Below are 57,671 nucleotides of genomic sequence, written 5' to 3'. Positions count from 1 at the left end.
GCCGCCATGCAGATGGTCATTCTCACCTGCGAGGAGCAGATCATCATCGGCACCGCCGTTTAGAAAGTCGCGGATGTTTTCGCCGCGCCCGTCCAGCGTGTCGTTACCGGAGCCGCCATGCAGCGTGTCGGCCCCTCCGCCTCCGATCAGCAGGTCATCACCCGTTGATCCCAGCAGCGCGTCGTTACCTTCTCCGCCAAAAAGCCGGTCATCGCCACCACCCGCATTCAGCGTATCATCCCCGGCACGGCCAAACAGCGCATCGTCGCCCACATGACCAGACAGGACATCATCGCCCGTGCCGCCGTCAAGAGTGTCGTCACCGCGACCGCCGTCAATTTCGTCATTGCCAGCGTTGCTGTTGATCCGGTCGTTGCCGTCCTTGCCGTTGACATAATCGTCGCCAGAGCCTGTGATGATGCGGTCGCTCTCATCGGTGCCATGAACGGTCTGATCATCGTCGGTGTTGGTGTCGCGGACGATCACGCCACCGGGTTCTACGGCTTCATCGCCCTTGATGTCTGGCTCGATCAGCTTTTCGTCAAGCAGTTGATCCATGGAAACGATTTCTGCATCGGGGCCTTCCTCTTCGGGCTTGGCCGTGTCGTGCGTATCGGCGGTGCTGTCGTAAACGTCACCCGTAAAGAGGATTGCCGACACGGCAATACCCATCAACCCAAGAATGGCCAGCATTATGTTTACCCACGCTCAACAGATCGCCCCCAACCTCTCGCGCCGGGGCATAGCATGATTGGGGACTGATTTGGGCAGGAATCGGACTGTAAGGTTAACCCACTAGGACCACAAAACTGGCCGCTGACTGTAGCTGATATAAAGCGGGTGCCTGGGATGGCCGGCTTTGGTCAGGCCAAGGTGGTGCAAAGGTCGGCCAGTGGCCTTCAGCAATCCTGCCACGGCAGGGCCACGGTCCAGATGGGAGCCATGCGCGCCCCATGCCGCAATGATGCAATCGGCCCATGCTACGCCGTCTCGCAAGGCGGCGTCATTGTCGGGGCCAACAGGGGCGAGCGATTTGCGCATCTTGCGCGGGTCGGTTTCGCGCAGTGCAAAGATGTTCGTGACGCGAAACGCGCCAAAGCCAAGCGCACGGGCGCGCCGTTCGCAGCGTTCGACCGTGGGATCGTTCTGAACTTCGGTTGCCTTGGACGGGTTCAACATGACGAACAAAACGCGCTTGCCCGCAGGGTCCCATGTCCGTGTCAGGGCATAGCGATAGCCTTCGCAATCTGAATAGACAGCGACAGATGGGGCATCGCCCTTGGTATGTGTGCGTGTGATCATCGCTTGACAGATGCCAGACCGTAAGATGGATCTTGATCCATCTACCTGACAAAAACACGACTGGGATGCAATTCGCCGCCCCGATAGCTGCCCACGGCAATGGCCTGGCCGTCAAAAGAGGCCCAGACCTCTTCGCCGTAATCCACGCCCGACGCGATGACGGGTGCAGGGTTGCCGTTGCGGAGCTTTGCGACACTTTCCGCCAGACAGCGCACTTCAGGCAGCTCATTCAACCCGACCTCAAGCGGTTGGATATGGGCGTCAAGATCCGGGGTCTTGGCGGATGCATCGATCTGCTCAAGGCTGAGGCCCTGATCCGCCTGAAAGGGTCCTGACCAGACCCGGCGCAGGCTTTCGACATGCGCAAAACAACCGAGCGCCTCGCCCAGATCGCGGGCAATCGCACGGACATATCCGCCTTTGCCGCAGGTCATTTCAAGGACCACATGGTCTTCATCCGGCCTGTCGATCAGCAACAGCTCCTCCACCCAGAGCGGGCGGGCGGCAAGTGCCATTTCCTCGCCGTCGCGGGCTTTCTTATAGGCGCGCTCGCCATCTACCTTCACGGCTGAAAACTGTGGCGGCACTTGCATGATGTCACCAACAAAGCCACCAAGTGCTGCCTTGATTGCAGCATCGTCGGGGCGGATAGGGCTTTCAGCGATCACTTCGCCTTCGGCATCATCGGTGTTGGTGGCTTGGCCCAGCCGAGCGGTAAAAACATAGGACTTCAGCGCGTCGGTGATATAGGGAACGGTTTTGGTGGCTTCGCCCAATGCCACGGCCAGCACACCTGTTGCGTCAGGGTCCAGCGTGCCGGCATGGCCTGCTTTCTTGGCATCCAGCGCCCAGCGGACCTTGTTCACCACGGCCGTCGACGTGATCCCGGCGGGTTTATCCACCACCAGCCAACCTGAAATATCCCGTCCTTTGCGTTTGCGCGCCATCGTCTTGCCCTTTGTCAGAATTTCGCTGTGCTAGAGTGATGTGAGCAGAGGGTCAAGCACCCCCGCATTGCCCAAAATTTGGGCGAAATTGCCAGCGGACTCAGGATAGCGCTGCTTTGGTCGCCTGGGCAGGGCAAAAAGCGCCGATTATTTGGTGGGTTCCCATTGCAGCTTGAAGGGTTTTTTGGTCGGTTGGTGGGGGCGCTGGTGGCGTTCACAGTTGATCGCGGGCAGGTATGACTTCATGAAAGAGCAATTACCGTCACTGAGCCTCAGGCTGTCGCGGCTCGTCGCACAGATCTACCCTGATCTTGATCCTGATATCCTGTCCAGCCTGATTATTGATGCTTTCTGGCCCGAGGGGACCACACGCCGTAAACGGGGCCGTGTCGCTGGCAACAACCTGTGGTCAGAGCAGGACGCGCTGGTGATTACCTACGGAAACTCCATCATTGACGGGGCGCACAGGCCGCTTGATCTGCTCAATGATTTTCTGCGCCGCTATCTGAAGGGTGCGCTGAACGCAGTCCATATCCTGCCGTTCTTTCCTTATACATCCGATGATGGGTTTGCCGTATCCGATTTTCGGGCGGTCAATCCGCAATTGGGTGACTGGCCCGATATCAGGCGCATATCGGAAGAATTCAAACTGATGTCTGACCTTGTGCTCAACCATGTCTCTAGCCAAGGCAGTTGGTTCAACGCCTATCTTCAGGGCAAGCACCCTTATGACAAGTTCTTTTTCGAAGCCTCTCCCGATGATGATCTGAGCGAAGTGGTCAGGCCGCGTACGACACCTTTGCTGCAAAAGGTGGAAACCTCGCGCGGTCCGCGCCATGTCTGGTGTACCTTCAGCCACGATCAGATTGATCTGGATTTCCGTAATCCCGAAGTGCTGCTTGAATTCTTGCGCATCATCCGGCTGCATGTGGATAACGGGGTAGAAATCATCCGGCTGGATGCGGTTGCCTTCCTGTGGAAAGAAGTCGGATCACCGTCAATTCACCTGCCGCAGACGCACGCGATCATCCAACTGATGCGCGTCCTTTGCGACTATGCCGCAGAAAAGATCATTCTGCTGACCGAAACCAACGTGCCCAAGGCGGAAAACCTTAGCTATTTCGGAAAGGGTCAGGAAGCGCACGCGATCTACAACTTTCCGCTGCCGCCGCTGATCTTGCATGCGATGATGTCCGGGTCGGTGCAATATCTTCGGCGTTGGCAGCGCGGCATGCCACCTGCGCCAATGGGGTGCGCCTATCTCAACTTTACTGCCAGCCACGATGGTATCGGAATGCGTCCGGCAGAAGGGCTATTGCCAGATGACGAAAAGCAACGTGTGATCGAAACGGTCAAGGATTTGGGTGGTTTGGTGTCGATGCGGGCGCTGCCCGATGGCGGCGAGTCCCCCTACGAGTTGAACACGACCTTTTTCGAGGCAATGAGCAGGACTTTCCACGGCTCTGACGATCACCATATCGCCCGCTTTATCTGTTCGCAGACAATCGTGATGTCATTGGAAGGGATTCCAGCCTTTTACATTCACTCGCTGCTGGCTACGCCGAACGATCATGAACAGGTCGCCTATCGCGGCATGAACCGGGGCATCAATCGCCATCGCTGGGATTACCCCACGCTCAGGGCGCTGCTGGATGATCCGCACACACCGCAGGCGCAGGTCCTTTCCGGACTGTCCGAGCGGTTGCAAATCCGCAAGCGGCAGCCAGCCTTTCACCCCAATGCCACCCAACTGACCATCAATATTGGCGATGATCGGATCTTTGCGGTTTGGCGACAGAGCATCGACCGACGGCAATCCATTTTTGCGCTGCACAATGTCAGCGATGCGCAGGTGACGGTGCAAACATCAGACATCAATATGATTGATGATGAACATTGGGCCGATCTGTTGACGGGCGCGTCTTTTCATCCAGAAGATGAAACCGTCACGCTTGCGCCTTACCAATGCCTTTGGATCAGTAACGGGCAATAGCGCGCCGCCTATCCGTGCGATGGTCCCTTGGTCAGGTCGGCTGGTCCGACGTTCTGGAACGACGTCGCCCCCAGTTGCCCCAGCGCACGCAGAAGTTCCAGTTTAAGGATTTCAAAGGCGCGCTCCGCCCCCGCACCCGCCCCAGCACCGACGCCGTAGGCCAAGGCCCGCCCTGCAAGCACGAAGTCCGCACCAAGCGCCTTCGCGCGTAACAGGTCCGCGCCGCGCCGCACGCCACTATCGAGGATGATGGGCAGCTTTCCATCCAGTGCCTTTGCAATGGCTGGCAAGGCTTCGATCGTCGGCGGACCAAAGGCCACTTGCCGCCCGCCGTGGTTTGAAACAATGATGCCGTCGCAGCCTATCTGTGCGCAACGCAACGCATCGTCGGGATGCAGGATACCTTTGACAAGCAGCTTGCCTTTCCAGCGTTCCCGCAGGTCACTCAGTTTATCCCAGGTAAAGCTGGGCGTGATCAGGGTCTTTTGTACATCGGCATAGGACGTGGCGGCTTTGAGCAGGTCGGCGTAGTTGGCAATGTTTGGTTTTCCATACCGCAGGCTGGTTAGCGCCCATGTTGGGTTGGCCATCAATTGCAGTATGACCTCTGGGGTAAAGCGGAACGGCACGCTCAGCTGGTTGCGGATGTCGCGGTCGCGCTTGCCTGCGGCAGGCACGTCGGCTGTGACCACCATGACATCGTATTGTGCGGCCTCAGCACGTGCGATCAGGCCCTCGGTCACGGCAGCATCGCTTGAGACATAAAGCTGGAACCACCCGTTGCCGTCAGCGGCTTCGGCCAGTCTTTCAAGCGTGGTAGAGGATGCAGAACTCGCCACATAGGGGACGTTTTCGCGCTTGCAAAGCCGGGCCAGTGTCAGGTCGGCGTCGGGCCAGAATGCGTTCAGCATGCCGATGGGCGCCATGCCAAAAGGCTGGTCGAAGGTCTGGCCTAAAATCGTGGCGCAAGTGTCAATGTCAGCCACGTCGCGCATGTACCTTGGCGTCAGTTCCAGCTCTTCAAAGGCGTGGATATTGCGCCGCATATTGCGTTCGGATTCTGCACCGCCATCGACCAGGTCGAAGGCAAAGCGCGGAATCCGACGGCGCGCCATGTCCCGCAGATCCTCGATCGACGCCGCGCGGTCCAGTCGCATCAGATTGACCACCCGCCGTCGATGGCCAGCGCCTGCCCGGTCGTAAAGGCGGACATGTCGCTGGCAAGATAACAGACCATCTCGGCAATTTCTTCAGGTTTGCCAAGACGTCCCATGGGCTGACGATCCTTGAAGGCCGCAAGAGCCTTGTCAAAATCGCCGGTGGCCTTCAGCCGATCCTCAAGCGACGGGCTTTGCACCGTGCCGGGGCAGATCGCGTTGCAGCGGATACCATTCTGAACAAAATCTGCGGCGATGGATTTGGTCATGCCGATGATCGCCGCCTTTGACGCCCCGTAGGCAAAGCGGCGCGGCGCGCCCTTTTCACTGGAGACGATAGAAGCGATGTTGACGATTGACCCTGCACCCTGCTCCAGCATGCCGGGCAGGACCGCCTTGGTAATGCGGAACATCGCCTTGGCGTTCAGGTCGAATGACCGTTCCCATGCCGCTTCGTCGCAGTCCAGAATGGTGCCGTCATGGACCCAGCCCGCGCAATTGACGAGGATATCCACATTCGGTTGTGCCGCGATCAGCGCCTGCACTGCGCCCGCATCCAGCACGTCAAGCTGGTGCGCGCTGATCCGCTCTGACCCTGCGGCCACGGCTTCGACCGCCGCGCCGTCGATGTCGGTTGCGAGAACCGTGGCCCCAAGTCGTGCCAGCGCTTCGGCTGATGCGCGTCCGATCCCATTGCCTGCGGCGGTAACAAGGGCGGTTTTTCCCTGAAGTTTCTGTTCCATTTGTCCTCTTTCAGCGGGCCAGCCAGCCGCCATCCACAGTGACCAGGCTGCCATGACAATAGGCGGCAGCATCGGACGACAGGAAAACGGCAGCACCGGCAATTTCGGATGGGTCTGCAAAGCGGCCTGCGGGAATACGTTCCAGCAGTGCCTTTGACCGCTCCGGATCATCCCGCAGGGCCTGTGTGTTGTCGGTGGCAGTATAGCCGGGCGCGATGGCGTTCACGTTGACGCCCTGCGGCGCCCATTCGTTGCAAAGGGCTTTGGTCAACCCCAGTACCGCATGTTTGCTTGATGCATAGGCTGGCACGCGCAAGCCCCCTTGCGACCCGAGCACTGACGAGACGATCACGATCTTGCCTGCGCCCTGTGCCACCATCTGTCGCCCGGCGGCCTGCGACAGCAGCCAGACGGAATCAAGGTTGACGGACATCACCCGCCGCCAGTCATCCAGCGCCATATCCACCGAGTCCCCCCGGTGGATGATGCCCGCGTTATTGACCAAAATATCCAGCCCACCCAGCGCATCGGTGGCAAAATCCGTCACTTTCGTGGCGGCAGCTTCGTCCATGCCGGTGAAGTCCGCCTGCACTGCGGCGGCTCTGCGGCCCAGACTTTCGATTTTGGCCAGCGTGTGTGCTGGCTGGTGGCTGCGATAGGTCAGTGCAACGTCGGCACCGGCGGCGGCTAGAGCCAGGGCGATTCCTTCGCCGATGCCCGTGGCCCCACCCGTCACCAACGCCTTGCGCCCGGTCAGATCAAAGGGATTGCCCATGTCAGTACCGGTTGGCAATGGGCAGTTCTTCGGCGGGGAACAGGCTGATGACTTCGCAGCCAGTTTCCGTCACGACGACCTCTTCCTCGATCCGGGCGGCGGAATAGCCATCTGTCGCAGGGCAGTAGGTTTCCAGCGCAAAGACCATGCCGGTCTGGATTTCCATCGGATGATCAAGGCTGACCGCGCGGCTGATGATAGGCCGTTCGTGCAGTGCCAGACCCAGACCGTGACCGAATTGTAGACCAAAGGCTGCGTCTTCGTTGGGGAAACCAAGGCTTTCGGCTGTGGGCCAGACTTCGGCAACCTTGTCGGTGGTCACGCCCGGTTTGATCATGGCAATCGACGCATCAATCCATTCGCGCGCCTTTACATAGGCATCGTTCTGCGCGGGTGTCGCGCGGCCCACGTTGAAGGTCCGGTAATAGCAGGTGCGATACCCTTGATAGCTTTGCAGGATATCAAAGAACGCCTGATCACCGGGCCGGATCAAACGGTCCGTAAAGTTGTGCGGATGCGGGTTGCAGCGTTCGCCGGAGATGGCGTTGATCGCCTCCACATCATCTGATCCCATTTCATAAAGCATCTTGTTCGACAGGGCGACAATGTCGTTTTCGCGCACGCCCGGCTTCAACTCTTCGTAGATCATATGATAGACGCCATCGACCATCGCGGCAGCCTGCGTCAGAAGCTGGATTTCATCCCAGTTCTTGATCTCGCGTGCTGCCAGCATGATTTGCTGACCGTCAACCACGTTGATCCCTTCTTCTTGCAGCGCGTGGAACATGGCGGTTTCGGCATAGTCTACGCCCACGGGCATGTTGGCCATGCCTGCGTCCTTGATGAGTTGGGCGATCATCTTGGCGTATTTCTTCATAAGGCCGAACTCGGGCGGGATGGTGCCGCGCATACCCACGACGCCAGCAAGGCAGTGATCAGGCTCCAGCCAGTCGGAATAGCGCTGGTGGTGCACTGCGGCTGATCCGAAATCCCACACATACGGGCTGTCGTCTCCCGTCAGCAGGCAGAAACGGCACATCTTGTCCCGCTCCCATTCACCGATCTTGGTGGCCGAGACATAGCGGATGTTGTTCACATCAAAAAGCAGCAGCGTCCCTGCGTTCGATGCCTGAAGCGCCTGACGCGTGCGGGCCAGCCGGTAGCGGCGCAGCCGGTCGTGATCGACGCGGCGTTCAAAATCTACGGTAGAGTGCCCCCAGGCAGGCAGCCTGTCGCGCCACTCCCAGTTGGGTTCAAGGTCCTGCGGGGTAAGAAGGTTCGGCATAAGGGCATTGCCCGGACGTTCTGACATAACTGTCTCCTTGGGGGCGGTGCCCCCGTTCATGTTGATGAATTACGAAAAGATTGCGCGGTTACTGGATGCACCAGCCGCCATCGATGTGGACCATCTGGCCGGTCATGTAGTCGCTGTCGTCACTGGCAAGGAAGGACGCGGTGCCGGTGATATCCTTGGGGTAGGACACGCGCTTGATCTGAAGCGCATCGCGCACGATGTCGTCATAGGCCTGACCTTCGCGTTCCTTGAAACCGATATCGACAAGGTCCTTGTCCAGCTGCTCCCACAGGGGCGTGACGACGACACCGGGGGCATAGCCGTTGACGGTGATGTTATGTTCGGCAAGGCCGATAGCGCCGCAGTGGGTCAGGGCCAGACAGCCGTATTTCGACGTGCAATAGACTGTCACATCAACCAGCGGCTTGCGTGACGCGATGCTGCCCACGTTGATCAGCTTGTAGGGGTGATCTTCCATTGGGCCTTGCGCGATCATCTGGCGTGCGGTTTCCTGCATCCCCAGCCACATGGCCTTGGTGTTGACGTTCATGATCATATCCCAGTTGTCTTCATCAATATCCATGAAGAAACGGGGTTTGTTCAGACCGGCATTGAACAGGCCCACATTGATTGAGCCAAAGGCATCAACGGTCGCCGCAACGGCGGCGGCGTTGTCTTCACGCTTGGTCACATCCATCTTGACGGCGATGGCCTGCCCGTTGCCTGCGGCGTTGATGCTGTCGGCGACCTTCTGCGCTTCGGCAAGATCTAGGTCCCCAAGGCAGACGTTTGCGCCCTGCGCGGCAAAGGTTTCGGCATTGGCCGCGCCCATGCCGCGGCCAGCTCCGGTGATTAGAATGTTCTTACCTTTTAGGCGATTGGGGTCCATGGTCTCTCCTCCTCTTATGACGGTGTCACGTTTGGTCGTATCAGTGCATCGGCCCGGTTCTGGGCCTCGCGCAAAGCTTCGCGCGGGGTCTTGATTCCGCGCAGCATGTCGTGGAATTCTTCGCCGCAAATCTGGATGATGCCGCCGATTTCAGGCACCGGTGGGCGCGGCCAGAATTGCAGTTCGTCACGCCATGACATGCCATCGACAGCTTCGAAAATCGGTGATGCCCGGCGCACATCCGGGTCCGCGCCAACGGAATAGCGGGCATTGGTTCGGCTACCGTTTTGCACGTAGAGTTTCTGCGCCTCGGGCGAAGTAAAGACCATCAATGCCTCGACTGCTGCCGGGATGCGGTCCGCGGGCAGGTTGGCCGGGATGCCCATGACATACCCGCCAACCGGGGCGATCGGCGTAGCACCGGGGCCCGCAGGGTGCGGCAGATATCCAGTCTGGCCAAAGGCGGGCGAAGCTTCGTCCAGTTCGAAATAGGGGGCCAGCAAAGTATAGCCATAGGCCATCGCGACGGAGCCCGCCGCATAGGGGCGCACCCTTTCATACCACGACATCGACAGGATATCGGGGGGCGAGAATTTTAGAAGTTCGAGCAGGAATTCCGCCGCGCGCAGGCCTGCTTCGGTGTCGATGGTCGCACGATACCTGCCATCGACCAGCTGGTCGGTGTCAAACCCGCCCGCCATTTCGGGCAGGTTCAGAACGGGCTGACCGAAATCGGCCATGGTCATCAAGGCCGTATGTCCAAGTGCGGTGCCGCGCGCCGCGTTCCAGGCGATACCATGGCGGCCCCGGCGCGGTTCGTGCAGGGTGCGGGCCGCGTCAAGTAATGCGTCAGTTGTGGCCGGTGCCTCCAGCCCGGCTTTCGCGAACAAATCCCTACGATAGAACAGCAGTTCGGGCGTTGTCTGGGCGGGAACCGCATAGGCGCGGCCACCCCAATGGGCGGCTTTCCAGCCTGCGGTGTGAAAATCCGCCGGGTCAAGCCGGGCCAGATCCATCACCTTGTCGAGTGGCATCAGCACATCTTTTACAGCGAATTCGCCAACCCACGGCAGGTCCACCGCGATGATGTCATAGCGGCTGGTGTCACGGGCCGCGTTGCGCAAAGCCTCTTCGCGCAGCCGGTCGATGGAAAAGGCACGCTGGCTGATTTCAGTGCCGATGACCTGTTCAAACTGCCGTTTGAGATTGTCCATCACCATAAAGGTCGGATCGCCGTGCACCAGTACACGGATGCCACCCGGCACCTTCAACGGGTCGGGGCGCACCCCCATCGGAGGGATAGAATGGGCTTCGGTGTAGCTGCCGCCATAGTAATAGTCTTGCGTTTCCGACGCTTTGGCCTGTCCGCCAAAGAGGCCATCTGCAAGGCGGCGGACCCTTCCTGAAAGTTGCATCCATTGTGCCAGAAGCTTGTCGCTGGGGTGCATCGAGAAACTTTTGCCGGTTTGGGTGCGCGGGCGCTGTTCAATCAATCCGTCGTCGATCATTTCCTTCATGCGGCGGTTAGCGGTCGCATAGGGGACGCGGCTGGCGCTGATCAATGACGTGGGTGTGATGGTCTTGGCGTCGAAATGGCCCTGCAACAGATGGAGCGCCATGCGCAGATGCGCGTTCGGAGCAATGATTTCCAGAGTGTCTTCCAGCTCGTCACTGAAGTCCTCCAGAAAAGACAGAATCTCGAGCGTATCGGTGCGCGCCTGTGGCGTCACCGAACTGCTTTGAGTATGACCTGTCATGGCATTCATGTCGTTGGAGTGCCTTGCTGCGCGCTGGCGGTTGCGGGTATTTTCTAATTTGTCCATTTTGGACAGCGACGATTTTCTCACGTAACGTTCTCCTAGAATTGTCCAGAATGGTCATGAAGGTTTATCACAATAATATCCAATATGAATGAATTTTTATCCATATTGGATATTATTGATGCATTTTAGATATCTGCAAATCGGCATGCTAAGACATGATCGCTTGGTCCGCCGAGTGATATATTGGCGCCCTCAAGAGGCGTCAGAGAGAATGACCAAGACCGCAACTATCCGGGAGGAAACCCAAATGAAACTTCGCAATATTCTTGCAGCATCAACCGCCGCACTTGCGCTGACAACGACTGCCTATGCCGACGGTCACGGGCCGATGAAAATCGGCATCACCCAGAACAACGTGGGTGTCGACAGCTACCAGACTACTTATGAAAAGGCCTTTATCGCCGCCGCCGAAGCAAACGACGCCGTCGAAACTGTTGTGCTTGACGCAGGTGGCGACGTGGCCCGCCAGATCGCGCAGATGGAAGATCTGATCCAGCAGGAAGTTGACGCAATCATCATTTGGCCAACCAACGGCGAAGCCGTTATTCCAGCCGTGCGCAAAGCATCTCAGGCGGGCATTCCAGTCGTTGTCACCAACTCCAACATCGCAGAAGCGGGCTTTGATTTTGTCAGCTCGTTCTCTGGTCCTGACAACGTGACACAAGGTGCGCGTTCTGCGGAAATTATGTGCGACAAATTCAAGGACATGGGCATCGAGAACGAAGCGCAGGTTGTCCACATCACCGGTCAGCCAGGCTACACAACCGCCATTGAGCGCGCGCAGGGTTTCGAAGATCGTCTGCCTGAAGTCTGCCCGAACGTGACCGTCGTTGATACCCAGCCGGGTGACTGGAACCGCGAAAAGTCGCAACAGGTGATGGAAGCGTTCCTTGTCAAATATGACGACATTGACGGTGTTTATGCCGGTGATGACAACATGGGCGTGGGTGCACTGAACGCAGCCAAGGCCGCAGGCCGCGAAGGCATCATCTTTGTCGGCGCGACGAACTTTGCCGTCGGCTACGAAGCTATGGCGGCTGGCGATTACTGGGGTTCAATCTACCAGTCGCCGGTTGACGATGCCGAAGCCGCCCTGAAGACGGCGATCGACATCCTGAATGGCGAAGAGCTGCCTTTCCTGAACTACTTCGACACACCAAAGATCACCCAGGATAACATGGGCGACTTCACGAAGCCGGTCTTTTAAAGACCTCCCTGTGCGGGGTCCGGTTCTGCCGGCCCCGCATTTTTTCTTCCCACAGACGCAAGATTCAAGGGAGAACCGACATGGGACGTGTTTCTGATAGGGTCTGTATTGTCACAGGTGCCGCCCAGGGGATTGGCAGGGCCATTGGCGAGGCGCTGCTGGACGAAGGCGCCATGGTCTGCTTTGCCGATATCAACGGGCAAAAGGTGGCTGAAGTGGTCGAAGCGAACCGCAGTCGTCTCAATGGGCAATCCGGCGCTGTGACTTCGGCGCAGGTCGATGTCACCGACCGCGAACAGGTGCGCGCCATGATCGCGCACACGGTCGAAACCTTTGGCCGTCTGGACGTAAAGTTCAACAATGCCGGTGTGAATAAACCGATGAATTTCATGGATGTGACCGAAAGCAACTGGAATTTCATCATGGGCGTCAACGGGCTTGGCTGCATGATCGGCATGCAGGAAGCCGCACGCCAGATGATCGCGCAGGGCAGTGGCGGCAAGATCGTCAACACGGCCTCAGTCGCGAGCAGACAGGGGTTTGACAATGTCGCCCCCTATTGCGCATCGAAATTCGCCGTTGTGTCGCTGACACAATCAGCCGCGCGCGATCTGGCGAAACATGATATCACCGTGACAGGATTTGCGCCCGGCGTTGTCGCAACCGAGATGTGGGAACAGGTCGATCAGGACCTGATGAAGATCGGCGCCGCTGAGCGCCCCGGACAAGCGATGGAGGACTTCTCAGCGGAAATCCTCAAGGGCCGGGTGGCAACACCCGCTGACATCACGGGAACGACGACGTTTCTTGCGTCAAAAGACAGCGATTACATGACTGGTCAGATCGTTATGATCGACGGAGGCATGACATTGGTCTGACCACTCGGATCAACATCGAACATAAGCCGGCGACCTGAGGGAGGGGATCATGGCAACAATGACTAAGCAGCAGATCGGAAGCATTTTGGCAAAGCAGGGTATCCTGATTGCCTTTGCGGTTTTCATGATCGCCTTTACCCTTGCCAACGCAAAGTTCCTGTCGGTCGATAACCTTTTCAGCGTGGTGCGTTCTTCCGCCATTCTGGGGGTCATGGCGCTGGGTGTGACCTTTGTGGTCATCAGCGGCAATCTGGACCTGTCGGTTGGATCAATGATGTCATTTTCCACCATCGTGGTGCTTGATCTGCATGACAAGATCGGTCCGATGCTGGCAATCCCCGCCATGTTCGGCATGACGCTGTGTCTGGGGGCCTTTATCGGGTTTCTGGTGGGCTATCTGCGGCTGAATTCGCTGATTGTTACGCTGGGGATGCTTTCGGCAATCCACGGGCTGACCCTGACCTATTCGGGCGGTCAAAACATGGATATCGCCGACAAGGAAGGCACATGGTTCAGTATCTTCGGACAGGGGTCGGCGCTTGGTATTCCGGTGCCTATCCTGATTTTCATCGCTGTTGCCGCAATATTGGGCCTACTCCTCGCCAAGACACCGTTTGGCCGCAAGGTCTATGCCGTGGGTGGCAATGGCACCGCCGCCACCTTTTCGGGTATCCGGCGCGCGCGCACGGTGTTCACCTGCTATCTGATTTCAGCAGGATGTGTCGCCACCGCGGGCCTGATACAGGCCAGCCGGTCGCTTGGGTCACAAAACACCGTCGGCCAAGGGCTTGAGCTTGAGGTGCTTGCTGCCGTCATACTTGGGGGCGCGTCCCTGCTGGGCGGGTCAGGCACGATATTCAAGACTGTTATCGGCGTGCTGATCCTTGGGTTTATCCAGAACGGTCTGTTGCTTGTGGGCCTGCAATTCTATGTCCAGTTCGTTGTGACGTGGGTCATTATCATTCTTGCAGTCTGGCTTGATATCGCAGCCAAGCGCGGCAAGCTTTGGTCGACGATCGCATAGGGGAGGGAAAACCATGCAACCGGGAACATTGTCCAAAGCACTGAAAAGCGGCGCAATCTGGGGCTTTATCGTGCTTGAGCTGATCTTTTTCAGCGTCGCGGGCGAATATTTTTCGCTGTCCGACAAGGCCTTTATGGACTTTGAGAACATGCTGCTGCTGCTCAAGCAGTCGGCCCCCATCGGGATTATCGCGATGGGAATGACGATCATCATGGTCAACGGCAATATCGACCTGTCCGTTGGCGCAACCTTTGCCATCGCGGCAATTGTTTTGCTGGACAGCATGACATGGCCGATCTTTGCGGGGCTGGGCGATTGGGTCATCCCTGTGGCGTGGTTGCTGGCGCTGTTGGTAGGAACCCTGCTGGGCGCGCTGAACGGGCTGATTGTCTGGAAAACGGGCGTGGATGCTTTCATCGTGACACTTGGTTCGATGTTGGGGTTTCGGGGCATCGTATTTATGTTCAACGGCGAAAACCCCACCAGCCACCTGAACTGGACCCTTGTCGACTTTGCCGAGGCCGAGTTTCTTGGACTTGCCACAGCATCATGGTTCTTGTTGATCGTGACACTTGTGATCTGGTTCTTGATGACCAAGACCGTCCATGGGCGCAACGCCTATGCCATCGGTGACAACCGCGAGGCGGCAGTCAACGCGGGTATCCGCGTGGGGCCACACATGATGATCAACTTTGCGATCATCGGATTTCTGGCGGCGCTTTCGGCGGTGGTGTTCTATTCCGAATCCGGGTCGGTCAACCCTAATGACGGACAGCTTTACGAACTGTGGGTGATCACGGCCGTTGTCCTTGGCGGCACCAAGATCACAGGCGGAGCGGGGTCGGTCATCGGCACCTTTGGCGGGGTCATCGCGATCCAGCTATTGCGCAAGGGGCTGGGCCATATCGGTGCGGACACATCAACCGTGAACCTTGTGATCGGGCTGATCCTGATCGCTGTGCTGTTCCTTGACCGCCAGTTGAACATCAAGGGCAAAGAGGAGTTGAAGGTATGACCGACGCAAAACCTGTCCTGCATCTGGAAGATATCGTCAAGACATTCCCCGGCGTGCGCGCCCTTGATGGTGTGTCATTCGCGGTCATGCCTGGCGAAGTACACGCCCTGATGGGTGAGAATGGCGCAGGCAAATCCACCCTGATGAAGGTCTTGGGCGGTATTCACCAACCCGATGGCGGCGATATATTTGTTGGCGACGACAAGGTGACGATGGCCGGCCCGCTAGAGGCCAAGGCCAAGGGGATCGTCTTTATTCATCAGGAGCTCAGCCTGGCCGAAGAACTGTCGGTCGCTGAAAATATCTATCTCGGGGAACTCCCCCGCAAGAGCCTTGGCCGCGTCGATTGGGCCAAGCTGGCCGACCAGACCAACGCGATTTTGAAAAAGCTGAACGTGGGCTTTGACGCAAGGACCCGTGTCGGCGATCTGTCTATTGCCAATCAGCAAATGGTTGAGATCGCCCGCGCTCTGACCGTGGATGCCAAGGCCGTAATCTTTGACGAACCGACGGCATCGCTGACGGACGCGGAAAAGGTCGTGCTGTTCGATGTGATCGCTGATCTGCAGGCCGACGGCGTGGGCATCATCTATATCTCGCACCGGATGGAAGAGATTTTCAAGATTACCGATCGCATTTCGATTTTGCGCGACGGACAGTATCAAGGCACGGTTGTCACCGCAGACACGGACGAGGAATCCGTCACCCAGATGATGATCGGACGCAAGCTGGACCTCAGCCGTAATGCATCGCACCACGAGATTGGTGATATCGCCCTTCAGGTGCGCGGGTTAAGTTGCGGCAAGCTGTATCAGGATGTCAATTTCGAAGTGCGCCGCGGCGAGGTCGTCGGTTTTTACGGGCTGGTCGGTGCCGGTCGGACCGAGATTGCCGAAACGCTGTTTGGCCTGCGCGACCCGTCCGCCGGACAGATCCTGCTTGACGGGGAAGAGGTACGAATCCACTCCCCCGCTGACGCCATTGCGCGTGGCATCTCGCTTGTGCCCGAGGACCGCAAGGGCCAAGGTTTGGTTTTGGGTATGAATTGCCGTGACAACATGACCCTGCCGCAGGTCGAGGACCTGAAAACCGGGCCATTCGTGGCCGAAGGGGCCGAGATCGCAATCTTTGACCAATACCGCGACCGGCTGGATATCCGCACGCCGGGCTGGAAGCAAAAGGTCGGCAACCTGTCAGGCGGCAACCAGCAGAAAATCGTCATTGGCAAATGGCTTTCGATGCATCCCAGCGTGCTGATCGTCGACGAACCTACGCGGGGCATTGATGTCGGCAGCAAGTCCGAGATCCATAAGTTGCTGCGCGAACTTGCGGCCCAAGGCTATGCCGTGATGGTCATCAGCTCTGAAATGCCCGAGGTGCTGCATGTCTCTGACCGGATCGTGGCCATGTATTCGGGCAAGGTCATGCGCACGTTCACATCCGAAGAGGTCACGGAAGACAGCCTGATTCAGGCCATTTCGGGCCTCGGCGACAATCAGGCCGCTTAAATAGGCCCTCAGGTCGCTGCTATATTCAACGAAATGTAATGATTGGGAAAAATCATGAAACTGCTTCGCTATGGCCCTGCCGGTGCCGAAAAACCAGGGCTGCTTGATACGTCTGGCAATGTGCGTGATTTGTCCGCTGTTGTGCCTGACATCGCCGGGGCTGCGTTGCGCCCTGACGTGCTGAAGAAACTGCAAGAGCTTGATGTCTCGTCTCTGCCGCTGGTGGCAGGCACCCCGCAACAGGATTTGCGACTTGGGCCTTGCGTCGGGGACATTGGCAAGTTCATCTGCATCGGTCTGAATTACGCCGACCACGCCGAAGAAGCAGGCATGCCGATCCCGCCAGAGCCGGTGATTTTCAACAAATGGACGTCGGCTATCTGCGGGCCGAACGACCCGATCCAGATCCCCCGCGATTCCGTCAAGACCGATTGGGAGGTCGAACTGGGCGTCGTCATCGGCGCACCTGGCGCATATATTGATGAGGCCAACGCCATGGATCATGTGGCCGGGTTTTGCGTGATCAACGACGTGTCAGAACGTGAATTCCAGCTTGAGCGGGCAGGCACTTGGGACAAGGGCAAAGGCTGCGACACCTTCGGGCCGACCGGGCCGTGGCTTGTAACGACGGACGAAGTGGCCGACATGGACAATCTGGAAATGTGGCTTGAGGTGGATGGTGACCGCATGCAATCGGGCAACACATCAACCCTGATCTATAAAATCCCGCATCTGATTTCCTATTGCAGCCGCTTCATGAGCCTGCAATCGGGGGACGTGATTTCAACGGGGACTCCGCCGGGGGTTGGCATGGGCCAAAACCCGCCGCGTTACCTGTCAGGCGGAGAGGTCGTAACGCTTGGAATCGCGGGCTTGGGCGAACAGCGCAGTTCGGTGCTTGCGGCATTGTAAGGCAGGTCTACGCACTGGAAAGTGTAGTCGATTGTTCAATCAAACTCGGCCGCATCCGCTGCCGCCGCTGCCCGCATGTCTGACAGGAATTTCGGGTCTGCCGCATGGACCCGGTTCCATGTCGGTATGAAGGGCGTTTCGTGCGGGTTTTCCAGAAACACTTGCCCCGCACGCATGATATTTTCGGCAAACAGTTCGATGGCAAGTTCTTCTTTGTGACGGTCAATGGACAGCCCGTTCATTTTTGAGTCGTTGTAATAGGCCTCCAGCAGGTCAAGCGCGCTGCGGTAGTAGGTCGCTTTCAGCGTGCGGAATACATTGGGGGTAAAGATCGTGCCATCAGCGGCCAGTTTACGGAAGATCGCTTTGCAGATGTCTGTGGACATGCGGCTCAGGCCGGCATTGGCGTCTTCGGGGCTTAACTCCTGATGTTTGTGGTCATAGGCGTCGGATATTTCGACCTGACAGACCGCTTTTGGGGCAAGATTGCGCCATGCCTCGGACAGAACCCCGATTTCCAGGCCCCAGTCAGAGGGGATGCGCAAGTCGGGCAGAATGGCGGTGCGCATCGCGAATTCACCTGACAGCGGATAGCGAAAGCTGCGCAAATAGTCGATGTAATCGCGGTCGCCCACGACCCGTTTGAGTGCGATCAGCAAGGGGCTGACTAACAGTCGTGTGACCCGCCCGTTCAGCTTGTCCTGCCCGATCCGGGCATAATAGCCTTTGGCCACCTGATAGGGAAAGCTGGGGTTAGCCACAGGATAGACCAGACGGGCGAGCAATTCATTGGTGTAGGTCATGATGTCACAATCATGGATCGCCATTACCGCGCTGTCTTCGCAGGCCATCAGATAACCCATGGCGAACCAGACGTTTTTGCCTTTGCCCTGCTCTGCGGGGGCCAGGCCCATCTCTTGCAGCCGGGCGTCTAAGGCCAACATGCGCGGGCTGTCGTTCCAGATGACGATGTGGTTCTGGTTCAGCCCTTTGAAGAACTCTTTGGCATGGCGAAACTGTGCCTCGTCCGCGCGGTCCAACCCGATGATGATCCGGTGCAAGTAGGTGACTTTCGCAAGTTCGCTCAGGATCAGCGGCATCGCATCGGTTTCAAGCTCTGAATAAAGGCACGGCAGGATCAGGGACATCTTGCGCGTTTGTGCAAATGTCTCCAACTCGTATGTCATCTCATCCAATGACTGGGTCCGCAGGTTGTGCAGTGTCGCGATATGTCCATTCTGATGAAAATCGGCCATTTCCGGTGCTCCTTACTCAAGCTTGAGACGTTTGATCAGATCGCATATCGCGCGGTTCCAGCCCTGTGGCCCAGGCAATTCGGTCCGCATGATTCGGCCGGCCGTTTCACCGTCAAGTGGCGGTAACGGATCACGGTGGGGATTGGCAACGATAAAGCCGTAATCAGCCGCTTGCAGCATTTCCACGTCATTGGGCGCGTCGCCCAAGGCGACAGTCGCACCCGGCTGATAACGGGTGATGATATCAGACATCTGGTCGGCCTTGGTTCGCCCAAAGGAAAGGGTCAGAAATCGCCCGCCTTCACGCGCATGGATACCACGCTGGGCCAGTTCTCGTTCGAATGCACCGCGCTCGAGGCTGTCACCTGTCCAAAGCCCCGGTTCGGAAAAGGCACGCTGCGCGGCAAGCGCTGCGCTCTTTTCGGGCAGACCTGTCATTTGGGCGATCTGCGCGACATTCATATCGCCGAACCCGCAATACTGTGCCCGAAGCGGCGGTGGAACGTCGTCCAGCGCCGCACGCAGCCGAACATAGGCGTCACCGCCCCCCGCGTCGGCGTCGCCCGGCGGCAAAATCCCGGCGCCGTTTTCCACGATGGCGGGCCAGTCGCACAGTCCCATTTCATCTCGTAATGTCACAATTTCAGGGGCCGTCTTGCTGCTGGCCATGATGATCCCGGCCCTGATCCGACGCAAGGCGGCTAGGGCGGGCAGCGCGGCATCGTACCGATAGCTGTCGTGGTCTATCAGTGTGCCGTCAAGGTCGGTGAAAACCAAAAGGGGGGGCGGCGCTGTCATTGCCCGTATACTGCGTGGCGATGCAGACCGCTGCAACCGTAATATCAGTCCCCGCCATGCACCGCGAACATATCAAGCGCGGCATCACGCTGTTCGATAATCCGGTAGCTTTCCTTGACCCCGGCGGGCGTCAGTTCCCGCGCGACAGTCATGACCGTGTTCGGCGCGTGCTCTTCGCACATTTCCATCATCTGGTTCAGCTCTTCGCGCGCGGCCGGCATTGCCGCTTCGACGGAAGGTGCCCCATAGATCGTGACGAAATGCTGGGCGAGCGCTTGGGTCAGTGCGTCAAGTTCCGCTGGTTCAATCCGTGTGACCGCGACAAACGTGACCCTGCCAAAGGTTTCGACGCCAAGCCAGCCGTTCGAAAAGGCCTGCTTGGCTTTGCCTGTCAGGTCGCCTTCGGTCCAGTTGGAAAATTCGAAGCCGCCGGAAATACACCATTCGCCAGTGCGTGCCGGTGAATGAAAAACATTCATATCGCTTTCGTCAAAGTGGATCGCACGTGCCAGCATCATGTCAAACGTCCTTTAGCAGATAGGTCAGCGGGATCATCAGGCTCGTGGCTTCGTTGCGCAGAAGAATGCCAAAACGTTCGTCGATTCCCAGAAAGGTGCCGGATTTGTCACCAAGTGTCAGCGGCTCACCAATCCCATGTGCCAGCCCTTCCCATTGCTTGTGCAGGGTGGCCACCCCGGTGTCGGTCCATGCGTTGATCCCGACAAGCGTATGCCGCACCCATGCTTCGAGCAAGGCAACGGCATCCACGTCCGCACAGCCTTCGGCATAAAGCGCTGTCTGGTCAGGGGTGCCGCCGGTTTCTTCACTTTCAGGCCAAAGCCGCAGTTCAAGCCCGACAACAAGCCAGTTCGGCACCTCATCTGCGTTCGTCGTGTCGCTTGCGATATCCAGCGCGCCGCAGACCGCCCCGTTGATCCGAATATTGCCTGCCCATTCAAGATGCACGGCAGTTTCGGGGGGCGACAAGGCGCCAAGCGCGTTTTGAAAGCCCACACCGCAAAGCGGCAGCATGACCATGGCTTCGCCCAAGGTGACATCGGGTGCAAAGACGATTGCCGCGCGCAGCCTGTCCGCGCCCAGATCATAGACGACTAGACCCGCATCGCAGCCTTTGTCGGCCTTGGCACAGGAGGCGTTGAACGGGTCAGGGTCGGCCTGCCCGCTGAACAATGGCGGAAAACTTGGCTCGCTCATGCCTTGCCCGCAGCGACAAGTGACTTGGCCACTTTGCGGAAGGCCTGCGCCTGTGCCGAGTCCGGCTTGGAGACCACAATCGGCGCACCGCCGTCAGACGCCAGCCGGATATCCAGATGCAGCGGAATTTCCGCCAGCAATGGCACGCCCAGCTTTTCAGCCTCGGCCACCACGCCGCCATGCCCGAACACGTGTTCCTCAAATCCACAGTTCGAACAGATGTGCGTGCTCATGTTCTCGATCATGCCGATAATGGGCGTTTTCATCTGGTTGAACATGTCGATTCCCTTGCGGGCATCCAGCAGGGCCACATCCTGCGGTGTGGACACAACAATTGCCCCGTCAAGATGCGCTTTCTGCGCAAGCGTCATCTGCACGTCGCCAGTGCCGGGCGGCAAATCGACGATCAGCACATCCAGCGCGCCCCATTGCACTTGGGAAAGCATCTGCTGCAACGCCCCCATCAGCATCGGCCCACGCCAGACCACAGCTTGGTCATCATTCGTCATCAGGCCAATGGACATCATGGTGACACCATAGTTGCGCAACGGCAGGATCAGCTTGCCATCGGGGCTTTGGGGCCGGCCTGAAACGCCCAGCATCCGTGGTTGAGACGGACCGTAAACATCCGCATCCAGCATCCCTACGCGGCGTCCCTCTGCGGCCAGTGCACAGGCAAGGTTGGCGGCCACGGTGGATTTGCCAACGCCGCCTTTGCCGGATGCCACGGCGATAATCCGGTCGATGCCGGGAATTTTCTCGGGGCCTGTCGGTTCTGGTTTTCGATTAGGTTTCAGGTCGGGTGGGGCTGCCGGTTTGCTGTGGGCCGTCATGACAATGGACACTTTTGCAGCGCCCAAAGCGGCCAGTTTTTCTTCAGCTTCGGCTTTGATCGGCAGATAGGGCTCGGGGCTGGCGACTTCCATCACAAAGCGCACGGCGTCGCCATCCACGTTCAGTGCGCGGACCAGTCCGGCCTCGACGATGTCTTTGCCGGACGGATCTTTTATTTCCTTCAGGCAGTCCAGAACCTGTTCTCTTGTGATACTCACTTACGCGCCTTCGATCTTGCCTGTGACCACATGTTCCAGGTCGAGGTCGTCGATCGTCAGGACCATTTTCACATCATAACTCTTGCCAGCCGTGTCGCCGGCTGCACGCATGGCTTCTTCAATCGCTTGCTGCGATGTGACGCCCACCTGCTTGAGAAACTTCCGCATCGACATATTGAATTCGTCGCTCATGTCTCAATTCTCCGCTTGTATTGACGGACAGACCCTAGCGCCCCTAGGCTAATGTGCAAGCTGACCAAAGGCGGAGATGTGTGAATGTTGAAAAAAATTCTGGCCTTGGCCGTTTTGGCGGCCAGTCCGGTGATCGGGCAGGAAAAATCATTCACTCTCAACGCGCCTGACGTACTGGCAGACACCGGATTTTTGCAGCATTTGCTACCGCGTTTTTCTTTGAAAACCAGCATTCGCATCACCCGGACCACAGATGCCGCCGACGCCACTTTCGGACCCGAGGGCACGCCCGTTTTCAAGCAAGGTGATGTGCTTTGGCATCTGAACAAGACAGACGGTCCCTATACGGATGCATTTGAGGAATGGCTTTTGTCAGACGTCGGCAAGCGCACGATCGAAGCGTTCGTTCCCGAAGACAGCGCCGCGTTCAGCGCCGATGTCGCGGTGCAGGTCGTCGCCGCGGCGCCGCAGTTTGTCGGCGATACGGCCATGGGCGAAGACCTGAGCCTGCAACATTGCGGCCGGTGCCATGTGGTCAATGAAACCAACCGGATGAAAACCATAGGGTCGACCCCGTCGTTTGGGCTTATGCGCAATTTCCCCGATTGGCACAGCCGGTTCCAGACGTTTTTCCTGCTACGTCCGCATCCGGCGTTCACACAAATCACCGACGTGACCGACCCGTTTGCGGATAATTTGCCATCGCCGATTGCCCCGATTGAGGTCACGCTGGACGAATTGGAGGCAATCATCGCCTATGTGGCGACGATCCCGCCTGCAGATCTCGGGGCGGCAATCCGGTCTCAGTGATCCCTGCGCTTTGACAGGTAGTCATCAGTGGTGCGCGGGCGCGGGCGCTCGCCGCTCTGGAACGGATTGTTCTCGGAATGATACTGCGCCTGGATCCGGCAATTGTCGCACATCTGGATCATCTTGGCGGCATCCGACGTGGCAAACATAGGATGGGTGCCCGCCAGTTTTTCGGTGATCTTCTCGACCGTGGATTTGACGCCGAATAGCGAACCGCAAGAGATACAGGCAAAGGGCTCTTCCTCGTGGACAACCCGCTGGGTAAATGCCGCATCGGTTAAGTCCAGCTGTGGTTGCAGGCTGATCGCATTTTCGGGGCAAATGTTGGTGCAAAGCCCGCATTGCAGACAGGCGTCTTCCTGAAAGCGTAGTTGCGGCAGGTCGGGATTGTCACCCAAAGCCCCTGAGGGGCACAGCGACACACAGGATAGACACAAGGTGCAGGCGTCAGTATCGACGACAACTGCGCCATAAGGGGCATGTTCCGGCAGCGCGATCACGCTGGCGTCGGGCTGCAATGTCTTGGCGGCCAGTCGCGTGACCTGCCTGCGGCTGCCCATTGGCAAGACGGGCGCGCAATCCACGGTAGCACCCGTTGGGGCATATAGCAGATCGCAAAGCGCATCGGGGTCAGCGGGGTCAAGCAGGTCAATGGCCGCAGCGCCTGCAATGGCATGTGCCAGTGCCATCTGGCTGGTGATCACGTCGCGTTCGGTCTTGGGTGACAACAACACGTCAACATGTCCAAAGCCACAAGCCAGCGCGGCCAGCATTTCAGCGTGCCCAAAGCCCGACAGTGCATCCACCTCAAGCGGTATCGCATTGGCGGGCAGGCCACGCCCGAAGCGGGCGGCAAGCGCAATCATCTCGCGCCCATGGGTACCATCATGCACCAGTAGGGATGCATCCTTGCCACCCGCTTTGCGATAGGTGCTGGCCAGCGTGTTCATGCGTGCGAAAATGCTGTCCACCGGCGGGGCGTCATAGGCGATCGCGCCTGAGGGGCAAGCGGCTGAACATGATCCGCAACCGGCACAGATCATCGGGTCAATCGCTACATGTTCCCCTGCGGATGTGATCGCACCTGTGGGGCAGACGTTCAGACAGTTCGAACAGGCGGGTTGCTCGGCGCGGCTGTGGGCGCACAGGCTCTCTTCAAGACGCACATAAAGCGGCTTTTCGAAGGTGCCGACCAACTGCGCTGCCTGAAACACTGCTTTGGCCACAGCAGGCGGGTAGGTGGGGTCTGCACGCAGGTATCCCTCGCGCTTTTCGGGGGCGGAAAACAACGCAGTGTTTCCTGACAGATCAAGCAGAATATCGCACTCGGAAACCGCGCCATTTTGTCGCTCTGTCAGGGTGAAACTGCCGCGCCCGCCAGGGATCAATTGCTGCAATGCGTCAATCTTCACGGAAAAGCCGCCCAACGCGCCTGACGCCTGCCGCAATGTGCCGACGACGCAGTCAAAGCGCCGGTCAATTGGAACATCATCAGCCGAGGTCAGCAAGACAGTGACGGCAAGCGTTTCACACAGATCTGCCGCCGCTTGCAGGGCAGCGTCGCCGCCGATAATCAGGCATGTGCCTTCGGATATTACATCCAGAGACTTGCCGATTGGCAATGTCATCGCGGCTTCTGCGGCGAGTGCGGCCATTTTGGGGGCTGTGTTGCCTGTCCCCCAACCCGCCCTGTCGCGCAGATCAACAAAACCGGGGCTGTCGACGCCGACTTCTTCGGCAAGCTGTTCAAACCGCTGCTGTTCTTGCTGGCAGGCGACAATCGAATCGCCCGTAGCGATTTCCTTGGCGGCATCGTCTAGCTGGTGTGTGCACAGCCCTGAATAGACTTTGGTGCAGGCCAACCCTGATCCATTGGAAATCGCATCAGCGTCAAGTGTCTGAGAGCCGAGGCAATCACATAAAATGAGCCGTTTGGTCATATCTTTCCCCTGGATGAGTGTCGTGCCGGTTAGCGGAACCGGTAGCGTTACGTAGCCGGTATTCTGTCGGATGGTAAACCGCTTTTCATAAATGTGATCACAAATCCAGAAATGCTGCGCGCGCAAAGTAAATTAGTTTTGATGTGGTAAAAGACCGCTGGTTTCGCGCACAGTAATGCCTTCTAATACGGTCATTTCCGACGATCATGGCGCTGGAAAAGGTTGAGTTGCTGCGCCGCGGCGATAAAAAAATTGCTGTTTGACGGAAGAAAACTCTTTAAGTTTAGGTCATCCTCGTGCAGCATAAGAGCTGTGTAAGGTCCTGAGTATAAAAGCCTTTAAGTTTCGGCGAGACTTCTGCGACCTGGCGCAATCAACATCCTTGGGGGAATTTTGCAGACGACCGACACAAAATCTATGTCTATTCCGCTCGGAGTTGTCATACGGAGAGTGCCGGGCGTCACACGTTGGGCAAAATACGTCTGGAAAGCCGTCGCCGTTTTGCCGGGTGCCGGGGACTCTCACTGGAAAGAGTTGCGCCGCGACGGTGATGCAGTGGAATTCCATGCGGCCACGCTCCCTTTGGAATTGTTCCGCTCGGATACCGAAGCTTACCTGCACGGATTGTCCGCCAAGATTCCTGCTGTTTACGTGGTGATGCGCGAATCCATGACCGACAACCCGCTCGATATCATTCTTGTCACGGCCTCCCCTTACGAGGCGCAGGACTATGCGGACTCGGGCGAAGAGTTGGTGGAGAAAGTGCCGATGCCCGAAGGGCTGATGGCTTGGGTCCGTGATTTTGTCGAGGCACATCACGAGGATGAAGAGTTCATCAAGCGTCGCCGCGACAAGCATCGCGTAGACCGGAAGCAAGATGGGATAGGTGACGCGCGTATCCGGCAGGCAGCCGATGTGTACCGTGCCCCCGGTGCCCGTAAGGAGCAGGTGCATTGAGCGACACAGCGAGTTTCTGGGCGCGACGCAAAAAGGCGGTTCTGGCCGAGGAACAGGCAGCGCAATCCGCTGTGGCCGCGCAGTCAGCAGCCGACGAGCAGGCAGCATTCGACGAAATGTCCGATGCAGAGGTTCTGTCGGCGCTGGAATTGCCCGACCCCGATACACTGTCTCTGGGCGATGACTTTTCCGCATTCATGGCAAAGGCTGTCCCGGACCGCATCCGCCGTCGGGCATTGCGCACCTTGTGGCGGTCAAATCCTGTCTTGGCGAACGTTGATATGCTGGTCGACTACGGCGAGGATTTCACCGACGGCGCGAATGTCGTTGAAAACTTGCAGACTGCCTATCAGGTCGGGAAGGGCATGATGAAACATGTCGAGGAAATGGCCCGGCAGGCTACCGAATTGGAGGCTGCCGAGGCGATTGAGGCCGAAGAATCGGCCGAGGATCTGTCACAGCCGGATGATCTGATCGCTGCCGCTGACGACGCGCCCGTGGCTTTGACGTCTGATGAGCCTGACCAGACTATCGATGAAGTAGAGGCCCAGGTCGCCCCAACCCCGCGTCGTATGACGTTTCGTATCGAGGAAAACGCGTGAATATGGCAGCTGAAATACCCGTCGCTTCAGAAGATCGCTTGCGTGCGGACCTGTATAACTTTCTGGGCCTGATCCTGTCCGGCCCGCCTGACCAGTTTTTGCTGGATCAGTGCGCGGGCCTGTCGGGCGACGATACAGAGCTGGGCACCGCCATCGCAAGTCTGTCGCGGGTGGCCAAAGTGTCAAAGCCGCGCGCTGTGCAAAGTGAATTCAACGCGCTTTTCATCGGGCTGGGCCGAGGTGAGTTGCTGCCCTATGCCAGCTACTATCTGACCGGCTTTCTCAATGAAAAGCCGCTGGCGGCTCTGCGGACGGATATGATGGCGCAGGGCATGACCCGTGCCGACAATGTGTTCGAGCCCGAGGACAACATCGCATCCTTGATGGAAATGATGGCTGGGATGATCGTGGGCCGCTTCCGCGCGCCTGCGTCGCTTGATGTGCAAAAGGCCTTTTTCAACCAGCATATCGCCCCTTGGGCCGGTCTGTTTTTTGCCGATCTCGAAGCGGCCAAGAATTCTGTGCTTTATGCGTCTGTCGGCAGTGTTGGCCGCGCCTTTATGAATGTTGAGCGCGAAGCGTTCAGAATGACAGCAGGGTAACATCTGCGCGAAACCGGCGGGGATGCTCGCCATAACAGGGAAGGGAGACATCCCAATGACCAAGAAAACCGAAGGTGCCAGCCGCCGCGATTTTCTCAAACTGGCGGGAACTGCGGCACCAGCTGCTGTAGCCATTGCAGCCACTGCCACATCGGCAGAGGCGCAGACAGTCGATCTGACGTCTGAAAAGATGCAAGACACAGCGCATACGCGCGCTTACCTGGACAGCGCCCGCTTCTAGGACACGTCTGGCCAAAACGATAATCACCTAGCCACCTGATTGATGGCCGCAAGGGAGAATAAGATGCTTAGGAAAAAGACCAATGGGGTCGCGCGGCGTGCGCAGCGGACCGGAATTTTATCAGACGTCGCAGAGAAATCTGTCGATCGCCGCGCGTTTCTGCGTGGCTCTGGTTTGGCAATCGGTGGACTTGCCGCAATCTCTGCTGCGGGCGGTGCTGTTGCACCTGCTGCCGCGCAGACCTCATCCGCAGTTGTCGAGACAGTAAAATCGGTCTGCACCCACTGTTCGGTCGGTTGTACAGTCATTGCCGAAGTGTCAAACGGTGTCTGGACCGGGCAAGAGCCCGGCTGGGATAGCCCATTCAACCTTGGGGCCCACTGCGCAAAAGGTGCTGCGGTCCGCGAGCATGCCCACGGTGAGCGTCGCCTGAAGTATCCGATGAAAAAGGAAAACGGCGAGTGGGTCCGTATCAGCTGGGAACAGGCGATTGACGAAATCGGTGACGGCATGATGCAAATCCGCGAAGAAAGCGGCCCTGACAGCGTTTATTGGCTGGGTTCTGCCAAGCATAACAACGAACAGGCCTATCTGTTCCGCAAGTTTGCTGCTTACTGGGGCACCAACAACGTGGATCACCAAGCCCGGATTTGCCACTCGACCACTGTGGCCGGTGTGGCGAACACATGGGGCTACGGCGCCATGACCAACAGCTACAACGATATCCACAACTCCAAAGCGATCTTTATCATCGGCGGAAACCCCGCAGAGGCGCATCCGGTGTCCCTGCTGCACGTTCTGAAAGCGAAAGAACAGAACAACGCGCCTTTGATCGTCTGCGATCCGCGCTTTACTCGCACGGCCGCACATGCTGATGAGTTTGTGCGCTTCCGTCCCGGCTCAGACGTGGCGCTGGTCTGGGGTATTCTGTGGCACATCTTTGAAAACGGCTGGGAAGATCAGGAATTCATCCGCACCCGTGTGTGGGGCATGGACCAGATCAAGCAAGAAGTCGCCAAGTGGAACCCCGAAGAGGTCGAGCGCGTCACCGGCACGCCGGGTTCGCAACTGCAGCGCGTGGCCCGGACATTGGCCAACAACCGTCCCGGCACCGTGATCTGGTGCATGGGTGGAACGCAGCACACCAACGGTAACAACAACACACGCGCTTACTGCGTGTTGCAGCTTGCCCTTGGCAACATGGGTACATCCGGCGGCGGAACGAACATTTTCCGCGGCCATGACAACGTGCAGGGTGCAACCGACCTTGGCGTTCTGTCGCACACACTGCCGGGCTACTACGGTCTTTCCGATGGTGCTTGGGCCCACTGGGCACGGGTCTGGGGTGAAGACCTTGACTGGCTCAAAGGTCAGTTCGTTACCGCATCTATTGATGGGGAAGACAAGCCACTGATGAACCAAATCGGCATCCCTGTCAGCCGTTGGATCGATGGGGTCCTTGAAGACCCTGCGAATATGGATAACCCCGATAAAGTCCGTGCTATGGTCTTGTGGGGCCATGCGCCCAACTCACAAACCCGGCAAAAGGAAATGAAAACAGCGATGGAGCAGCTTGATATGCTCGTCGTGGTTGACCCTTATCCAACCGTGTCGGCTGTTATGCAGGACAGGACTGACGGTGTATATCTGTTGCCGGCCTGTACCCAGTTTGAAACCCATGGCTCTGTCACCGCATCAAACCGGTCGATCCAGTGGCGTGAAAAAGTTGTCGACCCTCTGTTCGAAAGCCTGCCTGACGAAGTAATCATGGCCAAGTTTGCAAACAAGTTTGGCTGGGCTGATCGTTTCTTCCGGAACATCGAAATGGAAGACGCCGAGACACCCGTTGTTGAGAGCGTGACACGCGAATTCAACAGCGGCATGTGGACCGTCGGTTATACGGGTCAAAGCCCTGAGCGCATCAAGAAGCACATGGCCAACCAGCATACCTTTGACCGGACAACGCTTCAGGCGGTTGGTGGCCCTGCTGATGGTGATTACTACGGTATGCCATGGCCATGCTGGGGCACGCCCGAGATGAACCACCCCGGCACACCCAACCTTTATGACATGTCAAAGCCGGTGTCTGAAGGTGGTTTGACGTTCCGCGCCCGTTTCGGCGTTGAACGTGACGGTGACAATCTGCTGGCCGAGGGTGTTTATTCCGCCGGGTCCGAAATTCAGGATGGTTATCCCGAATTCACCATGCAGATGTTGATGGATCTGGGCTGGGATGGCGATCTGACCGCAGAAGAGCGGGCCGCCATTGACGCTGTCGCGGGTCCAAAAACCAACTGGAAAACCGACCTTTCAGGTGGCATCCAGCGGGTCGCCATCGCCCACGAATGTGCGCCGTTTGGGAACGCAAAGGCCCGTGCGGTTGTCTGGACCTTCCCTGATCCTATTCCGCTGCATCGTGAACCGCTTTACTCGAACCGTCGTGACCTTGTTGCGGACTATCCGACTTACGAAGACCGGAAGTTCTATCGTCTGCCGACAATGTATGCGTCGATCCAGAAGCAGGATTTCAGCGAAGACTATCCGATCATTCTGACCTCCGGTCGTCTGGTTGAATATGAGGGCGGTGGTGATGAAACCCGGTCCAACCCATGGTTGGCCGAGCTACAGCAGGACATGTTTGTTGAAATCAACACACGTGACGCCAACAATCTGGGCGTACGTGACGGTGCGCAAGTCTGGGTCGAAGGCCCTGAAGGCGGCAAGGTCAAAGTCATGGCCATGGTCACCGAGCGGGTTGGCGAAGGCGTAGCCTTTATGCCGTTCCACTTTGGCGGCCACATGGAAGGCGTCGATCTGCGGGACAAATACCCAGAAGGTGCAGACCCCTACGTATTGGGTGAAAGCACCAACACCGCACAAACCTACGGCTACGATTCAGTGACCCAGATGCAAGAGACGAAAGCCACTCTTTGCAAAATCTGGACAGCGTGAGAAGGATAAGATTATGGGTGCTAGAGCTAAGTTTCTCGTAGATGCTGAACGCTGCATTGAATGCAATGCCTGTGTAACAGCCTGTAAAAACGAACATGAGGTGCCATGGGGGATCAACCGCCGCAAGGTGGTGACGATCAACGATGGCAGCCCCGGTGAGCGGTCGATTTCTGTGGCCTGCATGCATTGTTCAGACGCGCCTTGTATGGCCGTTTGTCCTGTGGATTGCTTCTACCAGAATGAAGAAGGGGTGGTTCTTCACTCCAAGGACCTGTGCATTGGCTGTGGTTACTGTTTCTATGCGTGCCCATTCGGTGCGCCGCAGTTCCCGCAGGCTGGCAACTTCGGATCACGCGGCAAAATGGACAAATGTACATTCTGCGCCGGTGGCCCGGAAGAGACACACTCCAACGCGGAATTTTCCAAGTATGGACGCAACCGGATCGCAGAAGGCAAGCTGCCAATCTGCGCCGAAATGTGCGCAACCAAGGCCCTGCTTGCCGGCGACGGTGACGTGGTGTCGGGTATCTACCGCGAGCGTGTCGTTGCCCGCGGATTCGGGTCCGGCGCATGGGGTTGGGGTACAGCTTACGATCAGAAAGACGGCTAACGGCCATCTTATCTGGATAAACATTCAGGGAAGGGGCGATCCCAATCGGGTCGCCCTTACCTATTCAACACACACCGAGGAACCGACATGTTGCGCGCTCTGATCGTTTTGTTGCTAAGTGCCTTTTTCATATCCACTGCCTCCGCTCAAGAAACGGCACCGGATCGGGCCGCGACGGGCGGTGCCCAAACGCTGGAAGACATTCTGGCCCGTCAACGTGGCGAAGAGATTGACGATAGCTTCCGACGCGACGCCATCGGGAATCCCGACGCCGCCGCCGACATCAGCAATCAGCTTGGGACCTTGGGCGGCGCATCCGACCCTGAACTCTGGCGTGCGTTGCGCTATAACTCGGCCGATATCACGGCCTCTAACAGTGGCCCTGCTGCAACCGTGCTTGTGCAGGACGGCGGTATGCGTTGGCTGATGTTCCGCGACGGGCCGCTTTCGACCTATGGCAGTTATCTTCTGCTGGGGACCATCGCCCTGCTTGCCCTGTTCTTCGTGATCCGGGGGCGCATCAGGATTGATGGCGAAAAGACCGGCCGCACGATTGAACGTTTCAAGAGCGTAGAGCGTTTCGGTCACTGGCTGCTGGCCGGGTCATTTATTCTGTTGGGGATCACCGGTCTGATTTCCCTGCTGGGGCGCAAGTTCCTGATCCCTGCTTTTGGGCACGAAGCCTTTGCCTTTATCGCCGTTGGGTCAAAGTGGGTCCATAACAACGTATCCTGGGCCTTTATGGTGGCCCTTGTGATGATTTTCGTGATGTGGGTCATCCACAATCTGCCTGACCGCTCCGACATCAACTGGTTGCTCAAAGGCGGCGGTATCTTCAGCAAAGGACATCCGCCCGCCAAGAAATTCAATGCCGGACAAAAGCTGATCTTCTGGTCCGTGATCGTTCTCGGTACGTCCATTTCTGTCAGCGGTCTGGCGCTGCTTTTCCCGTTCGAGCTGCCCATGTTTGCCGCGACATTTGCCAAGATGAACAGCCTTGGCATTTCAGGTGTGCTTGGGCTGGGTGAGTTGCCCACCGTGCTCGCGCCGCATGAGGAAATGCAATTGGCCCAACTGTGGCACGCGATCGTAAGCTTTGTGCTGATGGCGATCATTCTGGCCCACATCTATATCGGGTCCGTTGGGATGGAAGGCGCCTATGACGCCATGGGCACCGGGCAGGTCGAAGAACAGTGGGCCCGCGAACACCACTCGCTGTGGGTCGAAGAGGTGAAGGAAAAGGAAGGTGCTGCACCCGGCGGTGCAACGCCAGCAGAATAAATGCTACGGGCCTTTGGCCTGATTATGGCGCTGACACTGCCTGCACAGGCACAGGATTTCTTTACGCTGAGGGGACATGGTGGGCCGATTATGGATATTGCCGTGTCACCTAGCGGGCAGATCGCGACAGCCAGCTTTGACAATGCCGTCGGCCTTTGGGACAGCACCACGCCCACATGGTTTGACGGGCATGAAGCGGCGGTCAACGTCGTGACCTTCTGGAATGAAACGATTGCCCTGTCTGCGGGTGATGATTTTCAGGTGCGTGTCTGGCCCTCAGCGCAGGCAGGCCGTGTTTTGGGCAGGCATCAAGGCAAGGTGATCGCCCTGGCCACATCGCATGTCGCGCAGCGCGTCGCGTCTGCTAGTTGGGACGGCAGCATCGGCTTGTGGCCGCTGTCGGCAGATGGCGCCGCGCCAATGGATGCGAATCCGGTATTCTTGCGCGGTCACAGGCAGGGTGTGAATGACGTTGCCTTCACCGAGGATGGCAAGCGGCTGTATTCCGCGTCGACCGATGGAACCATCCGGGTTTGGGATGTGGCCAGCGGCGCCGAAGTGCAATTGCTGGCCAGCCACGGCTTTGGCGTGAATGAACTGATCCTGAACGAAGCGGAAGGCTGGCTTGCCTACGGGGCTGTTGACGGCAGCACCCGCTTTATTGATCCGCTCAGCGGGGACTTGATCCGTGATTTCACGCTGGAGCGCCGTCCGATCCTCGCGCTGGCCTATGACCCTTCAACGCGGCAATTGGCTGTGGGTGATGGCGACGGCTACATCATGATGATCGACACCGCCAAGATGCAAATTTCACGCGACTTCCGGGCCACGCAACAGGGACCAATCTGGGCGCTGGCCTTCTCACCGGATGGGCAGAATATCCACGCAGGGGGCATCGAAGATATCATGTATTCATGGCCTGTTGCGACAATGCGGGAACATGGTCAGATGGCAGGTGAGCCGCGCAGTTTTCTGCAAGACCCCGACACAATGGGCAATGGCGAGAGGCAGTTCAAACGCAAATGTTCGATCTGTCACACCCTGTCGGAAACCAGCGCCCGCCGCGCAGGTCCAACACTCCAAAACCTTTTCGGGCGACGCGCTGGCACGGTCAGCGACTACGCCTATTCCGAAACGCTCACAGGTTCTGAAATCGTCTGGTCAGACGAGACCATAAATGATTTGTTTGACGCAGGTCCGGATCACTATATTCCGGGTACAAAAATGCCGATGCAGCGTATCGCCAAGCAAAGAGATCGCTCGGATCTAATCGACTACCTGCGGACTGCAACCGCAGCAGAAGGGAACTGAAATGAAAGCCATGCTCTCCGCATTTGCAGCCATCGCCATCATCGCAGTCGGTGCGAACCAGATTCTGATCCGGACGGGATTTTCCAGTCAGGATCAAACGGCAAGCGCTTCTGTCCGGCTCGACTAAAAAGACTGCCAGCTTATGAATGAAATCTGGGCCGGTTTACAGGCGGCTTTTTGGCTTGTGGCACGGCTTGACCCCGATCTGGTCGAAATAACGCTGCGGTCGTTGCAGGTCAGTGTGACCGCGTTGATTATCGCGTCAGCCATCGCCTTGCCGTTTGGAACATGGCTTGCGATCCGGCGGTTTCGCTACCGTCGGGCCACGATTGCCGTGTTGAATGCGCTGATGGGACTGCCGCCGGTTGTTGTGGGGCTGATCGTCTATCTGTTGTTGTCACGCTCTGGCCCCTTTGGGGTCATGGGGCTGTTGTTCACGCCAACCGCCATGATCATGGCGCAGGTCATCATCATTACCCCACTGATCGCGTCGATCACCCATCAGGCCATGCGCGAACTCTGGGCTGAATATCACGACCTGCTGATTTCGCTCAACACCAGCAACCGGCAACGCATCGGCACACTCATTTTTGATGGCAGACGGGCCTTGCTGACCGCAGCATTGGCCGGTTTTGGGCGCGCTATCGGTGAAGTCGGGGCGATCATGATCGTAGGCGGCAACATCGACCATGCAACACGGGTGCTGACCACAGCAATCGCGCTTGAGACAGGCAAAGGCGACTTTGCCCTCGCCCTTGGACTGGGCTTTGTGCTGATCGCGCTGGCCATGATCGTCAATTTTGCCATCCATGTGTTGTCCCGCACTGAACGGGAAGGGCGGTGGTGATGTCGATGATTGCCACCCTCACCGATGCCACAGTGAAACGCCGGGGCAAAACTATTCTGGGGCCGATCAACTTTGAACTGGCACCCGCAGGGATCACGATCGTGCTTGGCCCCAATGGTGCGGGCAAGACCACCTTGCTCAAGGTGCTGCACGGGGTTGAGCGGTTGTCGAGCGGTCGCATCCAATGGTCTGTTCCGGATGCAGAGGCGCGCCAGTCACAAGCCTATGTGTTTCAAAGCCCGATCATGTTGCGCCGGACGGTAGGCCAGAACCTAGCCTATCCGCTCAAACTGGTCAAAGCGCCCAAGGCTGACATTGCACGGCGTGTCGCGGCATGGGCCGACAAGACGGGCCTTGCTGATGCGATTGACAGGCCAGCCACCAGATTGTCGGGCGGTGAAAAGCAAAAGCTGGCCTTGGGTCGGGCATTGATCCGCAAACCGGCGGTACTCTTCCTTGATGAGCCTTGCGCCAACCTTGACGGGCGTTCGACCCGCGAAATCGAAGCCCTGTTGGCCAAAGCCCATGCAGACGGGACGCGCATCATCATGACGACCCACGATCTGGGGCAGGCCAGGCGTCTGGCGCAGGACGTCATCTTTTTGTTGAAGGGGCAGTATCATGACCATGGTCAGGCCGCCGCGTTCTTTTCCAAGCCTCGCACTGCCGAGGCCAAATCGTTCCTGCAAGGAGATATCGTCGAATGATGCGCCTGTTCATTCTCTGTGCATTGCTCTGGTCCAGTGTCGCGCGAGCAGAAACCATGAAAATGGCTGTCACGACCAGCTTTCACAACTCTGGCCTTGCGGACATTCTGTTGCCGGAAATCCAAGGGGATATCGGGCTTGAGGTGCAGTTGCTGGTCGTCGGCACTGGGCAGGCGTTGCGGTTGGGCGAGGCGGGCGATGTCGATGCCATTCTTGTCCATTCGAAAGCGGCAGAAGATGCGTTTGTCGCCGCAGGCTACGGCACCCACCGCCGCGAGATCATGTACAATGATTTTGTGTTTGTCGGTCCATCCGATGATCCGGCTGCCATTGTGGGCGCAGATACGGCTGCGGCCGCATTGGCGCAAATTGCAGATGCGCAAACCGATTTTGTCAGCCGCGGCGACGACAGCGGCACCCACAAGAAAGAGCTTTCGTTGTGGGGCGCCGCCGGGTTTGACGCGGCGACCCTTGGCGCTTGGTACAAGGAAGTTGGTGCAGGCATGGGGGCAAGTCTGAACACGGCGTCAAGCCTCAATGCCTATATCATTGCCGACCGCGCCAGCTGGCTGAACTTTGGTAACAAACGTGATCTGGCTTTGCTATTCGCCGGCGATCCTGTGCTTTTTAACCAATATGCCTATCTGCCCGTCAATCCGGAAAAACACCCCCACGTGAAAACCGATGCTGTCGCAGCGCTGGAAACTTGGCTGACCGGTGACGTGGCCAATGCCCTGATTGACGGCTACCAAATCGAGGGCGAGACGCTGTTCGTCTTCAACGCAAAGTAGCACATCCGCGGCTTTAGGGACCGGGCGGCAGACCCAACATGGCATCGGCACGTGCTGTTGCCGCGATCATCTGCTGACGCATCTGTTCGCGCAACTCCTCAAGCTGTGCGGCATCAGCCTTGCGGGGCACTTCAAATTCCAGTTTGATAAAGACAAAGGCCCCGCGCCCAAACGGCTTTGGCACCAGCATCTTGTCCCATGTATCGGCCCTTGTGCTGCGCGTGGTGGAAAAGGCGTAGCAATAGATCGGCATGCCAGTGATCCGCGCCCATTCCAGCGGGGCATCCTTGACCTTGAGCGCGGGGCCGGTAGGGCCATCCGCCGTCAGGCCGATGCTCACCCCCTCCTTGACCCGTTTCAGGATCGCCCGCGATGCGGCTCTGTTTGACTGCTTTGCCGACATCTCCATCGGTTGCAGTCCAGAATAACGCTGGACTACGCCGATCAGCCGCGCAACAGGGGAAGTGGTGTGCAAACTCGACAACCCGCCGCTATCCACTGGCCAATGGAACGAGGGCATGATTGTGCGACTATGCCACGTGACACACAACACTGGCCCTTGTGACAGGCTCTTGCGCAAATCATCAAGCCCTGCAGATTGCCAGCGCGTCGTGCGGTTACTGAAGGCAAGATAGGCCCATGCAATTGCACCGACCACATTGGCCAAAGACCGTGATTTTTCGAGTCGCTTACGCAGTGACATGGTGCCTGTGGCCCTTTTGGTCGGGATATCCGAGCCCTGTTTCGACATTTCTGTCCCCGATGACAAGTCTGCTTCACCTTCCCTCTTGATCCGCCCCGCAATTCGGCATAACTCCTCAGTCGGTCGTAGGGGTATAGCTCAGTTGGTAGAGCGGCGGTCTCCAAAACCGTAGGTCCCGGGTTCAAGTCCTGGTGCCCCTGCCAAATCACGACCAAGGCCAGATCGCCGCGCGCCGGAGGATCAACAAGACAACATGCCGACAGACGCTGATTTTTCCGTGGCCTTTCATATCGGGGCGCACAAGACCGCAACGTCGCATTTGCAGCGGTCGCTGGAACATAGCTCTGATGCGTTGGCGGATGTGGGTGTACGTTATTACGGGCCAAAGCATTTCCGGCTGCCGGGGCGCACGATACCGGCGTTGTTCGGCAAAAAGCCCCCGGCCAAGGAAAATCTGCGCAAGCGCACCCCCCGCGAACAGGTCGACCGGATGCGCAAGGGTGGGCACCGGTTGGTTCTGAGCGAGGAAAATTTTATCGGTGTGCTGAACACCCCCCGCAGGCGCATGGTGGAACGACGCTATCCACATGCGGCGCAAAGAATCAGTGACCTTGCAGAATCAATGGACGTGGGCGGCTTTGATATCCTGCTGGGCGTCAGGCAATCGACTAGTTTTTTGAATTCCGCCTATTGTCAGATGTTGATGGGTGGAAAAGTCACCCCCGTTGATGATTTCAAGCGGCTCAATCCGTTGAGCGGCGTGGATTGGCAGGCACTGGTGGCAGAGTTGCGGCAGGCGACGGGTGTCAAACGGTTGCTGGTCTGGCAGTACGAGGATTACGGAATGGTTTTTGACCAGATCAGCGCAGGGTTGGTGGGGCATGACCACGCAGAACTCGTGCAGCCGCACCGCAAACGTATCCATGTCAGCCTGTCCGGACAGGCCGTATCAAAACTGCAGGATTTGGCAGGGACAGGGCACCAACAGATCGAACAATCAGCAGCAGACTTGTCACGGCAACATCCGGTTTCAGAGGCGTTTCCGCCATTCGACTGCTTTTCGGAAGACACACATAGGGCTGCAGCTGAAACTTATGCCAGCCAGATCGATGCGATTGGTGCGATGGATGGAGTCACATTGCTGCGTCCGCGGGCTTGAATTCATCGCGCAGACTGCGTATGTCCGCGAAAGTTGCAGCAAAGGATGCCGATCTGATGGCTATCACCAACCCCGCCAAGTTTATCCAGGAAACGCGCGCCGAGATTTCCAAAGTGGTTTGGCCAACGCGGCGTGAAGTCGTGATGACAACCATCATGGTCTTTATCATGGCGGCGCTCACAGCGGTCTTTTTCTCTTTGGTCGATCTGGCAATCCGCGGCGGCCTGAATGCGGTGCTGTCCTACTTCGGCGGCTGATTGATTTTCGCACTCACCCCTTGAAAATAATCGGGGGCGGCGGTATCAGCCTGAAACTTCCGAAAAAATGGCGTGCGGCGAATCGAGTTGCGCGCCGCTTTTATTTTCGGGCGTCGCGGAATCTTCCGCGATCAACAGGAACATGCAGCCGGATTTGGCTGGCGACGACAAGGTGCTTTTGATCCATGGCTAAACGTTGGTATTCGGTAAGCGTCCTCTCGAACTTTGAAAAAAAGATCGCGGAAGCGATCCGTACCAAAGCAGAAGAGCAGGGGCTTGATGAGCAGATTGATGAGGTGCTTGTTCCAACCGAAGAAGTGATTGAAATCCGCCGTAACAAGAAGGTCACGACAGAGCGCCGCTTTATGCCCGGATATGTCCTTGTTCACATGGAAATGTCCGATGAAGGCTATCACCTGATCAACTCAATCAACCGCGTTACAGGGTTTCTTGGCCCCCAAGGCCGCCCGATGCCGATGCGGGATGCCGAAGTGCAGGCGATCCTCGGCCGCGTTCAGGAAGGTGAAGAAGCGCCACGCACCTTGATCCATTACGAGATCGGCGAAAAGGTCAAAGTCAATGATGGTCCGTTCGAGGACTTCGACGGAATGGTCGAGGAAGTCGACGAAGAGAACCAGCGCCTCAAGGTGACTGTGTCTATCTTTGGCCGCGCCACACCGGTTGAACTTGAGTTCACGCAGGTGTCCAAGCAGTAATTCCTTGCGCATTCAAAGCTGAGGCTTTAATCGCAGGCATCTGTTTTGCGGGGTGTGATTCCCGCGCAAAACATGTGGGAGGCAAGCTGCGCGCGCGCAGTGACCCGGACCACACAACGAAGAACCTGCGGCGACGCGCGCCAAAGGTGTTGACATAAAGGAGAGGCCACATGGCCAAGAAGATTATGGGTACGCTCAAACTGCAGGTTCCTGCAGGTGCAGCCAACCCTTCCCCACCCGTCGGTCCAGCGCTGGGTCAGCGCGGCATCAACATCATGGAATTCTGTAAGGCCTTCAACGCCAAGACAGCAGACATGGAAAACGGCGCCCCTTGCCCGACTGTGATCACCTACTATCAGGACAAGTCGTTCTCGATGGAAATCAAGACGCCACCTGCGTCTTACTACATCAAGAAAGCCGCCAAGCTGAAGTCAGGCTCTAAAGAGCCGGGCAAGCAGATCGCAGGGTCGATCACTGGCAAGCAGGTGCGTGAAATCGCCGAAGCCAAGATGAAAGACCTCAATGCGACGTCTATCGAAGGCGCAATGCTGATCATCGCGGGTTCTGCCCGTTCTATGGGTATCGAGGTGAAGTAATGGCAAAATTTGGTAAGCGTACAACCGCAGCCCGCGCCGCATTTGCAGACAAGCACAATGTATCCGTGGAAGAAGCCGCATCTTTGGTCAAAGACAACGCCAAGGCAAAATTTGACGAATCTATCGAAATCGCAATGACATTGGGCGTTGACCCACGTCACGCCGACCAGATGGTTCGTGGCACAGTGACCCTGCCGCACGGTACCGGCAAGACCGTCCGTGTTGCTGTTTTTGCCCGGGGTGACAAAGCAGAAGAAGCCAAGGCCGCAGGCGCTGATATTGTCGGTGCAGAGGACCTGATGGAAACCGTTCAGGGCGGCACCATTGATTTTGACCGTTGCATCGCGACACCTGACATGATGGCCGTTGTCGGCCGTTTGGGTAAGGTGCTTGGCCCACGCAACCTGATGCCAAACCCACGTGTTGGCACCGTGACCATGGACGTCAAGGAAGCTGTCGAAGCGGCCAAGGGCGGTCAGGTACAGTTCAAGGCCGAGAAAGCTGGCGTTGTGCATGCAGGCATTGGCAAGGCGTCATTCAGCGCTGAGCAGATCAAGGAAAACATGCTTGCCTTTGTTGACGCGGTCAGCAAGGCAAAGCCAACAGGCGCCAAAGGCACCTACATGAAAAAGATCGCTGTCAGCTCGACCATGGGCCCCGGCGTATCAATCGACGTGTCGTCGGCCACTGGCAACGCGTAATCTCAAAAATCGCCTCAGGCGGTGTGCGGCAGGCCATTTTGGCCTGCCGTTTTCATTTGGTGGGGCGCAGATTGGCTTCGTAAGAAAGTCATAAGATTATTTTCCGGGATTGGGTGGCACAGCGCAAAGCCCTAAAATTCGCTCCTTTCAACGCCGCGGAAAATATCATCGGCAAGCCGGCGCTGGTCGTTGATCTTTTTCTGAAGCGCCGGGGATAGCAGGCGAACCGTGCTTCGCCCGTGTCTTTCTGGCTCGTAAAGTGCGGCGTCGGTAGGCCCCAAAGTCTGCATCGTTGGGAGCTTGTTTGGTCGAGGACGCTTGGTGCGTACAATTCCTCTGACACCGTTTTCTGACCCGATTGGTCAGTCTATTGCGCCAGATCCCTCGCAGACCGCAAGATCCGTTTCGCAATAGATGTTTTCACCCTCTCTGTCGCGGATCATTTTCTCAAGTTCTGGAAACCGGTTGAGCTGCAATTCTCTGGCATCACTCAGGTCACGAAGATCGCTGACATCAGCATAGAGGGTGCAGATGAATTGACTCGTATCGCAAGCAAAGAGTTGCTTTGACGGGGCCTCGTAATAAAAGAATTGCCGAAGTCGCGCATTGCCGAACATAAATATGTCGCGCTGGTTAGTGATTGCATCAATTTTGGCGCGTGTCAGGTCGCCCGTGGCGGCAAGGACGAGGTCGCGAACGTCCATCATTGCTACGGGGCCGTCGATTGAAGTCCTTGTGCCGTTGGGGTGAACAATCACCAGTGGCAACCAGCTGCGTCGTACTTCCGTTTCAAGAGGGAGATCAGAGGAATATTCGCGGGATTCGTCGGACGTGATGACTACGACCGTATTTTTCAAGAGATCGCGCTCGGTCAGGCCCTGCATGAGGGCAGCAACTGCATCATCGGCATAGCGGCTTGCCCTGTATCTGTCGCGGCCTGCGTTTGGCAGGAATTCAGCGGGCACATTATAGGGACTGTGCGTGCCAGTTGTCAGAATGGACGTAAACCACGGGCGGTCGGGATCAAACCGATCGATCTGGGCCAGTGTCTCTTCCATGAGTGTGAGGTCATCCACGCCCCAGCCATTGCGTTGATGTGCACTTGTGAATTGGTCACCGCCAACGACAAGATCGTAGCCCAGGAATGGCAGTTTTTCATCCTTGCGCATGAAACCCAGCGGTGCCGATTGTATGAAGGCGGTCTGATAGCCAATGTCCTTTAGCAGCCGGGGGAGCGCTGTTTCGACCTCGGGCGATGAGGCGTCAAGTTCATACCATCGCATTGGAACGCTGGTAAAATAAGGAAGTCGCGCCGTATGTGTTGAATAGAGTCCATTGGCTGTAAGCACCTGATGGCCAAAATACTGGCGGAAGTGAATGTTATTGTCCGCCAATTGTTGAACATGTGACATATCGGAAATTGAAAGACTCGTTTCTGAAAGCCCCTCAAGGTAGACCATCAGCACGTTGAATTGCCCGGCAACCGGTTGGATTGGCGCCGGAGGGCTGGTCAATGGAGTGCTGACAAAGTCGCGGTCGTCCGTTGGAACCTCAACAAAACCCAGCTGTGGTGTCATTGGGTGAGATTGCATCCAGATCGGTTGATCATAACGAATTTCCGCAGGAATGAGCGCAACGACGATACCAACGACACCGACAAATATGGCGATTCCCGCGCGGACAATTGGCCTGCGCGCGAACCAAAGCGTGAGCAGGAAAATCCCCAGGAAGAGTATCGCAATAACAAAGAGCGATTGCGTCGATTGGCCCGCAATAAAAGTTGGATCAAGCGCCAGACCGGCCTGAGACAGATCGATGTTGGATTCATTATATCGGATATGTTCCGAATTGGCGGCATAGAAGAACGCCAGTCCGGTCAAACCAGCGTACAGTCCAATGCGCCCGAAAAAGGTCAAAACCAACGCAACCGCAGCAGCAAAAAGAACGTCGCTTTTCATGCCCAATGCAATTGCAGGCCAGAATTCGCGGAGATACTCTGCACCGGCGTTGTAGCCATCTTTGGATCGGTAATGCGAGCCATACCTTATGTTGTCATAATAGATCAGCATGATGACAACGCGGTGTGCCCAAGTGACAAGAAGCACCAAGGCAAAGGCAAACCCGAGACCCAGAATGTGTTTCTGATGGATTGCGCCACGGAAAATGGAAGCGAAAGTTTGCATGAACTCAAATTGATTTCTAATGCCATCCCCCTTAGCGCATAAAGCAAGACGGACAAAAGACTTTTTCGCAGCCCGAAGCTCTTTCCCTTCGAGCTGTGCCAAGCACGCAAAGGTTGTTGAATGTTAGGGGTTCACATTTTGCGCTGACAACCTTAAACAGCCCACAGGCCCGAAGGATTGATTCGTTCGGGCCTTTATTCGTCCGAGACGGTGGGTTGGCACAGCGTGCCGCTAATTCCTGCCTGAGACGGGATAGACCAGATTTTTCGGGGTTCTCCCCGGTCACGTCTGGCGCGCCCCGTTTGCATATGGACTGTAGACTGTCGGGCGGTTCGCCGTGTGACACAAATGAGAGCCGGTGCCGGGCCAAACCCGGTGCCAAACTTGGAGTAAAACTGTGGATAGAGCACAAAAAGAACAGCTGGTCGAAGACCTCGGCCAGATCTTTGAAAGCTCTGGCGTCGTAGTGGTTGCCCGCTACGAAGGCATGACAGTTGCCGAAATGCAGGACTTGCGCGCGCAAATGCGTGACGCTGGTGGGTCCGTGCGCGTAGCCAAGAACAAGCTCGCCAAGATCGCCGTCGAGGGTAAGCCATGCGCAAGCATCGGTGAATACCTCGAAGGCATGACCGTGCTTGCCTATTCCGAAGACCCAGTCGCTGCTGCGAAGGTCGTGGATAAGTACGCCAAGGGTAACGAAAAGCTCGTTATTCTGGGTGGTGCAATGGGTGAAACTGCACTGGACGTGGCTGGTGTGAAAGCCGTTGCCGGGATGCCATCGCGCGAGGAGCTTATCGCTTCTATCGCGGGCTGCATCGGGGCACCTGCAAGCAACATCGCCGGGGCCATTGGCGCGCCTGCTTCGAACATCGCGAGCATTCTTTCGACCATCGAAGAGAAAGCTGCATAAAGCATCTGAATTGACTTGGGGGTCTGCCCTCACGTTGGAACACACTTAAAACGAACGGAAAGCATAAAATGGCTGATCTGAAAAAACTGGCTGAAGAGATCGTTGGTCTGACCCTTCTCGAAGCGCAAGAACTGAAAACCATCCTCAAGGACGAGTATGGCATCGAGCCCGCAGCTGGCGGCGCAGTGATGATGGCTGGCCCCGCTGAAGGTGGCGAAGCTGCAGAAGAAAAGACTGAATTTGATGTTGTGCTGAAGAGCCCCGGCGCATCCAAAATCAACGTCATCAAAGAAGTCCGCGGCATCACAGGTCTGGGCCTGAAAGAAGCCAAGGATCTGGTTGAAGCTGGCGGCAAGATCAAAGAAGGCGCGTCCAAGGACGAAGCTGAAGAGATCAAAGCAAAGCTGGAAGCAGCTGGCGCAGAGGTCGAACTGGCCTAAGCTGGTCTTTGGCGAACGATTTCGCCCCTTAAATACGGCTGGGCTCGCACAAAAGCGGGCCCAGCCAAACCTGTCTTAGAGGTCGGCCAATTGCTGACCGACCCCTTGGGTAGGTTTGAATGTCGGGAGGGTGCCGGTGGGACGGCAGCCACGAATAGACAACAAACCCCCGGTCAAATGGGTGAGGCATCGCGGCCCGGGCGGTGCATCATTCGAGAGACAAACAAAAGGTGACATCGCACATGGCTTCTACTTTCCTTGGTCAGAAACGCCTGCGTAAGTACTACGGCAAAATCCGTGAAGTGCTTGAAATGCCGAACCTCATCGAGGTTCAGAAATCCTCTTATGATCTGTTCCTGCGCTCCGGCGACAGCGACACACCGCTTGACGGCGAAGGCATCAAAGGTGTTTTCCAATCCGTCTTTCCGATCAAGGATTTCAACGAGACCGCTGTGCTTGAATTCGTCAAGTACGAGTTGGAAAAGCCGAAATACGACGTTGAGGAGTGTCAGCAACGTGACATGACCTACAGCGCGCCGCTGAAGGTGACGCTGCGTTTGATCGTGTTTGATGTAGACGAAGATACCGGCGCGAAGTCCGTGAAGGACATCAAAGAGCAAGACGTATTCATGGGCGACATGCCTTTGATGACGCCAAACGGCACCTTCGTCGTCAATGGCACCGAGCGTGTGATCGTGTCCCAGATGCACCGTTCGCCAGGCGTGTTCTTTGACCACGACAAGGGCAAGACCCACTCTTCAGGCAAGCTCCTCTTTGCGTGCCGCATCATCCCATACCGCGGCAGCTGGCTCGACTTTGAATTCGACGCCAAGGATCTTGTGTTCTGCCGGATTGACCGCCGCCGCAAGCTGCCTGTCACAACCCTGCTTTACGCGCTGGGTCTTGACCAGGAAGGCATCATGAATGCCTATTACAACACGGTCGAATACAGCTTGGACAAAAAGGCGAACGCCTGGCAGACCAAGTTTTTCCCCGAGCGCGTGCGCGGCACCCGCCCTGCCTTTGATCTGGTTGATGCAAAGACGGGCGAAGTGATCGCCAAGGCTGGCGAAAAGGTAACGCCACGTGCGGTCAAGAAGCTGATTGACGAAGGGTCCGTGACCGACCTGCTTGTTCCCTACGAGCAGATCATTGGCAAATTCGTGGCGCAGGACATCATCAACGAAGAAAACGGTGCGATTTACGTCGAAGCCGGCGACGAGTTGACTGTTGAGCTTGACAAAGAAGGTGACGTCATTGGCGGCACGCTCAAGGATCTTGTTGATGCGGGCATCACGACGATCCCCGTGCTGGATATCGATAACGTGACCGTGGGCGCTTACATGCGCAACACGATGGCGTCTGACAAGAACATGAACCGCGAAACTGCGCTCATGGATATCTATCGCGTCATGCGTCCGGGTGAGCCGCCGACCGTGGATTCCGCGTCGGCCCTGTTTGACACGCTGTTCTTTGATTCAGAGCGCTATGACCTGTCCGCCGTGGGCCGTGTGAAAATGAACATGCGTCTGGATCTGGACGCCGAAGACACCATGCGTACCCTGCGCAAGGAAGACATCGTCGCTTGTATCAAGGCGCTGGTCGAATTGCGTGACGGGAAGGGCGATATCGACGATATCGACCACCTTGGAAACCGTCGTGTGCGGTCCGTCGGCGAACTGATGGAAAACCAGTACCGTGTCGGTCTGTTGCGGATGGAGCGTGCGATCAAGGAACGCATGTCATCTGTCGAAATCGACACGGTGATGCCGCAGGACCTGATCAACGCAAAACCTGCTGCCGCAGCTGTGCGTGAATTCTTTGGTTCAAGCCAGTTGTCGCAGTTCATGGACCAAACCAACCCGCTGTCCGAAGTCACGCACAAGCGCCGCTTGTCTGCACTTGGGCCCGGCGGTCTGACCCGCGAACGTGCCGGGTTTGAGGTGCGCGACGTGCACCCGACCCACTATGGCCGCATGTGTCCGATTGAAACGCCGGAAGGGCCAAACATTGGTCTGATCAACTCGCTCGCCACCTTTGCGCGGGTGAACAAGTACGGCTTTATCGAAACGCCTTATCGCAAGGTCACAGATGGCAAGGTGACTGACGAAGTCAGCTACATGTCTGCGACCGAGGAAATGCGTCATACTGTGGCGCAGGCCAACGCGAACATGAAGGAAGACGGGTCGTTCAACAATGAACTGGTGTCGACACGCAAGAACGGCGACTACACGCTGTCTCCGCGCGAAAATGTGGACCTCATTGACGTGTCGCCAAAACAGCTTGTGTCCGTTGCGGCCTCGCTGATCCCGTTCCTTGAAAATGACGACGCGAACCGGGCCCTGATGGGATCGAACATGCAACGTCAGGCGGTACCACTTTTGCAGGCCGAGGCCCCATTGGTGGGGACCGGTATCGAAGAAGTTGTTGCGCGCGATTCAGGTGCGGCGATCATGGCGAAACGTCAGGGGATTATCGACCAGGTTGATGCCCAGCGTATCGTTGTGCGTGCAACCCACGATCTGGAACTTGGTGATGCCGGTGTTGATATCTACCGGATGCGCAAATTCCAGCGCTCCAACCAGAACACCTGTATCAACCAGCGTCCGCTGGTGAAGGTAGGTGACACGGTTCTGAAGGGCGAGGTTATTGCGGACGGTCCATCAACGGATATCGGCGAACTGGCCTTGGGCAAAAACGTGGTTGTCGCGTTCATGCCTTGGAACGGTTATAACTACGAAGATAGTATCCTGATCTCCGAGCGGATCACACGTGACGATGTCTTTACTTCGATCCATATCGAGGAATTCGAAGTCGCCGCCCGTGATACAAAGCTGGGGCCAGAGGAAATCACACGCGATATCCCGAACGTCGGTGAGGAAGCCCTGCGCAACCTTGACGAAGCTGGTATTGTCTACATCGGTGCCGAAGTTGGCCCGGCGGACATTCTGGTCGGGAAGATCACACCAAAGGGCGAAAGCCCGATGACGCCGGAAGAAAAGCTGCTGCGCGCCATCTTTGGTGAAAAGGCATCTGACGTGCGTGACACCTCCCTGCGCTTGCCGCCGGGTGATTTCGGGACAATCGTCGAAGTGCGCGTGTTCAACCGCCACGGCGTTGAAAAAGACGAACGTGCGTTGCAGATCGAGCGCGAAGAAGTCGAACGCCTTGCCCGTGACCGTGACGACGAATTGGTGATCCTTGACCGGAACATCTATGCGCGTCTGAAGTCCATGATCGTCGGCAAAGTCGCTGTCAAAGGTCCAAAAGGGTTCAAGCCGAACTCTGAGGTGACCGAAGAAGCGCTGGACGAGATGAGCCGCGGCATGTGGTGGCAGATCGCCCTGAAGGATGAAGCTGACGCTCAGGTCGTTGAAGCCCTGAACGAACAGTACGAAATTCAGAAGCGCGCCATGGATGCACGGTTCGAAGACAAGGTCGAAAAGGTCCGTCGCGGCGACGATTTGCCACCGGGCGTGATGAAGATGGTCAAGGTCTTCGTGGCTGTGAAGCGCAAGCTGCAGCCCGGCGACAAGATGGCTGGACGTCACGGAAACAAAGGTGTCATTTCCAAAGTGGTTCCAATGGAAGACATGCCCTTCCTTGCGGACGGGACACCGGTGGATTTCTGTCTGAACCCACTGGGCGTGCCGTCACGGATGAACGTTGGTCAGATCCTTGAAACCCACATGGGGTGGGCCGCGCGCGGTCTGGGTCTCCAGATTGACGAGGCTCTGGGTGAGTACCGCCGTTCCGGTGATCTGACGCCAGTGCGCGACGCGATGAAAATCGTCTATGGCGACAATGTCTATGACGAAGGCATTGCAGGCATGGATGAGGAGCACCTGATCGAGGCTGCCGGCAACGTCACGCGCGGTGTACCGATTGCGACACCGGTCTTTGACGGCGCGAAAGAGGCGGATGTGAATGACGCACTGACACGTGCAGGTTTTGATACGTCTGGCCAGTCGGTGTTGTTTGATGGCCGCACAGGTGAGCAGTTCAGCCGCAAGGTCACGGTGGGTGTGAAATACCTGCTGAAGCTGCACCATCTGGTCGACGACAAGATCCACGCACGTTCCACCGGGCCTTACAGCCTTGTCACGCAGCAGCCGTTGGGTGGTAAAGCCCAGTTCGGTGGCCAGCGTTTCGGGGAAATGGAAGTCTGGGCATTGGAAGCTTACGGCGCGGCTTACACCCTTCAGGAAATGCTGACTGTGAAGTCGGATGACGTGGCGGGGCGGACGAAAGTCTATGAAAGCATCGTCAAGGGCGAAGACAACTTCGAGGCCGGCGTGCCGGAGTCGTTTAACGTGCTCGTGAAAGAAGTCCGGGGCCTCGGCCTCAATATGGAACTCCTGGATGCGGAGGATGAGGAATAAGAATTTTCTCCAAAAATTCTTGGGGCCACGATTTTTCTGGAAAAATCGTGGTCTCGCCTCTGACAAAGCACCCCAATTCAAGGAATTGAAGATGAACCAGGAACTGACAAACAACCCGTTTAACCCGCTCACACCGGCAAAAACGTTTGACGAAATCAAGGTGTCGCTCGCATCTCCCGAACGGATCCTGTCGTGGTCATTTGGTGAGATTAAAAAGCCAGAGACCATCAACTACCGTACCTTCAAGCCAGAGCGTGATGGCCTGTTCTGCGCGCGGATCTTTGGCCCGATCAAAGATTACGAATGCCTGTGTGGCAAATATAAGCGCATGAAATATCGCGGCGTTGTCTGCGAAAAATGCGGTGTGGAAGTCACGCTGCAAAAGGTGCGCCGCGAGCGGATGGGCCACATCGAACTGGCCGCCCCTGTTGCGCACATCTGGTTCCTCAAGTCGCTGCCATCCCGCATCGGCCTGATGCTGGACATGACCCTGCGTGATCTGGAGCGTATCCTTTATTTCGAAAACTACGTTGTAATCGAACCCGGCCTGACTGACCTGACCTATGGCCAGTTGATGACCGAGGAAGAATTCAACGACGCACAAGACCTTTATGGCATGGACGCATTCCAGGCCAACATCGGTGCTGAAGCGATCCGCGAAATGCTGGCCCAGATTGATCTGGAATCAGAAGCGGAGCAACTGCGCGCTGACCTGAAAGAAGCCACTGGTGAACTGAAGCCAAAGAAGATCATCAAGCGTTTGAAGATCGTCGAAAGCTTCCTTGAATCCGGCAACCGCCCGGAATGGATGGTTCTGACAGTGATCCCTGTGATCCCGCCAGAATTGCGCCCGCTGGTCCCGCTGGATGGTGGCCGTTTCGCGACGTCTGACCTGAACGATCTTTATCGTCGTGTGATCAACCGGAACAACCGCCTGAAGCGTCTGATCGAACTGCGCGCACCTGATATCATTGTCCGTAACGAAAAGCGGATGTTGCAGGAATCTGTCGATGCACTGTTCGATAACGGCCGTCGTGGTCGCGTGATTACGGGTGCGAACAAGCGTCCGCTGAAATCGCTGTCTGACATGCTCAAGGGCAAGCAGGGGCGTTTCCGTCAGAACCTTTTGGGGAAACGCGTCGACTTCTCGGGTCGTTCGGTCATTGTGACGGGTCCGGAACTCAAGCTGCACCAGTGCGGTCTGCCCAAGAAGATGGCGCTCGAACTGTTCAAGCCCTTCATCTATTCGCGTCTTGAAGCCAAGGGGCTGTCTTCCACAGTGAAGCAAGCCAAAAAGCTGGTCGAAAAAGAGCGCCCCGAAGTGTGGGATATTCTGGATGAGGTGATCCGCGAACACCCTGTCATGCTGAACCGCGCGCCGACGTTGCACCGTTTGGGTATTCAGGCGTTTGAACCGGTCCTGATCGAGGGCAAGGCGATCCAGCTTCACCCGCTGGTCTGTTCAGCGTTCAACGCTGACTTTGACGGTGACCAGATGGCTGTTCACGTGCCGCTGTCATTGGAGGCGCAGCTGGAAGCCCGCGTTCTGATGATGTCCACGAACAACGTCTTGTCGCCCGCCAACGGCGCGCCAATCATCGTGCCATCACAGGATATGATCCTTGGTCTGTACTATACGACCATCATGCGCGAAGGCATGAAGGGCGAGGGCATGTCGTTCTCGAACATCGAGGAAGTTGAACATGCACTGACCGCTGGTGAAGTGCACCTGCACGCCAGGATCAACGCGCGCATGATGCAGATTGACGACGAAGGCAACGAAGTGCTCGAGCGCTTTGAAACAACGCCAGGTCGCTTGCGTCTGGGTGCGTTGCTGCCGCTGAATGCCAAAGCCCCGTTTGCCTTGGTCAACCGCTTGCTGCGCAAGAAAGAAGTGCAGCAGGTCATCGATACGGTTTACCGCTACTGCGGCCAGAAAGAATCTGTCATCTTCTGCGATCAGATCATGACCATGGGCTTCCGCGAAGCGTTCAAGGCGGGTATTTCGTTCGGCAAGGACGATATGGTTGTCCCTGATACCAAGTGGGAACTGGTCGATGAGACCCGTGATCAGGTGAAGGACTTTGAACAGCAGTATATGGACGGCCTGATTACCCAGGGCGAAAAGTACAACAAAGTTGTCGATGCCTGGTCAAAGGCCAACGATAAGGTCACCGACGCGATGATGGGCACTATCTCGACCACGCCGCAAGATGCGGATGGTTCCGAAGGTGAACCAAACTCGGTTTACATGATGGCCCACTCGGGTGCGCGTGGTTCGGTGACACAGATGAAGCAGTTGGGCGGCATGCGAGGCCTGATGGCCAAGCCGAACGGTGAAATCATCGAAACGCCGATCATCTCGAACTTCAAGGAAGGTCTGACCGTTCTTGAATACTTCAACTCGACCCACGGTGCCCGGAAGGGTCTGTCGGATACGGCGTTGAAGACCGCGAACTCTGGCTATCTGACACGGCGTCTGGTTGACGTCGCACAGGATTGCATCGTGCGTGACACCGACTGCGGGACTGATCGTGCGATTACCGCCGAAGCGGCAGTCAATGACGGTGAAGTCGTGTCGTCTTTGGCCGAGCGTGTCCTTGGCCGCGTGTCGGCTGATGATGTGGTCAAGCCGGGTACGGACGAGATCATTGTCGAAGCCGGTGAGTTGATCGACGAACGCAAGGCCGACATGATTGATGTCGCCAATATCGCCAAAATGCGTATCCGCAGCCCGCTGACCTGTGAGTCAGAGGACGGCGTTTGCGCCATGTGCTATGGTCGTGACCTTGCACGCGGTACGCGCGTCAACATTGGTGAAGCTGTGGGCATCATCGCTGCACAGTCCATCGGTGAACCGGGTACACAGCTGACCATGCGGACATTCCACATCGGCGGTGTTGCTCAAGGTGGCCAGCAGTCCTTCCAGGAAGCGTCACAGCCTGGTCTCGTCCGGTTCGACAATGCATCATTGTTGGAAAATGCAGCCGGTGAAATGGTTGTCATGGGCCGGAACATGACCCTGTCCATCACAGATAGCGACGGCAACGAGCTTGCCAGCCACAAGGTTGGATATGGCTCGAAGGTCTTTGTCAAAGACGGTCAGGATATCCTGCGTGGCGACAAGATGTTCGAATGGGACCCATACACCCTGCCGATCATTGCCGAAAAGTCGGGTACGGCGAAATACGTCGATCTGGTCAACGGGATTGCCGTGCGAGAAGACACCGATGATGCAACGGGCATGACCCAGCGCATCGTGGCCGACTGGCGTGCTGCACCCAAAGGCAATGAGCTGGCACCAAAGATCATCATTGTTGGTCCAGACGGCGAACCTGCCATGAAAGACGATGGCAACCCTGTGTCCTACGGCATGTCCGTAGACGCGGTTCTGTCTGTCGAAGATGGGCAGGAAGTCAAAGCCGGTGACGTTGTTGCGCGCATTCCGCGTGAAGGCGCCAAGACCAAGGACATCACCGGTGGTCTGCCGCGTGTGGCCGAACTGTTCGAAGCTCGTCGTCCGAAAGACCACGCGATCATCGCTGAAATCGATGGTTACGTGCGCTTTGGCAAGGACTACAAGAATAAGCGCCGTATCGCGATTGAGTCATCTGATGATGCGGATATCAAGGTCGAGTACATGGTGCCCAAGGGCAAGCACATCCCCGTTGCAGAAGGTGACTTTGTCCAGAAGGGTGACTACATCATGGACGGCAACCCGGCGCCGCACGATATTCTTGCGGTTATGGGGGTCGAGGCTCTTGCGGACTATATGATCGACGAGGTGCAGGACGTTTATCGCCTGCAAGGTGTGAAGATCAACGACAAGCACATCGAAGTGATCGTGCGTCAGATGCTCCAGAAATGGGAGATTCAGGACAGTGGTGACACAGTTCTGCTGAAGGGCGAAAACGTCGATAAGGCCGAGTTTGATGAAGCGAACGCCAAGGCGCTTGCGCGGGGCGATCGCCCAGCGACAGGTGAGCCGATCTTGTTGGGGATCACCAAGGCATCGTTGCAGACCCGTTCGTTCATCTCTGCCGCATCGTTCCAGGAAACCACGCGGGTTCTGACCGAAGCGTCAGTTCAGGGCAAGCGCGACAAGTTGATCGGTCTCAAAGAGAACGTGATCGTCGGTCGTCTGATCCCGGCCGGGACAGGTGGGGCAACACAGCAGATGCGTCGCGTCGCTGCTGATCGTGACAACGTAGTGATCGAAGCCCGCCGGGAAGAGGCCGAACAGGCCGCAGCGCTGGCTGCGCCGATGGAGATGTCCAACGATGTCGTAGATGCAGACAGTGACGACGATCTGATGGTGGATACCCCCGAAGGTCGTACTGAGTAATCATCGGTACCGAGAAAATTCAAAGGGCCCGGACACCAACTGTCCGGGCCTTTCTACTTCCGGATCAATTCAAACGCATCTCGACAGGCGTCAGACCAGATCCGTTTCTATTTCCGACAGCGTGCCATTGGCGGCATGAAAAATCCGGTTTCTGCCAGCCCGTTTGGCTGCATATAGCGCGTCGTCTGCGCGTTTGAACACGTCCTTAATGCTTGCATCGGATTCAGTTGGTCCCGCGACGCCGAAACTTGCGGTCACGTCAAACCTTTGGTTCCCGATCTTGAATGGCGCGCTTCGGATCGCTTTTATCAACCGTCTGCCAACGTCGGGAAGGTCGGTCATTCTTGTTCCCCGCGCCAAAACTGCAAATTCTTCGCCGCCAAGCCGGGTCAGGATATCCGACTGCCGCAGGCGGCTGTTCAGACGCTGGGTAAAAACCTTGAGTACCTGATCCCCGATCAGGTGCCCGTGTTTGTCATTCACCTCTTTGAAGTGGTCGATATCAAGCGATACAAAACCAAAAGCGGTATTGTTTTCTCTCCAGTCGGTCCAGACTTCTTTCGCTGCCGTGTCAAGGAAATGCCGATTGCGTACGCCTGTCAGGGCATCACTCGTTGCCTGTTCGGAAAGTTCTGCAATCTGCTCCGAAATCAGCAATTGCTGTGCCAGACACTGGCCCATGACCTCAAGTATTTGAAATTCATCCGAGTTGCGATCCGGTCTGTCGCGGTAGCCTACGGTAATGACGCCAAAGCATTTGCCATGTGTCGCCAGAGGGGACATAGCGAGCGAACGATACCCAAGGTTGTGAAGCATAACGCACCCTTTTGTCCCGGCCTTTGACAAGTCAGGAACATAGACCGTCTGCCTTTGGTCTATGACGTACCCTGCGGCAGATCCGGCAAGTGGAAAGCGTTCGCCCTGCGCTGTGCCTTTTTCCCCGTGTGATGAATGAAAGATAATTTCATCGTCATCATTCTTGAACGCGATCGCGCACCGTTGCCCGGACAAGATGCGGTAGCACCAGCGCGCGTATGTATTCAGCACCTCCTGGGCTGTAATCGATTTGTTGACGTCGTTCAAAAATCCAATCGGAACGACTGGATAGTCGCCAGCCCGTTCAGGTACAATAACTTCAAATGTGTCCAAGAAAATTTGAGCGCTCAAAAAGCCACTCCTGTCATTGTGAGTCATTCAATATTCTTTGGCAATGACCTGACCCAAGATCTACCTGCGGCGTTTCGCGCAAAACTTTGAACTCAGCTTTTCGGGAAAAGCTGAGCGGCGTTGATATGTCATGGGCATTTCGGCCTGAACTGATGCCTCAGTTCAAAGCCGAAACGCTGACATGACATTCCACCGCGGCCAACCCATCACATTGATAAATATCAATGCGACGGTTATGCCTGCCAGATGGCCCCTGATTTTCCGTCAAGCGCGCCATCAGGGACGGACCCCCACGGGTCCTTTGGGGCATGGCGGCAGGTCGCGATCAGTTGTTCCCGAAAAAGACACCATCAAAGGTCAGGTCAAGATCGCCACGCGCCTCTCCTGTCACAGATCCATAGACGCTGTCGCCATCACGCATCCCGTTCCGCACGGTGCCCTCCAGATCAAGGTTCAGGTCGGACTCCACGGCGCGTCCCGACCCATCAACACCGCTGATCAGGCCACTGGCGCCAGCGTCCAGATTGCCGTTTGATTCAATGCCGGAAATTAGCAACGTGCCGTCAAAACGTTGGTCCGGATCGCCGTTTTGGTCGATCAGGTTGATGTTGGTCACGTCGCCTTTGATATCGTTGCTGGCGAAACCGACGATCATTGTCATGTCTGCCAGCACGCTGCCCAGTTGGTCGCCCTCGACGTCAGCACCAATCTGGCCGTCATAGGTGACAGTGCCGGTCGGCAGGTCGTCCACTTGTGCAATCGGCAGGTTTGCGATTTCCAGCGCGCCGTCAAAGGCGCGATCAACGGCGCGTGACGTGACCGTCGGCGGATTGGGGGTGGCGCAGGCGCCCAACAGGGCAAGGGCTGCGACACCAGTGACAAAGTTCCTCATATGCATTCTCCGCTCGTGCCCCGGTATTGTGATCATAATGTGGGATTGGAGGCCCGTGTCTGGTATCCGCAGCCGTCGCTTGCTAGGCAATAACGCGGAAGTGTCAGCCATAAACGCGGGCCATTCATGGGGGCAGGCGCAGTTGCCAACGGGCCATCGCGCGGGAGCTGTTGACAGGATATGCGACTCCCCCTATACGCCGCTCATCCGGGCTGGGGTAACGCTCAATCGTCCCGATATCATTGCTGTAGTAGTCAAGAACCGGACCCTTATCGTCTTGTTCCTCTGAATACCCACCGCACCGAACCTCCGGTAAGGGTTCGACTGCGGAATTTTTGTGCTTTTCCAAGAGGACTTGCACTTCTGAAACCTAAAGCGTTTGCCGGACGCACCATGTGAATAGATGGGAACATCACACGATGCCAACGATTCAGCAGCTGATCCGCAAGCCGCGCCAGCCAAAAGTTACACGATCCAAGTCGCAGCATATGGAAGGCTACCCACAGAAGCGCGGCGTTTGTACGCGCGTCTATACAACAACGCCCAAAAAGCCGAACTCGGCCATGCGGAAAGTCGCCAAAGTGCGCCTGACCAATGGTTTTGAGGTCATCTCTTACATCCCCGGTGAAAGCCACAACCTTCAGGAACACTCAGTGGTTCTGATCCGCGGCGGCCGTGTAAAGGATTTGCCCGGTGTGCGTTACCACATTCTGCGCGGTGTGCTTGATACCCAAGGTGTCAAAGACCGTAAGCAACGCCGTTCGAAGTACGGCGCGAAGCGTCCTAAGTAAGGAAGAGATTAGATGTCACGTCGTCACGCCGCTGAAAAACGCGAAGTTCTGCCAGACGCAAAGTTTGGCGATATTGTTCTGACAAAATTCATGAATAACCTCATGATCGACGGCAAGAAAGCCGTTGCAGAACGCATTGTCTACAACGCTTTCGATCGCGTTGAAGACAAGCTGAAGAAGTCCCCTGTGGAAGTATTTCACGAGAGCCTTGATAACATCAAACCATCCGTCGAGGTGCGTTCGCGCCGCGTTGGTGGTGCGACCTATCAGGTGCCCGTCGAAGTCCGTCCCGAGCGCCGTGAAGCGCTGGCCATCCGCTGGCTGATCGCTGCTGCGAAAAAGCGCAACGAAAATACCATGGAAGAGCGTCTTGCAGGCGAGCTGATTGATGCGGTCAACGGCCGCGGCACAGCCGTCAAGAAACGTGAAGACACCCACAAGATGGCCGACGCGAACAAAGCGTTCAGCCACTACCGCTGGTAAGAGGAAGTACCTGATATGGCACGCGACTACCCCCTCGAACTTTATCGTAACTTCGGGATCATGGCTCACATTGACGCAGGCAAGACCACCTGCTCGGAGCGGATCCTGTATTACACCGGCAAATCCCACAACATCGGCGAAGTGCATGATGGTGCGGCCACCATGGACTGGATGGAGCAGGAACAGGAACGTGGCATCACGATCACGTCCGCTGCGACAACCACATTCTGGGAACGCACTGAAAACGGCACAGAGCCTGACAGCCCAAAGCACCGCCTGAACATCATCGACACCCCCGGCCACGTTGACTTCACCATCGAAGTTGAACGCTCTTTGGCTGTGCTTGACGGTGCTGTTTGTGTTCTTGACGCCAACGCCGGTGTCGAGCCGCAGACAGAAACTGTCTGGCGTCAGGCTGACCGCTACAAAGTGCCGCGCATGGTTTTTGTCAACAAGATGGACAAGATCGGTGCCGACTACTTCAAGTGTGTCGCCATGGTCGAAGACCGTACTGGCGCACGCGCGATCCCGATCGCTTTCCCGATTGGCGCAGAAAACGAGCTGGAAGGCTTGGTTGATCTCGTCACTATGGAAGAGTGGCTGTGGCAGGGCGAAGATCTGGGCGCGTCCTGGATCAAGGCCCCGATCCGCGACAGCCTGAAGGCGACTGCTGACGAATGGCGCAACAAGCTGGTCGAAGCTGCTGTTGAGCAGGACGACGACGCAATGATGGAATACCTTGAAGGCAATGAGCCCGACGTGGAGACGTTGCGTGCATTGATCCGCAAGGCGACCCTCAGCATGGCATTCGTGCCTGTCCTTGGCGGCTCTGCCTTCAAGAACAAAGGTGTTCAGCCGCTGTTGAACGCAGTTGTTGATTATCTGCCAAGCCCGCTGGACGTTGTCGACTACATGGGGTTCAAACCCGGTGACGAAACGGAAACCCGTAATATCCCGCGTCGCGCGGATGATGACATGGCGTTCTCTGGCCTTGCGTTCAAAATCATGAACGACCCGTTTGTCGGTTCTTTGACCTTTACCCGGATCTATTCCGGTAAGCTGGCCAAGGGTGACACCATGCTCAATTCCACCAAGGGGAACAAAGAGCGCGTGGGCCGCATGATGATGATGCACTCCAACAACCGCGAAGAGATCAACGAAGCTTGGGCTGGCGACATTATTGCGCTTGGTGGTCTGAAGAACACCACAACCGGCGACACGATCTGTGATCCGTCTGATCCGGTTGTTCTGGAAACAATGACCTTTCCAGAGCCGGTGATCGAAATCGCGGTCGAGCCAAAGACAAAGGCCGACCAGGAAAAGATGGGTCTTGCCTTGCAGCGTCTGTCTGCCGAAGATCCATCCTTCCGCGTGGAAACTGACCTTGAATCAGGCCAGACGATCATGAAGGGCATGGGCGAATTGCACCTCGACATTCTCGTTGACCGCATGAAGCGTGAATTCAAGGTCGAAGCCAACATTGGTGCGCCACAGGTGGCATATCGTGAAACCATTGGTCACGCTGTCGAGCATACCTACACGCACAAGAAACAGTCCGGCGGTTCCGGTCAGTTTGGTGAAGTCAAGTTGAGCATCATGCCAACAGAACCCGGTGAAGGCTATTCGTTCGAAAGTAAGATCGTTGGTGGGGCCGTTCCAAAGGAATATATCCCCGGCGTCGAAAAGGGCATCCGTTCGGTAATGGACTCAGGTCCGTTGGCGGGCTTCCCCGTGATCGACTTCAAGGTCGAGTTGCTTGATGGTAAGTTCCACGATGTTGACTCCTCCATTCTGGCGTTCGAAATCGCAGCCCGTATGTGTATGCGTGAAGGCATGCGCAAAGCTGGTGCCAAATTGCTCGAACCGATCATGAAGGTCGAGGTTGTGACACCCGAAGAACACACCGGCGGGATCATCGGCGATTTGACATCGCGCCGCGGTATGGTGCAGGGCCAGGACACACGCGGCAACGCGATCGTGATCGATGCCATGGTGCCACTGGCCAACATGTTCGGCTACATCAACACTCTGCGTTCCATGTCTTCGGGCCGCGCGCAGTTTACGATGCAGTTCGACCATTATGATCCGGTGCCAAGCAACATCTCGGAAGAAATCCAGGCAAAATACGCTTAATCGGGATGGCGGGGATAACCCCGCCCTACCCACACCCACGTAGGGCGGGGTTAACCTCGCCACCCAAGACAAAACAAGGAGGCCATCATGGCTAAGGCAAAGTTTGAACGTAACAAACCGCACGTGAACATCGGCACAATCGGCCACGTTGACCACGGCAAGACGACATTGACAGCAGCGAT

54 protein-coding genes and 1 tRNA gene (1 of these 55 running past the window's edge) are annotated in these 57,671 nt (G+C 57.0%); 35 read left to right on the top strand and 20 right to left on the bottom strand.

Going from position 1 to position 57,671, the window contains the following annotated elements:
• The 3 genes from C8N45_RS23955 to truB all read right to left on the bottom strand — a co-directional run.
• A protein-coding gene (locus C8N45_RS23955) for a calcium-binding protein (RefSeq protein WP_108387729.1) crosses the window boundary here: on the bottom strand, positions 1-693 show its 5' portion. 225 nt of this gene lie to the left of the window's left edge; only the first 693 of its 918 coding nucleotides appear in the window; it begins with the start codon at positions 691-693; its stop codon lies beyond the left edge, outside the window.
• Between the two features lie 102 nt (positions 694-795).
• Positions 796-1,302, bottom strand: coding sequence for a DUF1643 domain-containing protein (locus C8N45_RS18450; RefSeq protein ID WP_108387728.1), 507 nt, complete (start codon positions 1,300-1,302; stop codon positions 796-798).
• A gap of 41 nt (positions 1,303-1,343) precedes the next feature.
• Positions 1,344-2,249 (bottom strand): tRNA pseudouridine(55) synthase TruB, encoded by a 906-nt coding sequence (gene truB, locus C8N45_RS18445; RefSeq protein ID WP_108387727.1) that lies wholly within the window; start codon positions 2,247-2,249, stop codon positions 1,344-1,346.
• 244 nt (positions 2,250-2,493) lie between these two features.
• Between truB and C8N45_RS18440 the strand changes: the two genes are divergently transcribed.
• Positions 2,494-4,242, top strand: coding sequence for a sugar phosphorylase (locus C8N45_RS18440; RefSeq protein ID WP_108387726.1), 1,749 nt, complete (start codon positions 2,494-2,496; stop codon positions 4,240-4,242).
• Positions 4,243-4,250: 8 nt separating this feature from the next.
• On the opposite strand, the gene C8N45_RS18435 is transcribed toward C8N45_RS18440, so the two are convergent.
• The 6 genes from C8N45_RS18435 to C8N45_RS18410 form a co-directional block, all read right to left on the bottom strand.
• Positions 4,251-5,399 (bottom strand): alpha-hydroxy acid oxidase, encoded by a 1,149-nt coding sequence (locus C8N45_RS18435; protein WP_245882743.1) that lies wholly within the window; start codon positions 5,397-5,399, stop codon positions 4,251-4,253.
• Positions 5,399-6,142: an SDR family oxidoreductase gene (locus tag C8N45_RS18430; protein ID WP_108387842.1), complete on the bottom strand. Its 744-nt coding sequence runs from the start codon at positions 6,140-6,142 to the stop codon at positions 5,399-5,401. Before C8N45_RS18430 ends, C8N45_RS18435 begins: the two co-directional genes overlap by 1 nt.
• A gap of 10 nt (positions 6,143-6,152) precedes the next feature.
• Positions 6,153-6,917, bottom strand: coding sequence for a glucose 1-dehydrogenase (locus C8N45_RS18425; protein ID WP_108387724.1), 765 nt, complete (start codon positions 6,915-6,917; stop codon positions 6,153-6,155).
• 1 nt (position 6,918) lies between these two features.
• Complete coding sequence (locus C8N45_RS18420) at positions 6,919-8,229, bottom strand: M24 family metallopeptidase (protein WP_108387840.1); 1,311 nt, start codon at positions 8,227-8,229, stop codon at positions 6,919-6,921.
• A 61-nt stretch (positions 8,230-8,290) separates the two neighbouring features.
• Complete coding sequence (locus tag C8N45_RS18415) at positions 8,291-9,100, bottom strand: SDR family NAD(P)-dependent oxidoreductase (protein ID WP_108387723.1); 810 nt, start codon at positions 9,098-9,100, stop codon at positions 8,291-8,293.
• 14 nt (positions 9,101-9,114) lie between these two features.
• A complete protein-coding gene (locus C8N45_RS18410) occupies positions 9,115-10,866 on the bottom strand; it encodes an ABC transporter substrate-binding protein (protein ID WP_108387838.1) in 1,752 nt (583 codons plus the stop codon).
• Positions 10,867-11,170: 304 nt separating this feature from the next.
• Here C8N45_RS18410 and C8N45_RS18405 point away from each other — a divergent pair, with 304 nt between their 5' ends.
• The 6 genes from C8N45_RS18405 (at position 11,171) to C8N45_RS18380 (ending at position 17,467) form a co-directional block, all read left to right on the top strand.
• Positions 11,171-12,130: a sugar ABC transporter substrate-binding protein gene (locus tag C8N45_RS18405; protein WP_108387836.1), complete on the top strand. Its 960-nt coding sequence runs from the start codon at positions 11,171-11,173 to the stop codon at positions 12,128-12,130.
• A gap of 80 nt (positions 12,131-12,210) precedes the next feature.
• A complete protein-coding gene (locus tag C8N45_RS18400) occupies positions 12,211-13,008 on the top strand; it encodes an SDR family NAD(P)-dependent oxidoreductase (protein ID WP_108387722.1) in 798 nt (265 codons plus the stop codon).
• A 49-nt stretch (positions 13,009-13,057) separates the two neighbouring features.
• Complete coding sequence (locus C8N45_RS18395) at positions 13,058-14,032, top strand: ABC transporter permease (RefSeq protein ID WP_108387721.1); 975 nt, start codon at positions 13,058-13,060, stop codon at positions 14,030-14,032.
• Positions 14,033-14,045: 13 nt separating this feature from the next.
• Entirely contained in the window at positions 14,046-15,047 is a 1,002-nt protein-coding gene (locus C8N45_RS18390) for an ABC transporter permease (protein WP_108387720.1), read from the top strand.
• Entirely contained in the window at positions 15,044-16,555 is a 1,512-nt protein-coding gene (locus C8N45_RS18385) for a sugar ABC transporter ATP-binding protein (protein WP_108387719.1), read from the top strand. The genes C8N45_RS18390 and C8N45_RS18385 overlap by 4 nt, the downstream gene beginning before the upstream one ends.
• Before the next feature lie 54 nt (positions 16,556-16,609).
• Complete coding sequence (locus C8N45_RS18380; RefSeq protein ID WP_108387718.1) at positions 16,610-17,467, top strand: fumarylacetoacetate hydrolase family protein; 858 nt, start codon at positions 16,610-16,612, stop codon at positions 17,465-17,467.
• Positions 17,468-17,502: 35 nt separating this feature from the next.
• Here C8N45_RS18380 and C8N45_RS18375 read toward each other — a convergent pair whose 3' ends face one another.
• The 6 genes from C8N45_RS18375 to C8N45_RS18350 are packed head-to-tail and all read right to left on the bottom strand — an operon-like array spanning position 17,503 to position 21,980.
• On the bottom strand, positions 17,503-18,723 hold the full coding sequence (locus C8N45_RS18375) for a glycosyltransferase family protein (protein ID WP_108387717.1): 1,221 nt from the start codon (positions 18,721-18,723) through the stop codon (positions 17,503-17,505).
• 12 nt (positions 18,724-18,735) lie between these two features.
• Positions 18,736-19,521: an HAD-IIB family hydrolase gene (locus C8N45_RS18370; RefSeq protein ID WP_108387716.1), complete on the bottom strand. Its 786-nt coding sequence runs from the start codon at positions 19,519-19,521 to the stop codon at positions 18,736-18,738.
• 44 nt (positions 19,522-19,565) lie between these two features.
• Positions 19,566-20,039: a DUF6505 family protein gene (locus C8N45_RS18365; RefSeq protein ID WP_108387715.1), complete on the bottom strand. Its 474-nt coding sequence runs from the start codon at positions 20,037-20,039 to the stop codon at positions 19,566-19,568.
• A gap of 1 nt (position 20,040) precedes the next feature.
• On the bottom strand, positions 20,041-20,736 hold the full coding sequence (locus C8N45_RS18360) for a biotin/lipoate--protein ligase family protein (RefSeq protein ID WP_108387714.1): 696 nt from the start codon (positions 20,734-20,736) through the stop codon (positions 20,041-20,043).
• Entirely contained in the window at positions 20,733-21,788 is a 1,056-nt protein-coding gene (locus C8N45_RS18355) for an Mrp/NBP35 family ATP-binding protein (RefSeq protein ID WP_108387713.1), read from the bottom strand. Before C8N45_RS18355 ends, C8N45_RS18360 begins: the two co-directional genes overlap by 4 nt.
• A complete protein-coding gene (locus C8N45_RS18350) occupies positions 21,789-21,980 on the bottom strand; it encodes a DUF6494 family protein (protein WP_108387712.1) in 192 nt (63 codons plus the stop codon). It abuts the gene before it with no gap.
• Positions 21,981-22,064: 84 nt separating this feature from the next.
• Here C8N45_RS18350 and C8N45_RS18345 point away from each other — a divergent pair, with 84 nt between their 5' ends.
• The gene (locus C8N45_RS18345) at positions 22,065-22,790 is read left to right on the top strand and encodes a hypothetical protein (RefSeq protein WP_108387711.1); all 726 of its coding nucleotides are present in this window, start codon (positions 22,065-22,067) and stop codon (positions 22,788-22,790) included.
• Here C8N45_RS18345 and C8N45_RS18340 read toward each other — a convergent pair.
• Positions 22,784-24,730, bottom strand: a complete 1,947-nt coding sequence (locus tag C8N45_RS18340) for a 4Fe-4S binding protein (protein WP_108387833.1) — start codon at positions 24,728-24,730, stop codon at positions 22,784-22,786. The two genes, C8N45_RS18345 and C8N45_RS18340, sit on opposite strands and share 7 nt — an antisense overlap.
• A 417-nt stretch (positions 24,731-25,147) precedes the next feature.
• On the opposite strand from C8N45_RS18340, the gene C8N45_RS18335 reads away from it, so the two are divergent.
• The 12 genes from C8N45_RS18335 to C8N45_RS18285 all read left to right on the top strand — a co-directional run bounded on the left by C8N45_RS18335 (position 25,148) and on the right by C8N45_RS18285 (position 35,631).
• Positions 25,148-25,687 carry a DUF3305 domain-containing protein gene (locus C8N45_RS18335; protein ID WP_108387710.1) on the top strand — a complete coding sequence of 180 codons (540 nt, stop codon included), beginning with the start codon at positions 25,148-25,150 and terminating at the stop codon, positions 25,685-25,687.
• Positions 25,684-26,289 (top strand): DUF3306 domain-containing protein, encoded by a 606-nt coding sequence (locus C8N45_RS18330; protein ID WP_108387709.1) that lies wholly within the window; start codon positions 25,684-25,686, stop codon positions 26,287-26,289. The genes C8N45_RS18335 and C8N45_RS18330 overlap by 4 nt, the downstream gene beginning before the upstream one ends.
• A 2-nt stretch (positions 26,290-26,291) precedes the next feature.
• Positions 26,292-26,891, top strand: a complete 600-nt coding sequence (locus C8N45_RS18325; protein ID WP_375342482.1) for a TorD/DmsD family molecular chaperone — start codon at positions 26,292-26,294, stop codon at positions 26,889-26,891.
• 55 nt (positions 26,892-26,946) lie between these two features.
• Positions 26,947-27,132 carry a twin-arginine translocation signal domain-containing protein gene (locus C8N45_RS18320; protein ID WP_108387707.1) on the top strand — a complete coding sequence of 62 codons (186 nt, stop codon included), beginning with the start codon at positions 26,947-26,949 and terminating at the stop codon, positions 27,130-27,132.
• Between the two features lie 63 nt (positions 27,133-27,195).
• Complete coding sequence (locus tag C8N45_RS18315) at positions 27,196-30,084, top strand: formate dehydrogenase subunit alpha (RefSeq protein WP_108387706.1); 2,889 nt, start codon at positions 27,196-27,198, stop codon at positions 30,082-30,084.
• A gap of 13 nt (positions 30,085-30,097) precedes the next feature.
• Positions 30,098-30,694: a formate dehydrogenase FDH3 subunit beta gene (gene fdh3B / locus C8N45_RS18310; protein ID WP_108387705.1), complete on the top strand. Its 597-nt coding sequence runs from the start codon at positions 30,098-30,100 to the stop codon at positions 30,692-30,694.
• 87 nt (positions 30,695-30,781) lie between these two features.
• On the top strand, positions 30,782-31,975 hold the full coding sequence (locus C8N45_RS18305; RefSeq protein ID WP_108387704.1) for a formate dehydrogenase subunit gamma: 1,194 nt from the start codon (positions 30,782-30,784) through the stop codon (positions 31,973-31,975).
• The gene (locus tag C8N45_RS18300; RefSeq protein WP_108387703.1) at positions 31,976-33,286 is read left to right on the top strand and encodes a c-type cytochrome; all 1,311 of its coding nucleotides are present in this window, start codon (positions 31,976-31,978) and stop codon (positions 33,284-33,286) included.
• Between the two features lies 1 nt (position 33,287).
• Positions 33,288-33,413 (top strand): hypothetical protein, encoded by a 126-nt coding sequence (locus C8N45_RS23950; RefSeq protein WP_258793325.1) that lies wholly within the window; start codon positions 33,288-33,290, stop codon positions 33,411-33,413.
• Positions 33,414-33,428: 15 nt separating this feature from the next.
• Entirely contained in the window at positions 33,429-34,133 is a 705-nt protein-coding gene (locus C8N45_RS18295) for an ABC transporter permease (protein WP_108387702.1), read from the top strand.
• Positions 34,133-34,840: an ATP-binding cassette domain-containing protein gene (locus C8N45_RS18290; RefSeq protein WP_108387701.1), complete on the top strand. Its 708-nt coding sequence runs from the start codon at positions 34,133-34,135 to the stop codon at positions 34,838-34,840. The genes C8N45_RS18295 and C8N45_RS18290 overlap by 1 nt, the downstream gene beginning before the upstream one ends.
• On the top strand, positions 34,837-35,631 hold the full coding sequence (locus tag C8N45_RS18285; protein WP_108387700.1) for an ABC transporter substrate-binding protein: 795 nt from the start codon (positions 34,837-34,839) through the stop codon (positions 35,629-35,631). The genes C8N45_RS18290 and C8N45_RS18285 overlap by 4 nt, the downstream gene beginning before the upstream one ends.
• A 13-nt stretch (positions 35,632-35,644) precedes the next feature.
• Here the strand turns inward: C8N45_RS18285 and C8N45_RS18280 are convergent, their stop codons facing one another.
• Positions 35,645-36,382 (bottom strand): lysophospholipid acyltransferase family protein, encoded by a 738-nt coding sequence (locus tag C8N45_RS18280; RefSeq protein ID WP_108387699.1) that lies wholly within the window; start codon positions 36,380-36,382, stop codon positions 35,645-35,647.
• A 79-nt stretch (positions 36,383-36,461) separates the two neighbouring features.
• On the opposite strand from C8N45_RS18280, the gene C8N45_RS18275 reads away from it, so the two are divergent.
• From C8N45_RS18275 to rplA, 6 genes are all read left to right on the top strand, one after another.
• Positions 36,462-36,537 (top strand) — tRNA-Trp (locus C8N45_RS18275).
• A 50-nt stretch (positions 36,538-36,587) separates the two neighbouring features.
• On the top strand, positions 36,588-37,493 hold the full coding sequence (locus tag C8N45_RS18270; RefSeq protein WP_108387698.1) for a hypothetical protein: 906 nt from the start codon (positions 36,588-36,590) through the stop codon (positions 37,491-37,493).
• A gap of 56 nt (positions 37,494-37,549) precedes the next feature.
• Positions 37,550-37,750, top strand: coding sequence for a preprotein translocase subunit SecE (gene secE / locus C8N45_RS18265; protein ID WP_108387831.1), 201 nt, complete (start codon positions 37,550-37,552; stop codon positions 37,748-37,750).
• 185 nt (positions 37,751-37,935) lie between these two features.
• Complete coding sequence (nusG, locus tag C8N45_RS18260) at positions 37,936-38,466, top strand: transcription termination/antitermination protein NusG (protein ID WP_108387697.1); 531 nt, start codon at positions 37,936-37,938, stop codon at positions 38,464-38,466.
• Positions 38,467-38,636: 170 nt separating this feature from the next.
• Positions 38,637-39,062 (top strand): 50S ribosomal protein L11, encoded by a 426-nt coding sequence (gene rplK, locus C8N45_RS18255; RefSeq protein ID WP_108387696.1) that lies wholly within the window; start codon positions 38,637-38,639, stop codon positions 39,060-39,062.
• Complete coding sequence (gene rplA, locus C8N45_RS18250) at positions 39,062-39,763, top strand: 50S ribosomal protein L1 (RefSeq protein WP_108387695.1); 702 nt, start codon at positions 39,062-39,064, stop codon at positions 39,761-39,763. Before rplK ends, rplA begins: the two co-directional genes overlap by 1 nt.
• A 362-nt stretch (positions 39,764-40,125) precedes the next feature.
• On the opposite strand, the gene C8N45_RS18245 is transcribed toward rplA, so the two are convergent.
• Positions 40,126-41,946, bottom strand: a complete 1,821-nt coding sequence (locus C8N45_RS18245) for an LTA synthase family protein (RefSeq protein ID WP_108387694.1) — start codon at positions 41,944-41,946, stop codon at positions 40,126-40,128.
• 397 nt (positions 41,947-42,343) lie between these two features.
• Here C8N45_RS18245 and rplJ point away from each other — a divergent pair, with 397 nt between their 5' ends.
• From rplJ to rpoC, 4 genes are all read left to right on the top strand, one after another.
• The gene (gene rplJ / locus C8N45_RS18240; RefSeq protein WP_108387693.1) at positions 42,344-42,856 is read left to right on the top strand and encodes a 50S ribosomal protein L10; all 513 of its coding nucleotides are present in this window, start codon (positions 42,344-42,346) and stop codon (positions 42,854-42,856) included.
• A 68-nt stretch (positions 42,857-42,924) separates the two neighbouring features.
• Positions 42,925-43,296, top strand: a complete 372-nt coding sequence (rplL, locus tag C8N45_RS18235; protein ID WP_108387692.1) for a 50S ribosomal protein L7/L12 — start codon at positions 42,925-42,927, stop codon at positions 43,294-43,296.
• A gap of 242 nt (positions 43,297-43,538) precedes the next feature.
• Positions 43,539-47,678, top strand: a complete 4,140-nt coding sequence (gene rpoB / locus C8N45_RS18230) for a DNA-directed RNA polymerase subunit beta (RefSeq protein WP_108387691.1) — start codon at positions 43,539-43,541, stop codon at positions 47,676-47,678.
• Between the two features lie 91 nt (positions 47,679-47,769).
• Positions 47,770-52,023 carry a DNA-directed RNA polymerase subunit beta' gene (gene rpoC, locus C8N45_RS18225; RefSeq protein WP_108387829.1) on the top strand — a complete coding sequence of 1,418 codons (4,254 nt, stop codon included), beginning with the start codon at positions 47,770-47,772 and terminating at the stop codon, positions 52,021-52,023.
• Positions 52,024-52,113: 90 nt separating this feature from the next.
• Here the strand turns inward: rpoC and C8N45_RS18220 are convergent, their stop codons facing one another.
• Entirely contained in the window at positions 52,114-53,070 is a 957-nt protein-coding gene (locus C8N45_RS18220) for a sensor domain-containing diguanylate cyclase (RefSeq protein ID WP_245882749.1), read from the bottom strand.
• Between C8N45_RS18220 and C8N45_RS23780 the strand changes: the two genes are divergently transcribed.
• Positions 52,975-53,280: a hypothetical protein gene (locus C8N45_RS23780; protein ID WP_245882751.1), complete on the top strand. Its 306-nt coding sequence runs from the start codon at positions 52,975-52,977 to the stop codon at positions 53,278-53,280. The genes C8N45_RS18220 and C8N45_RS23780 overlap by 96 nt on opposite strands.
• 235 nt (positions 53,281-53,515) lie before the next feature.
• On the opposite strand, the gene C8N45_RS18215 is transcribed toward C8N45_RS23780, so the two are convergent.
• Positions 53,516-54,082, bottom strand: coding sequence for a hypothetical protein (locus C8N45_RS18215; protein ID WP_108387689.1), 567 nt, complete (start codon positions 54,080-54,082; stop codon positions 53,516-53,518).
• A 419-nt stretch (positions 54,083-54,501) separates the two neighbouring features.
• Between C8N45_RS18215 and rpsL the strand changes: the two genes are divergently transcribed.
• The 4 genes from rpsL to C8N45_RS18195 all read left to right on the top strand — a co-directional run.
• Positions 54,502-54,873, top strand: coding sequence for a 30S ribosomal protein S12 (gene rpsL, locus C8N45_RS18210; RefSeq protein WP_108387688.1), 372 nt, complete (start codon positions 54,502-54,504; stop codon positions 54,871-54,873).
• A 12-nt stretch (positions 54,874-54,885) separates the two neighbouring features.
• Complete coding sequence (gene rpsG, locus C8N45_RS18205; protein ID WP_108387687.1) at positions 54,886-55,356, top strand: 30S ribosomal protein S7; 471 nt, start codon at positions 54,886-54,888, stop codon at positions 55,354-55,356.
• Between the two features lie 15 nt (positions 55,357-55,371).
• Positions 55,372-57,489, top strand: a complete 2,118-nt coding sequence (fusA, locus tag C8N45_RS18200) for an elongation factor G (RefSeq protein ID WP_108387686.1) — start codon at positions 55,372-55,374, stop codon at positions 57,487-57,489.
• A gap of 87 nt (positions 57,490-57,576) precedes the next feature.
• On the top strand, positions 57,577-57,671 hold a 95-nt coding region (locus C8N45_RS18195; protein ID WP_018590913.1), incomplete at its 3' end, for a GTP-binding protein.

It is taken from the genome of Yoonia sediminilitoris, assembly GCF_003058085.1.
Lineage (GTDB): Bacteria > Pseudomonadota > Alphaproteobacteria > Rhodobacterales > Rhodobacteraceae > Yoonia > Yoonia sediminilitoris.
The sequence above is the reverse complement of the archived record's forward strand: the minus strand, read 5'-3'. Positions and strand labels throughout refer to the sequence as shown.

Excerpts from the sequence above, each read along its gene's own strand:
- C8N45_RS18450 (WP_108387728.1), bottom strand. The coding sequence starts at position 1,302 with ATGATCACACGCACACATACCAAGGGCGATGCCCCATCTGTCGCTGTC.
- truB (WP_108387727.1), bottom strand. The coding sequence starts at position 2,249 with ATGGCGCGCAAACGCAAAGGACGGGATATTTCAGGTTGGCTGGTGGTG.
- C8N45_RS18440 (WP_108387726.1), top strand. The coding sequence starts at position 2,494 with ATGAAAGAGCAATTACCGTCACTGAGCCTCAGGCTGTCGCGGCTCGTC.
- C8N45_RS18435 (WP_245882743.1), bottom strand. The coding sequence starts at position 5,399 with ATGCGACTGGACCGCGCGGCGTCGATCGAGGATCTGCGGGACATGGCG.
- C8N45_RS18430 (WP_108387842.1), bottom strand. The coding sequence starts at position 6,142 with ATGGAACAGAAACTTCAGGGAAAAACCGCCCTTGTTACCGCCGCAGGC.
- C8N45_RS18425 (WP_108387724.1), bottom strand. The coding sequence starts at position 6,917 with ATGGGCAATCCCTTTGATCTGACCGGGCGCAAGGCGTTGGTGACGGGT.
- C8N45_RS18420 (WP_108387840.1), bottom strand. The coding sequence starts at position 8,229 with ATGTCAGAACGTCCGGGCAATGCCCTTATGCCGAACCTTCTTACCCCG.
- C8N45_RS18415 (WP_108387723.1), bottom strand. The coding sequence starts at position 9,100 with ATGGACCCCAATCGCCTAAAAGGTAAGAACATTCTAATCACCGGAGCT.
- C8N45_RS18410 (WP_108387838.1), bottom strand. The coding sequence starts at position 10,866 with ATGAATGCCATGACAGGTCATACTCAAAGCAGTTCGGTGACGCCACAG.
- C8N45_RS18405 (WP_108387836.1), top strand. The coding sequence starts at position 11,171 with ATGAAACTTCGCAATATTCTTGCAGCATCAACCGCCGCACTTGCGCTG.
- C8N45_RS18400 (WP_108387722.1), top strand. The coding sequence starts at position 12,211 with ATGGGACGTGTTTCTGATAGGGTCTGTATTGTCACAGGTGCCGCCCAG.
- C8N45_RS18395 (WP_108387721.1), top strand. The coding sequence starts at position 13,058 with ATGGCAACAATGACTAAGCAGCAGATCGGAAGCATTTTGGCAAAGCAG.
- C8N45_RS18390 (WP_108387720.1), top strand. The coding sequence starts at position 14,046 with ATGCAACCGGGAACATTGTCCAAAGCACTGAAAAGCGGCGCAATCTGG.
- C8N45_RS18385 (WP_108387719.1), top strand. The coding sequence starts at position 15,044 with ATGACCGACGCAAAACCTGTCCTGCATCTGGAAGATATCGTCAAGACA.
- C8N45_RS18380 (WP_108387718.1), top strand. The coding sequence starts at position 16,610 with ATGAAACTGCTTCGCTATGGCCCTGCCGGTGCCGAAAAACCAGGGCTG.
- C8N45_RS18375 (WP_108387717.1), bottom strand. The coding sequence starts at position 18,723 with ATGGCCGATTTTCATCAGAATGGACATATCGCGACACTGCACAACCTG.
- C8N45_RS18370 (WP_108387716.1), bottom strand. The coding sequence starts at position 19,521 with ATGACAGCGCCGCCCCCCCTTTTGGTTTTCACCGACCTTGACGGCACA.
- C8N45_RS18365 (WP_108387715.1), bottom strand. The coding sequence starts at position 20,039 with ATGATGCTGGCACGTGCGATCCACTTTGACGAAAGCGATATGAATGTT.
- C8N45_RS18360 (WP_108387714.1), bottom strand. The coding sequence starts at position 20,736 with ATGAGCGAGCCAAGTTTTCCGCCATTGTTCAGCGGGCAGGCCGACCCT.
- C8N45_RS18350 (WP_108387712.1), bottom strand. The coding sequence starts at position 21,980 with ATGAGCGACGAATTCAATATGTCGATGCGGAAGTTTCTCAAGCAGGTG.
- C8N45_RS18345 (WP_108387711.1), top strand. The coding sequence starts at position 22,065 with ATGTTGAAAAAAATTCTGGCCTTGGCCGTTTTGGCGGCCAGTCCGGTG.
- C8N45_RS18340 (WP_108387833.1), bottom strand. The coding sequence starts at position 24,730 with ATGACCAAACGGCTCATTTTATGTGATTGCCTCGGCTCTCAGACACTT.
- C8N45_RS18335 (WP_108387710.1), top strand. The coding sequence starts at position 25,148 with ATGTCTATTCCGCTCGGAGTTGTCATACGGAGAGTGCCGGGCGTCACA.
- C8N45_RS18325 (WP_375342482.1), top strand. The coding sequence starts at position 26,292 with ATGGCAGCTGAAATACCCGTCGCTTCAGAAGATCGCTTGCGTGCGGAC.
- C8N45_RS18320 (WP_108387707.1), top strand. The coding sequence starts at position 26,947 with ATGACCAAGAAAACCGAAGGTGCCAGCCGCCGCGATTTTCTCAAACTG.
- C8N45_RS18315 (WP_108387706.1), top strand. The coding sequence starts at position 27,196 with ATGCTTAGGAAAAAGACCAATGGGGTCGCGCGGCGTGCGCAGCGGACC.
- fdh3B (WP_108387705.1), top strand. The coding sequence starts at position 30,098 with ATGGGTGCTAGAGCTAAGTTTCTCGTAGATGCTGAACGCTGCATTGAA.
- C8N45_RS18305 (WP_108387704.1), top strand. The coding sequence starts at position 30,782 with ATGTTGCGCGCTCTGATCGTTTTGTTGCTAAGTGCCTTTTTCATATCC.
- C8N45_RS18300 (WP_108387703.1), top strand. The coding sequence starts at position 31,976 with ATGCTACGGGCCTTTGGCCTGATTATGGCGCTGACACTGCCTGCACAG.
- C8N45_RS23950 (WP_258793325.1), top strand. The coding sequence starts at position 33,288 with ATGAAAGCCATGCTCTCCGCATTTGCAGCCATCGCCATCATCGCAGTC.
- C8N45_RS18295 (WP_108387702.1), top strand. The coding sequence starts at position 33,429 with ATGAATGAAATCTGGGCCGGTTTACAGGCGGCTTTTTGGCTTGTGGCA.
- C8N45_RS18290 (WP_108387701.1), top strand. The coding sequence starts at position 34,133 with ATGTCGATGATTGCCACCCTCACCGATGCCACAGTGAAACGCCGGGGC.
- C8N45_RS18285 (WP_108387700.1), top strand. The coding sequence starts at position 34,837 with ATGATGCGCCTGTTCATTCTCTGTGCATTGCTCTGGTCCAGTGTCGCG.
- C8N45_RS18280 (WP_108387699.1), bottom strand. The coding sequence starts at position 36,382 with ATGTCGAAACAGGGCTCGGATATCCCGACCAAAAGGGCCACAGGCACC.
- C8N45_RS18270 (WP_108387698.1), top strand. The coding sequence starts at position 36,588 with ATGCCGACAGACGCTGATTTTTCCGTGGCCTTTCATATCGGGGCGCAC.
- secE (WP_108387831.1), top strand. The coding sequence starts at position 37,550 with ATGGCTATCACCAACCCCGCCAAGTTTATCCAGGAAACGCGCGCCGAG.
- nusG (WP_108387697.1), top strand. The coding sequence starts at position 37,936 with ATGGCTAAACGTTGGTATTCGGTAAGCGTCCTCTCGAACTTTGAAAAA.
- rplK (WP_108387696.1), top strand. The coding sequence starts at position 38,637 with ATGGCCAAGAAGATTATGGGTACGCTCAAACTGCAGGTTCCTGCAGGT.
- rplA (WP_108387695.1), top strand. The coding sequence starts at position 39,062 with ATGGCAAAATTTGGTAAGCGTACAACCGCAGCCCGCGCCGCATTTGCA.
- C8N45_RS18245 (WP_108387694.1), bottom strand. The coding sequence starts at position 41,946 with ATGCAAACTTTCGCTTCCATTTTCCGTGGCGCAATCCATCAGAAACAC.
- rplL (WP_108387692.1), top strand. The coding sequence starts at position 42,925 with ATGGCTGATCTGAAAAAACTGGCTGAAGAGATCGTTGGTCTGACCCTT.
- rpoB (WP_108387691.1), top strand. The coding sequence starts at position 43,539 with ATGGCTTCTACTTTCCTTGGTCAGAAACGCCTGCGTAAGTACTACGGC.
- rpoC (WP_108387829.1), top strand. The coding sequence starts at position 47,770 with ATGAACCAGGAACTGACAAACAACCCGTTTAACCCGCTCACACCGGCA.
- C8N45_RS23780 (WP_245882751.1), top strand. The coding sequence starts at position 52,975 with ATGAAAGATAATTTCATCGTCATCATTCTTGAACGCGATCGCGCACCG.
- C8N45_RS18215 (WP_108387689.1), bottom strand. The coding sequence starts at position 54,082 with ATGAGGAACTTTGTCACTGGTGTCGCAGCCCTTGCCCTGTTGGGCGCC.
- rpsL (WP_108387688.1), top strand. The coding sequence starts at position 54,502 with ATGCCAACGATTCAGCAGCTGATCCGCAAGCCGCGCCAGCCAAAAGTT.
- rpsG (WP_108387687.1), top strand. The coding sequence starts at position 54,886 with ATGTCACGTCGTCACGCCGCTGAAAAACGCGAAGTTCTGCCAGACGCA.
- fusA (WP_108387686.1), top strand. The coding sequence starts at position 55,372 with ATGGCACGCGACTACCCCCTCGAACTTTATCGTAACTTCGGGATCATG.